The 57,671-nt window shown below is 60.2% G+C and carries 52 protein-coding genes and 1 tRNA gene (2 of these 53 only partly in view); 21 read left to right on the plus strand and 32 right to left on the minus strand.

Annotated elements, in window-relative coordinates:
- Both ACIX8_RS23035 and ACIX8_RS23040 read left to right on the plus strand, forming a co-directional pair.
- Positions 1-203, plus strand: the 3' portion of a protein-coding gene (locus tag ACIX8_RS23035; RefSeq protein ID WP_014267807.1) for an SRPBCC family protein. The gene continues 4 nt to the left of window position 1, outside the view; 203 of the gene's 207 nt are visible here — the last part of the coding sequence; the start codon falls outside the window, past its left edge; it ends in the stop codon at positions 201-203.
- 62 nt (positions 204-265) lie between these two features.
- Entirely contained in the window at positions 266-685 is a 420-nt protein-coding gene (locus ACIX8_RS23040; RefSeq protein ID WP_014267808.1) for a VOC family protein, read from the plus strand.
- 294 nt (positions 686-979) lie between these two features.
- Here the strand turns inward: ACIX8_RS23040 and ACIX8_RS23045 are convergent, their stop codons facing one another.
- Positions 980-3,448 (minus strand): glycoside hydrolase family 15 protein, encoded by a 2,469-nt coding sequence (locus ACIX8_RS23045; RefSeq protein WP_014267809.1) that lies wholly within the window; start codon positions 3,446-3,448, stop codon positions 980-982.
- A gap of 423 nt (positions 3,449-3,871) precedes the next feature.
- Here ACIX8_RS23045 and ACIX8_RS23050 point away from each other — a divergent pair, with 423 nt between their 5' ends.
- The 3 genes from ACIX8_RS23050 (at position 3,872) to ACIX8_RS23060 (ending at position 5,288) form a co-directional block, all read left to right on the plus strand.
- Complete coding sequence (locus ACIX8_RS23050) at positions 3,872-4,483, plus strand: superoxide dismutase (RefSeq protein WP_014267810.1); 612 nt, start codon at positions 3,872-3,874, stop codon at positions 4,481-4,483.
- A 172-nt stretch (positions 4,484-4,655) separates the two neighbouring features.
- Positions 4,656-4,946: a hypothetical protein gene (locus tag ACIX8_RS23055; RefSeq protein WP_014267811.1), complete on the plus strand. Its 291-nt coding sequence runs from the start codon at positions 4,656-4,658 to the stop codon at positions 4,944-4,946.
- 42 nt (positions 4,947-4,988) lie between these two features.
- The gene (locus ACIX8_RS23060; RefSeq protein WP_014267812.1) at positions 4,989-5,288 is read left to right on the plus strand and encodes a HigA family addiction module antitoxin; all 300 of its coding nucleotides are present in this window, start codon (positions 4,989-4,991) and stop codon (positions 5,286-5,288) included.
- A 292-nt stretch (positions 5,289-5,580) separates the two neighbouring features.
- Here ACIX8_RS23060 and typA read toward each other — a convergent pair whose 3' ends face one another.
- Entirely contained in the window at positions 5,581-7,419 is a 1,839-nt protein-coding gene (typA, locus tag ACIX8_RS23065) for a translational GTPase TypA (protein ID WP_014267814.1), read from the minus strand.
- 256 nt (positions 7,420-7,675) lie between these two features.
- On the opposite strand from typA, the gene ACIX8_RS23070 reads away from it, so the two are divergent.
- From ACIX8_RS23070 to ACIX8_RS23085, 4 genes are all read left to right on the plus strand, one after another.
- The gene (locus tag ACIX8_RS23070; RefSeq protein ID WP_014267815.1) at positions 7,676-9,151 is read left to right on the plus strand and encodes a circularly permuted type 2 ATP-grasp protein; all 1,476 of its coding nucleotides are present in this window, start codon (positions 7,676-7,678) and stop codon (positions 9,149-9,151) included.
- Positions 9,152-9,458: 307 nt separating this feature from the next.
- Positions 9,459-10,568, plus strand: coding sequence for a nucleoside hydrolase (locus tag ACIX8_RS23075; protein WP_014267816.1), 1,110 nt, complete (start codon positions 9,459-9,461; stop codon positions 10,566-10,568).
- 82 nt (positions 10,569-10,650) lie between these two features.
- Positions 10,651-11,637, plus strand: coding sequence for an alpha-E domain-containing protein (locus ACIX8_RS23080; protein WP_044177383.1), 987 nt, complete (start codon positions 10,651-10,653; stop codon positions 11,635-11,637).
- 101 nt (positions 11,638-11,738) lie between these two features.
- Positions 11,739-12,737, plus strand: coding sequence for a transglutaminase family protein (locus ACIX8_RS23085; protein ID WP_044179400.1), 999 nt, complete (start codon positions 11,739-11,741; stop codon positions 12,735-12,737).
- A 299-nt stretch (positions 12,738-13,036) separates the two neighbouring features.
- Here the strand turns inward: ACIX8_RS23085 and trhO are convergent, their stop codons facing one another.
- On the minus strand, positions 13,037-13,753 hold the full coding sequence (gene trhO / locus ACIX8_RS23090; RefSeq protein ID WP_014267819.1) for an oxygen-dependent tRNA uridine(34) hydroxylase TrhO: 717 nt from the start codon (positions 13,751-13,753) through the stop codon (positions 13,037-13,039).
- Between the two features lie 82 nt (positions 13,754-13,835).
- Positions 13,836-14,444: a TetR/AcrR family transcriptional regulator gene (locus tag ACIX8_RS23095; protein ID WP_014267820.1), complete on the minus strand. Its 609-nt coding sequence runs from the start codon at positions 14,442-14,444 to the stop codon at positions 13,836-13,838.
- Positions 14,445-14,497: 53 nt separating this feature from the next.
- Here ACIX8_RS23095 and ACIX8_RS23100 point away from each other — a divergent pair, with 53 nt between their 5' ends.
- The 3 genes from ACIX8_RS23100 to ACIX8_RS23115 all read left to right on the plus strand — a co-directional run bounded on the left by ACIX8_RS23100 (position 14,498) and on the right by ACIX8_RS23115 (position 18,225).
- Positions 14,498-15,070 (plus strand): isochorismatase family protein, encoded by a 573-nt coding sequence (locus tag ACIX8_RS23100; protein WP_014267821.1) that lies wholly within the window; start codon positions 14,498-14,500, stop codon positions 15,068-15,070.
- A complete protein-coding gene (locus ACIX8_RS23105; RefSeq protein WP_014267822.1) occupies positions 15,063-16,505 on the plus strand; it encodes a DHA2 family efflux MFS transporter permease subunit in 1,443 nt (480 codons plus the stop codon). Before ACIX8_RS23100 ends, ACIX8_RS23105 begins: the two co-directional genes overlap by 8 nt.
- A gap of 403 nt (positions 16,506-16,908) precedes the next feature.
- Positions 16,909-18,225, plus strand: coding sequence for an ABC transporter permease (locus tag ACIX8_RS23115; RefSeq protein ID WP_014267823.1), 1,317 nt, complete (start codon positions 16,909-16,911; stop codon positions 18,223-18,225).
- A 199-nt stretch (positions 18,226-18,424) separates the two neighbouring features.
- Here the strand turns inward: ACIX8_RS23115 and ACIX8_RS23120 are convergent, their stop codons facing one another.
- From ACIX8_RS23120 to ACIX8_RS23170, 11 genes are all read right to left on the minus strand, one after another.
- The gene (locus ACIX8_RS23120; RefSeq protein WP_014267824.1) at positions 18,425-19,897 is read right to left on the minus strand and encodes a hypothetical protein; all 1,473 of its coding nucleotides are present in this window, start codon (positions 19,895-19,897) and stop codon (positions 18,425-18,427) included.
- Complete coding sequence (locus ACIX8_RS23125) at positions 19,894-21,108, minus strand: hypothetical protein (RefSeq protein ID WP_014267825.1); 1,215 nt, start codon at positions 21,106-21,108, stop codon at positions 19,894-19,896. The genes ACIX8_RS23120 and ACIX8_RS23125 overlap by 4 nt, the downstream gene beginning before the upstream one ends.
- Positions 21,109-21,227: 119 nt before the next feature.
- A complete protein-coding gene (locus tag ACIX8_RS23130) occupies positions 21,228-21,827 on the minus strand; it encodes a DUF7010 family protein (protein WP_014267826.1) in 600 nt (199 codons plus the stop codon).
- 463 nt (positions 21,828-22,290) lie between these two features.
- Positions 22,291-22,821 (minus strand): 50S ribosomal protein L9, encoded by a 531-nt coding sequence (gene rplI / locus ACIX8_RS23135; RefSeq protein ID WP_014267827.1) that lies wholly within the window; start codon positions 22,819-22,821, stop codon positions 22,291-22,293.
- Between the two features lie 86 nt (positions 22,822-22,907).
- Entirely contained in the window at positions 22,908-23,282 is a 375-nt protein-coding gene (gene rpsR, locus ACIX8_RS26440; protein WP_014267828.1) for a 30S ribosomal protein S18, read from the minus strand.
- 204 nt (positions 23,283-23,486) lie between these two features.
- Complete coding sequence (gene rpsF, locus ACIX8_RS23145) at positions 23,487-23,960, minus strand: 30S ribosomal protein S6 (protein ID WP_014267829.1); 474 nt, start codon at positions 23,958-23,960, stop codon at positions 23,487-23,489.
- A 106-nt stretch (positions 23,961-24,066) separates the two neighbouring features.
- Positions 24,067-24,663 (minus strand): aminoacyl-tRNA hydrolase, encoded by a 597-nt coding sequence (gene pth, locus ACIX8_RS23150; RefSeq protein WP_014267830.1) that lies wholly within the window; start codon positions 24,661-24,663, stop codon positions 24,067-24,069.
- A gap of 108 nt (positions 24,664-24,771) precedes the next feature.
- Positions 24,772-25,449, minus strand: coding sequence for a 50S ribosomal protein L25 (locus ACIX8_RS23155; protein WP_014267831.1), 678 nt, complete (start codon positions 25,447-25,449; stop codon positions 24,772-24,774).
- A 182-nt stretch (positions 25,450-25,631) separates the two neighbouring features.
- A complete protein-coding gene (locus ACIX8_RS23160; RefSeq protein ID WP_409254867.1) occupies positions 25,632-26,645 on the minus strand; it encodes a ribose-phosphate diphosphokinase in 1,014 nt (337 codons plus the stop codon).
- Positions 26,646-27,067: 422 nt separating this feature from the next.
- A tRNA-Gln gene (locus ACIX8_RS23165) sits at positions 27,068-27,141 on the minus strand.
- Positions 27,142-27,178: 37 nt separating this feature from the next.
- Positions 27,179-28,225: a 4-(cytidine 5'-diphospho)-2-C-methyl-D-erythritol kinase gene (locus tag ACIX8_RS23170; RefSeq protein ID WP_014267833.1), complete on the minus strand. Its 1,047-nt coding sequence runs from the start codon at positions 28,223-28,225 to the stop codon at positions 27,179-27,181.
- 60 nt (positions 28,226-28,285) lie between these two features.
- On the opposite strand from ACIX8_RS23170, the gene ACIX8_RS23175 reads away from it, so the two are divergent.
- The gene (locus ACIX8_RS23175) at positions 28,286-28,807 is read left to right on the plus strand and encodes a Uma2 family endonuclease (protein WP_014267834.1); all 522 of its coding nucleotides are present in this window, start codon (positions 28,286-28,288) and stop codon (positions 28,805-28,807) included.
- Here the strand turns inward: ACIX8_RS23175 and ACIX8_RS23180 are convergent.
- The 5 genes from ACIX8_RS23180 to ACIX8_RS23200 form a co-directional block, all read right to left on the minus strand.
- Entirely contained in the window at positions 28,804-30,675 is a 1,872-nt protein-coding gene (locus ACIX8_RS23180) for an HAD-IIIC family phosphatase (protein WP_014267835.1), read from the minus strand. The genes ACIX8_RS23175 and ACIX8_RS23180 overlap by 4 nt on opposite strands.
- A 375-nt stretch (positions 30,676-31,050) precedes the next feature.
- On the minus strand, positions 31,051-33,186 hold the full coding sequence (locus ACIX8_RS23185) for a prolyl oligopeptidase family serine peptidase (protein WP_014267836.1): 2,136 nt from the start codon (positions 33,184-33,186) through the stop codon (positions 31,051-31,053).
- A 231-nt stretch (positions 33,187-33,417) separates the two neighbouring features.
- Entirely contained in the window at positions 33,418-34,344 is a 927-nt protein-coding gene (locus tag ACIX8_RS23190; protein WP_014267837.1) for an energy transducer TonB, read from the minus strand.
- Positions 34,344-34,895 carry an RNA polymerase sigma factor gene (locus tag ACIX8_RS23195; protein ID WP_150110718.1) on the minus strand — a complete coding sequence of 184 codons (552 nt, stop codon included), beginning with the start codon at positions 34,893-34,895 and terminating at the stop codon, positions 34,344-34,346. The genes ACIX8_RS23190 and ACIX8_RS23195 overlap by 1 nt, the downstream gene beginning before the upstream one ends.
- Before the next feature lie 616 nt (positions 34,896-35,511).
- Entirely contained in the window at positions 35,512-37,179 is a 1,668-nt protein-coding gene (locus tag ACIX8_RS23200; protein WP_014267839.1) for a DHA2 family efflux MFS transporter permease subunit, read from the minus strand.
- Positions 37,180-37,246: 67 nt separating this feature from the next.
- Between ACIX8_RS23200 and ACIX8_RS24945 the strand changes: the two genes are divergently transcribed.
- Positions 37,247-37,852 carry a TetR/AcrR family transcriptional regulator gene (locus tag ACIX8_RS24945; RefSeq protein WP_014267840.1) on the plus strand — a complete coding sequence of 202 codons (606 nt, stop codon included), beginning with the start codon at positions 37,247-37,249 and terminating at the stop codon, positions 37,850-37,852.
- 192 nt (positions 37,853-38,044) lie between these two features.
- Here the strand turns inward: ACIX8_RS24945 and ACIX8_RS23210 are convergent, their stop codons facing one another.
- Both ACIX8_RS23210 and ACIX8_RS23215 read right to left on the minus strand, forming a co-directional pair.
- Positions 38,045-39,721, minus strand: coding sequence for a S10 family peptidase (locus tag ACIX8_RS23210; RefSeq protein WP_014267841.1), 1,677 nt, complete (start codon positions 39,719-39,721; stop codon positions 38,045-38,047).
- 141 nt (positions 39,722-39,862) lie between these two features.
- Positions 39,863-41,572: a DUF885 domain-containing protein gene (locus ACIX8_RS23215; RefSeq protein WP_014267842.1), complete on the minus strand. Its 1,710-nt coding sequence runs from the start codon at positions 41,570-41,572 to the stop codon at positions 39,863-39,865.
- A gap of 13 nt (positions 41,573-41,585) precedes the next feature.
- Here ACIX8_RS23215 and glgA point away from each other — a divergent pair, with 13 nt between their 5' ends.
- Together glgA and ACIX8_RS23225 are read left to right on the plus strand one after the other, a co-directional pair.
- On the plus strand, positions 41,586-43,028 hold the full coding sequence (gene glgA / locus ACIX8_RS23220) for a glycogen synthase (protein ID WP_223295422.1): 1,443 nt from the start codon (positions 41,586-41,588) through the stop codon (positions 43,026-43,028).
- Positions 43,029-43,145: 117 nt separating this feature from the next.
- A complete protein-coding gene (locus tag ACIX8_RS23225) occupies positions 43,146-44,123 on the plus strand; it encodes a transaldolase (RefSeq protein ID WP_014267844.1) in 978 nt (325 codons plus the stop codon).
- Positions 44,124-44,188: 65 nt separating this feature from the next.
- Here the strand turns inward: ACIX8_RS23225 and ACIX8_RS23230 are convergent, their stop codons facing one another.
- The gene (locus tag ACIX8_RS23230) at positions 44,189-45,709 is read right to left on the minus strand and encodes a glycosyltransferase 87 family protein (protein WP_190273725.1); all 1,521 of its coding nucleotides are present in this window, start codon (positions 45,707-45,709) and stop codon (positions 44,189-44,191) included.
- A 106-nt stretch (positions 45,710-45,815) separates the two neighbouring features.
- Here ACIX8_RS23230 and ACIX8_RS23235 point away from each other — a divergent pair, with 106 nt between their 5' ends.
- The 4 genes from ACIX8_RS23235 to ACIX8_RS23250 all read left to right on the plus strand — a co-directional run bounded on the left by ACIX8_RS23235 (position 45,816) and on the right by ACIX8_RS23250 (position 47,821).
- Entirely contained in the window at positions 45,816-46,799 is a 984-nt protein-coding gene (locus ACIX8_RS23235; RefSeq protein ID WP_014267846.1) for a glycosyltransferase family 2 protein, read from the plus strand.
- 77 nt (positions 46,800-46,876) lie between these two features.
- Positions 46,877-47,167 (plus strand): ribbon-helix-helix domain-containing protein, encoded by a 291-nt coding sequence (locus ACIX8_RS23240; protein ID WP_014267847.1) that lies wholly within the window; start codon positions 46,877-46,879, stop codon positions 47,165-47,167.
- On the plus strand, positions 47,167-47,451 hold the full coding sequence (locus ACIX8_RS23245; RefSeq protein WP_014267848.1) for a type II toxin-antitoxin system RelE/ParE family toxin: 285 nt from the start codon (positions 47,167-47,169) through the stop codon (positions 47,449-47,451). The genes ACIX8_RS23240 and ACIX8_RS23245 overlap by 1 nt, the downstream gene beginning before the upstream one ends.
- A 130-nt stretch (positions 47,452-47,581) precedes the next feature.
- A complete protein-coding gene (locus ACIX8_RS23250) occupies positions 47,582-47,821 on the plus strand; it encodes a DUF6429 family protein (RefSeq protein ID WP_014267849.1) in 240 nt (79 codons plus the stop codon).
- Positions 47,822-47,958: 137 nt separating this feature from the next.
- On the opposite strand, the gene ACIX8_RS23255 is transcribed toward ACIX8_RS23250, so the two are convergent.
- The 7 genes from ACIX8_RS23255 to ACIX8_RS25775 form a co-directional block, all read right to left on the minus strand.
- Positions 47,959-49,695 carry a hypothetical protein gene (locus ACIX8_RS23255; RefSeq protein WP_014267850.1) on the minus strand — a complete coding sequence of 579 codons (1,737 nt, stop codon included), beginning with the start codon at positions 49,693-49,695 and terminating at the stop codon, positions 47,959-47,961.
- Between the two features lie 130 nt (positions 49,696-49,825).
- On the minus strand, positions 49,826-50,518 hold the full coding sequence (locus ACIX8_RS23260; protein WP_014267851.1) for a hypothetical protein: 693 nt from the start codon (positions 50,516-50,518) through the stop codon (positions 49,826-49,828).
- Entirely contained in the window at positions 50,518-50,826 is a 309-nt protein-coding gene (locus tag ACIX8_RS23265) for a PadR family transcriptional regulator (protein WP_014267852.1), read from the minus strand. Before ACIX8_RS23265 ends, ACIX8_RS23260 begins: the two co-directional genes overlap by 1 nt.
- A gap of 210 nt (positions 50,827-51,036) precedes the next feature.
- Positions 51,037-52,644, minus strand: a complete 1,608-nt coding sequence (gene hslU / locus ACIX8_RS23270; RefSeq protein ID WP_014267853.1) for an ATP-dependent protease ATPase subunit HslU — start codon at positions 52,642-52,644, stop codon at positions 51,037-51,039.
- 43 nt (positions 52,645-52,687) lie between these two features.
- On the minus strand, positions 52,688-53,200 hold the full coding sequence (locus ACIX8_RS23275; RefSeq protein ID WP_014267854.1) for a hypothetical protein: 513 nt from the start codon (positions 53,198-53,200) through the stop codon (positions 52,688-52,690).
- Between the two features lie 29 nt (positions 53,201-53,229).
- Positions 53,230-53,844 (minus strand): ATP-dependent protease subunit HslV, encoded by a 615-nt coding sequence (hslV, locus tag ACIX8_RS23280; protein ID WP_083836751.1) that lies wholly within the window; start codon positions 53,842-53,844, stop codon positions 53,230-53,232.
- A 151-nt stretch (positions 53,845-53,995) separates the two neighbouring features.
- Positions 53,996-54,181, minus strand: coding sequence for a hypothetical protein (locus ACIX8_RS25775; protein ID WP_150110719.1), 186 nt, complete (start codon positions 54,179-54,181; stop codon positions 53,996-53,998).
- Positions 54,182-54,250: 69 nt separating this feature from the next.
- Here ACIX8_RS25775 and ACIX8_RS23285 point away from each other — a divergent pair, with 69 nt between their 5' ends.
- Positions 54,251-54,709: a DUF3592 domain-containing protein gene (locus ACIX8_RS23285; protein WP_150110720.1), complete on the plus strand. Its 459-nt coding sequence runs from the start codon at positions 54,251-54,253 to the stop codon at positions 54,707-54,709.
- 214 nt (positions 54,710-54,923) lie between these two features.
- On the opposite strand, the gene ACIX8_RS23290 is transcribed toward ACIX8_RS23285, so the two are convergent.
- Positions 54,924-56,588, minus strand: coding sequence for a M28 family peptidase (locus ACIX8_RS23290; RefSeq protein ID WP_014267857.1), 1,665 nt, complete (start codon positions 56,586-56,588; stop codon positions 54,924-54,926).
- A 506-nt stretch (positions 56,589-57,094) separates the two neighbouring features.
- Positions 57,095-57,671: the 3' portion of an A/G-specific adenine glycosylase gene (locus tag ACIX8_RS23295; RefSeq protein ID WP_014267858.1), read on the minus strand. It continues 482 nt past the right edge of the window; 577 of the gene's 1,059 nt are visible here — the last part of the coding sequence; its start codon lies off the right edge, out of view — the gene reads right to left on this strand; the stop codon is at positions 57,095-57,097.

The raw sequence follows: 57,671 nt of genomic DNA on the forward strand, positions 1-57,671 counted from the left end.
CGCCGCTGGACGGGGACGGCAACGCACTCTGCGAGAACTGGAACTCGGTGTTCTTTGCCGAGGTCGAGGGCGGCACCGAGGTCATTCTGGATGTGCATGTGATGAACTTCAGACCAGAGTTCGCACCGAATCTGAAGGGCATGCCCGCTGGATGGAGCTCAAGCCTCGACCGGTTGGGCGAGCTGCTGAAGTCCGCATCGTGAAGGACAAAGCATGTCCTTTGAGCGTATGAATATCACAACGTAAAGACCCTAAGGAGAGGACCATGAATACGAATCTGCACCTTGTATTTCCGGGCACTTGTAACGAGGCGTTTGCGTTTTACGAGAAGACGTTCGGCACGAAGAGATTGCTGACGATGAAGTTTGGCGACGCACCCGCAGGCACCCCCGTCCCTGAGGATGCGAAGGACCTGATCATGCACACGGCGCTGCCTGTGGGCAGCGTGACGCTGATGGGCTGCGATGGACCTCCGGGACGTCCGGGGACTCCACTGGGCGGCTTCCAGATATCGGTGGACTCGACGGACCAGACCGAAGTGAAGCGGCTCTTTACCGAGCTCAGCAAGGATGGTTCTGTGCAGATGCCGTTGACGCCGACATTCTGGTCGCCGCTCTTTGGGATGCTGACGGATCGGTTCGGCGTGGGCGGGATGGTGAGTGTGCCGGGGCCACAGCCGAGTTAACGATGGGTGATGAAACCGCCGTAATTTGAGCCCCGCAGGGGCGGCCTCATCATAGCCCAGGGTGATGACGCAAAGCGCGCCACAAACATTTGCAGCGCGCTCTGCGTCAAGGGTTAACCCTGGGCTACGAAACCACCATAAAGGCAGAGCCCTGAAAGGGCGATCTATCGAGGTTGCCTTGATAGGTCGCCCTTTCAGGGCTCTGCATCTTCTTTGCACTGTAACCCAGGGTTTCACCCTGGGCTATGATAGGCCGCCCCTTCGGGGCTGAGCTTTGTGCTACTGCTTAGTTTCTTACGACTTCGGCTTCATCGCCGCTGGTCCCTGCGGCAGAAGCTCCTCGTTGATATAGACCTCGCAGTTGCGGCCCAGCCAGTGATCGCTCTCCGGCCAGTACAGCGTGAAGATAATGCTCCCTGTCTGGTCGTGCGCCGTCTGGATGTCGACGAACGACCCCGGACGGCCAACCACACGGGACTCGATCGAATTCTTCGTCTCCCAGTTATCCGTGGTGTAGACGACACGGAAGCGTTGCGCATCGAGAATGCGCAGCGTGCCACCCTGACACATCGCGGAGATTGGCCTGCCGGTCTGGAAGATCTCCATGCGACTCTGGAACGTGCGCTTTTCCTTGGGAACCGCGTAACGCTCCTCGACGACCGAGATGCGGTCGAAGACCTTGCCGTCGGCGACCGAGCGCAGCAGCTTGACGTACTCGGCATGCGCCCAGACCAGCGGCTGCGCCGAGCCCGCCGAGCGGCCCAGGTACATTCCCTCCGAGGGCAGATCGGCGTAGTCCCACACCTGCTCCGGCAGCATGCCGCCGATGGAGCTGAACTTCTCCAGCGCCGTCACGAACGAGGTGACATCCTTCCCTGCCGCGAGCTCGTAGTGCGCGCGCTCGCCGGTCAGGATCGGCCAGGCACGGCCCTGTCCCGAGCCGAGGTACGGGCCGCCGTCTTTCCGCTGACCGTAGCCGTCGTGGTTGTAGCGGCGCCAGCAAGCACCGTAGGGGGTGTCGATCTTCAGTACCGAGTCAACGACCTTCAGCGAGTCGATGATGAGTGGATCGTCCGCCCGGCGAACTCCGTAGCGAACCAGTTCGAGGAAGCCTGCGTCGATCACCTCGCGCGCCTCGAAGTCGAACCTCTCGCCCGGCTCGCGGTTATTGAGGTGGACGGTGCCCGGAGGAATCTGCGGGTTGTGGAACGGCTCGCCCTCTGCCGGCGGACGGATACGCATGTAGTGATACGGGACGTCGGGCAGCAGCATGCCGCGGTTCGTCGTCGTCCACTCATCGAGATGCGCCTCGATCCAGTCGGCATAGTCCTCGAGGAAGGTACCGAGTTCGCGCGAGCCGTGCGCGATGGCGATGTCCGCCGCGCAAACCAGCGCCGAGATGACCGCTGCCAGCGTCGAAGGCGAGTAGCCTGCATTCTCTTCCCAGCGCTCCTGCTGTGTGACCGGCGCATAGCGCACGAGGAACGCCGAGGCGTTCACCACGAAGGGGAAGATATCGAAGTTGCCGAGGCCGTCGGCCTTCCAGAGCCGCCACGCGAGGATGATCGGGAAAGCCACCTCGTCAAGCTGAATGCCCTGCCAGTAAGGAGTTCCATCGATCCAGAAGTTCTGTGCGAAGCCGCCGTCGGTATGCTGGGTGCAGGCGAGGTAGACCAGCGCGCGAAGCGCGGTATCGACGCGGCCGCAGGCCAGCATCGCCGTCGCCGACTGCACCATGTCACGCGTCCAGACCAGGTGATAACCGCCCAGGTCGGCATCGGATTTGGACGCTCCCCACGGGATCGAAGCCGACGCAATGAACGCGCCGGAGTAGGTCTTGTCCTCGTGCGTGAGAATGACGTTGTGTGAGACGCGCAGCAGCTTGCCGCCGTCGGTTGAGGCCTTCGCCAGACGCTCCGGGGACTCCACGCGCTGCCACTGCTGAATGAAGCGCTTGAGATGCGCGTCATACGGGGTGGCGAGCGTCTGCATCATGCCGGCGAGCGCGGAGTGATGACCATCTCCGAGCGCGATGGCGATCGTGAACTCGCGGTGTGTTGCTACCTCGATCTCGCCCATCATCGCGATGTTGCCATCGAGCGCCTGGCCGAACTGCCAGGCCATGTGCATGTGGGTGGAGAGATCCTGATAACCATCGCTGGCACCCACGAAGCCGGAACTGGTGCGCGTGAATCCGCAGCTGGCCCCGAAGGCCAGCGAGACATTGTTCTTCCACGCCAGGATGCAGCGCTTGCCGGCGATGTCCACCGATCGCGCCGAGTTCCCTGCACCGCCACCATCCAGGTGCGGAGCCAGCAGCGCATAGCACTTGAGCCGGGAGAGGATCGCTTCGTCGCCCTCGATCTTTACGTTCATCAGCACGACGGGATGATGGGGGTCGGTAATGAACTCCTTGGTCACCTTGTACCGTCCGCCGATATCGCTCGCTACGACGCGGACAGCCAGCGCGTCGTCGTCCACGTAGTGGAAGTCGTACTCGAAGTCGCGCTTCTCTTCATGGAAGAAGGTCTCTTCATCGGTGAAGAGCAGTTCCATGTCGCGCGTCTGCGGACGGTCGATCGTAGGGTAGTAGATCTCGTTCAGCGTGCCGTGCGAGGCCGTAAACCAGATCCTGCTGGAAGCCGCATAGGCCGTTGAAACCGCGTCTTTCTGGCTGGAAGTCCAGCGCGGTTCAAGTCCAGGCCTGCCGAAGGCTGGACCATCGTCATCCAGCCAGTGATACGTTCCGTCGAAGACGCTCATGGTGAATATGAGAGCACAAAAGTGGGAATAAAGTTACGGGTTTTCAGCCGGGCAAGATTCGCGGGTGTAATTTGCGGGCCGTCTTCTTGATCCATTCACAAAATTGTCATCTCGACCGGAGGCGCGCTTTTGCGCCGCAGTGGAGAGACCTGCAGTTTGTTCGCGCGGGCGAAAATAATTGCAGCTACCTGCAAGCTGCAGGTCTCTCCACTGCGCATCACGATAAAACCATGATGCTCCGGTCGAGATGACAATTTTGGGGTGGCACAAGCGAAGAAGCTGGTGCCTGCGACCGGAATTTCACGTCCACTGCCGTCGCGGGTGTAAGCTCAACGATGTTGCGCCGCGTATTGCGGCGCGTGCATCCAACCACCAGAGCGAGGCTCTGCGCCTCCGCAAACCGAACATAAGGAGCAACTCACCGTGGCCTTCGAACTTCCTCCCCTTCCCTACGACTATGCCGCTCTCGAGCCGACCATCGACGAAGCGACGATGAAGCTGCACCACGACAAGCACCATCAGACGTACGTCACCAACCTGAATGGCGCGGTCGAAAAGCACCCTGACCTGGGCAAAAAGACACCTGAAGAACTCATCAAGGACCTGGACAGCATTCCCGAAGACGTGCGCGGTGTCGTCCGCAACAACGGCGGCGGACACGTCAACCACACCATGTTCTGGCAGATCATGGGACCGAACGGCGGCGGCGAGCCGACGGGCGAAATCGCAGCCCAGATCAAGGCAGACTTCGGTTCGTTCGAGGACTTCAAGAAGAAGTTCAACGAGACGACCGCCAAGCAGTTCGGCTCCGGCTGGGGCTGGCTGGTATTCAAGGGCGGCAAGCTGGAGATCGTGACCACCGCGAACCAGGACAATCCGCTGTCGCAGGGTCTGTACCCGATCCTCGGCAACGACGTCTGGGAGCACGCCTATTACCTGAAGTATCAAAACAAGCGTCCTGATTACCTCGCGGCCTGGTGGAACGTCATCAACTGGGCAGAGGTCAACAAGCGCTTCGAGCACGCGAAGAAGTAGTTTTTGTCTGGATGGACACGAGGCCGCCTTTGGCGGCCTCGTGTGTTTTGTTGTTCTGGCCCCCAACCTTGTGGGCTTTTCAGGTCCGAATCCCAGCCACAATAAATCCCGCCTAAGCCAACTATCCAGTGCATCGGCTTGTTACGATCACCGAGAAACTGGAGATACTACTATGCTGCTGGATATCGCATTGAAAACCGACTACGGCTCAAAGACTAGACACCAGAGCTATTTTGAACTGGGCTCTGCGGACGGTCGTGAACCACGACTCACCTTCAAAATCGTCGATACCGATCCACGCTTCCAGTTGGTACTTCTCATGCTACGGCGCATGAAAGGTGACCCTGGCTTTGTCGATCTTGAAGACAGCTCTATCTTCAGCTGGGTGCAGCTCGCCGGACACAAATGGATTGGGGCTTTCGACTTGGATCATGAGGATATCGCTGCGTTGAGCGGACGTTGATTTGGTCGACTATGAGGATTATCACTAGAAAGGTTCCGCTTTATGATGAAAAACCCCTGCCACCCGGGCGAATTACTGGAAGACAGCTTCGGGAAAGACGGTCTCAATATCTCTATTGCCGAAGCGGCACGCCACCTTGGGGTTGCACGCGTCACCTTGTCACGCGTCGTAAATACTCGTGCCTCTGTGAGCCCTGATCTAGCGGTCAGGCTGGAACGAGCTGGCCTGAGCACAGCCCGTCTCTGGCTGGCGGTTCAATCTGCTTATGATCTGAGCCAGGCGCTGAAGCGTAAACAGCCGAAGATCATTCCATTCCAGATACAGGGCAAGAAGGCGGCATAGGACAACACAGTCCTTGTGATTTGTAGGGAGAGCGGCTTTACCCCCCTTGGTTACGGGATGAAATGGTGACTCGACCTATTAGGTCGGGCCTTCAGCCCTCTACTTTTGGCGGGTTCGGAACCCAGGGCTACGCCCTGGGCTGGTATGGCGTCGCCCCTTCGGGGCTCAGTTCTATGCAGGTTTTCTACGTCGTGCCTTTTCCACCAGACAATCTCCACCAAGCAACGGCAACGACCAAAAACAACAAAGCCCTCCAGACGGAGGGTTTTGTTGTTTGCTGAAGGAAGAGCAGTTACTCGGGTTGAGCGCCGCTGCGGTTGCCCTTGGGACGGCGGTTCGCCTGCAGCACCTTCTTGCGCATGCGCAGCGACTTGGGCGTGACCTCGACCAGCTCGTCGTCCGCGATGAACTCGATCGACTGCTCGAGCGTGAGCACCTTGAAGGGCACCAGGCGGACAGCGTCGTCGGAGCCCGAAGCGCGCATGTTGGTGAGCTTCTTCTCGCGGACGCAGTTGACGTCGAGATCGTTGTCGCGGGAGTGCTCACCGATGAGCATGCCCTCGTAGACCTCAACACCGTCGCCCAGGAAGAGAACGCCGCGCTCCTGGATGCCGTCCAGCGCATACAGAGTCGTAACGCCCTGGCGGTCCGAGATCAGAGCGCCCGAAGGACGCTGCGGAATCTCGCCTGTGTAGGGGATATAGTCGCCGGCGATGGAGTTCATGACGATGGTGCCGCGAGTCTCGGTGAGCATTTCGTTGCGCAGGCCGATAAGACCGCGCGACGGAACCTTGAACTCCATACGGACACGGCCTGAACCGTGGTTCGCCATCTTGACCATCTCGCCTTTTCTCGGCCCGAGGCGCTCAATCACGGTTCCAACGAAGCTCTCAGGGATATCGATGGTCAGAATCTCGGAGGGCTCCATGAGCTGGTCGTTGATGCGCTTGGTGACGATCTGCGGACGCGAGACCATCAGCTCAAAGCCTTCGCGGCGCATCATTTCGATGAGCACGGAGAGCTGGAGCTCGCCACGGCCGAGCACCTTGAAGTTATCCGGGGTGCCGGTATCTTCCACGCGGATGGAGACGTTGGTGAGCAGCTCCTTTTCGAGGCGCTCCTTGATGTTGCGCGAGGTGACCAGCTTGCCTTCGCGGCCGGCGAACGGGCCGTTGTTGACCGAGAAGACGATGGCGATGGTCGGCTCATCGATCTTGATGGTCGGCAGCGGCTTGGGGTTCTCGAGCGCGCAGAAGCTCTCGCCGATGGTGATGGCGGGGATACCGGCGACGGCGATGATGTCGCCGACTTCGGTCACTTCGGTGTCTGTGCGCTTGAGGCCGTTGAAGGTGAAGAGCTTGGTGATCTTCACGGTCTGGAGCGTGCCGTCGATGCGGGAGAGGTTGACTTCCTCGCCGGCCTTGAGCGTGCCGTTGAAGACGCGGCAGATCGCGAGGCGTCCGAGGTAATCGGAGTAGTCGAGGTTGGTGACCAGCACCTGGAGGTCGCCATCCGGCGTGCCGGTGGCGGGAGGAATGGTCTTGAAGATGAGCTCGAAGAGCGGCTGCAGGTCGGTGCCCGGGACGGCGAGGTCCATGGTCGCGGTGCCGGCCTTGCCGTTGGTGTAGATGACCGGGAACTCGAGGACGCTGTCGTCGGCATCGAGGTCGATGAAGAGGTCATAGACCTCGTTCAGCACTTCCTGGGGACGAGCATCGGGACGGTCGATCTTGTTGATAACAAGGATCGGGGTCAGCTTGGCTTCAAGCGCCTTCGAGAGCACGTAGCGCGTCTGGGGCAGGGGGCCTTCGCTGGCGTCCACGAGCAGGACGACGCCGTCGACCATCTTGAGCGCGCGCTCCACCTCGCCGCCGAAGTCGGCGTGGCCGGGGGTATCGACGATGTTGATCTTGGAGTCGTGATACTGGATCGCCGTGTTCTTGGCGAGAATGGTGATACCACGCTCTTTTTCAAGATCGTTCGAGTCCATGACGCGCTCGGCAACAGCCTCGTTGGCGCGGAAGGTGCCGCTCTGGCGCAGCATGGCGTCGACCAACGTGGTCTTGCCGTGATCGACGTGGGCAATAATGGCGATGTTACGGATGGCTTGGGCGGTCGTTGGGGTGCTCACTTGGAGAGGGCTTTCCTGTTCTGATCAGACTGAATATCGGTTTTAGGGAGCTGGACGCACACGTGGAAGAAGGTGCAGGCCTTCACGGCTCCGAAATTGGGTGAAAAGCGCGTCGCTTCCAGTTTACCGCATGGCGACAGTTGTAGTGAAAAGATTGGGTTAAGACGTATTTTACCGGAATGCCCCCTTTTGCCGGGGCGGAAGCGGCATCAACGAGGCATAAAGGGCCCGCCTCGTGCCCTATACTGAGGGGCACATGGACAAGGTTGCGCCCGATACTCCACTTCGCCCCCTCGAACTCGCAGCTTTGAAGAACTACAAGCTTGACCATGCGTACGACGAGATGTTCTCCGGCTCGGAGACCCTGCATGAGCACTACGAGCCGCTGCTGAGCCACCTGGCCGCGCTGCCGCCGGAAGAGATGCAGCGCCGCAAGCAGGCCGCTGACCTCAGCTTTCTCAACCAGGGCATCACCTTCACCGTCTATGGACGCGACGAAGGCACCGAGCGCATCTTTCCCTACGACCTGCTGCCGCGCATCATCACCAGCGCCGAGTGGGCGACCGTGGAACGCGGCCTGACCCAGCGGATCACCGCGCTCAACCTCTTCCTCAAGGACATCTATAACGAGGGCCGCATCCTGAAGGACGGCATCGTTCCGCGCGAGCTCGTCTACTCCTGCCCGCAGTTCCGCCGCCAGATGTGCGGCCTGCAGGTTCCGCGCAACGTCTATATCGCCGTCTGCGGAACCGATTTGATCCGCCTCGAAAACGGCGACTTCGCGGTGCTCGAAGATAATCTGCGCGTGCCCTCGGGAGTGAGCTACATGCTCACCAACCGGCGCGTGATGAAGCGCATCTTCCCGCAGCTCTTCCGCAGCTACAACGTGCGGCCGATCGAGCACTACACGCAGGTGCTGCTGAGCACGCTGCGCTCGCTTTCTCCCGAGGGAAGACCGGAGCCGAACATCGTCCTGCTCTCGCCGGGCGTCTTCAACTCCGCCTACTTCGAGCACGCTTACCTCGCGCGCCAGATGGGCATCGAGCTCGTCGAAGGTCGCGATCTCGTGGTTCACGACAATGTCTGCTACATGCGCACCACCAGCGGGCTGAGACGCGTAGATGTCATCTATCGGCGCGTGGACGATGACTTCATCGACCCGCTGGCCTTCCGCTCCGACTCCATGCTCGGTGTCGCCGGGCTCTTCAATGCGTATCGGGCGGGCAATGTGACGCTGTCCAATGCCTTCGGCACCGGAGTCGCCGATGACAAGGCAATCTATGCGTATGTGCCGGACATCATCCGCTACTACCTGAGCGAAGAGCCGGTGCTGAACAATATCGAGACCTTCCTTTGTGCGCGGGATAAAGACCGCCAGCATGTGCTGGCAAACCTCGACAAGCTCGTGGTCAAGGCGGTGGGAGAGTCAGGCGGCTACGGCATGCTGATCGGCCCGCACTCTACGGCCAAGGAGCGCAAGGATTTTGCCGACCGCATCAACGCCAATCCACGCAACTATATCGCGCAGCCAACGATCAGCTTTTCGCGCGCGCCGTGTCTGATCGGCGATGAGCTTGAGCCGCGCCACGTCGATCTGCGGCCTTACGTGCTCTACGGCGACAAGGTCACCATCGTCCCCGGCGGGCTTACGCGCGTTGCGCTCACGCGGGGCTCGCTGGTGGTGAATAGTTCACAGGGCGGTGGCAGTAAGGATACTTGGGTGCTGAGCTAGTAGCGCGAGCAGAGGAAGGCGTGCTGTTGTTCTTGCTTTTCTGGTTGTCATTCCGAGCGCAGCGAGTGAACCTGCTGTCTCCCGCTTTTCGCCAGTGCCACCACACAGGTGGCGTTTCAGCACGGGCCATACACTTTCAGTTCTGGCATATGTTTTCTGGGCAGTACGAATAAAGAACGGGAGGAAGCAGGTTCACTCCCCTTCGGCTTCGCTCAGGGTCGGAATGACAACCAGAAAAGCAAGGACAACAGCAAAAACAAAGGCAAAAGCAACAGCAAATACGAATCTTTACTCCAACGAGCCATCCATGATCAAACACGCATTTGCGAAGACGCTGCTCCCTCTGCTTCTCTCTGCCCTCACCATCGGCACAGCCGCCGCACAATCGCCACGCCTTGTCCTCATCGACCAAGACGGCTCCGGTCCGGGTGGCTCCAACCAGATGTCGATGATGGTCCTCCTGCAATCGCCGCAGGTACGTGTGCTCGGCATTACGATGGTCAGCGGCAATGCGTGGGAGCCTGAAGAGGTTGCGCACACCCTGCGCATGCTCGAACTGATTCACCGCACAGACGTTCCTGTCGTTCCCGGCGCGGTGTTCCCACTGGTACGCACCGAGGCCGAGGTCCAGCAGGAGCGCACGCTCTACGGCACCTTTGAGTGGTACGGCGCGTGGGGCGACCTCACCGCCCACACCAGCCTGCAGGCTTATCACGGGCCCTTTGTCGTTCCCCCATTGGACGAAGGCGAGCCCACCACCAAGCCTCTCGGCGAAGATGCCGCGCACTTCCTGATTCGGCAGGTGCACGCGCATCCACATCAAGTGACGATCTACGCCGCCGGGCCGTTGACCAACATCGCGCTGGCACTCTCTATCGATCCTGACTTCGCCACACTGACGCAGGGAATCGTCATCATGGGCGGCAGTCTCGCCCCACAGACCAGCGACCCGGAATACGCGACGCACCCGCGCCACGAGTTCAACTTCTGGTTCGACCCCGAGGCAGCGCACATCGTGCTGCGCGCGCACTGGCCGCGCATCGACCTCACCACGGTCGACATCTCCGTAAAGACACAGTTCACCAAAGAGATGGTGAAGGAGATTGCGCGCTCCGGCACGCCTTCAGCAAAGTACATAGCGCAGTACAGCCGCGAGTTCTTCTACCTGTGGGACGAACTCGCAGCGGCGGCCTGGATCGATCCGAAGATCATTACGAAGGAGCGCCAGCTCTACGTGGATGTCGATCTGGCACGTGGCCCCAACTATGGCGACACGCTCACCTGGTCGGCGGCGAGCCGTCCGCAGCGCGACCTGCCCCTGGTTCACGTGCAGGAAGATCTCGACAGTTCGCGCTTCGACAAGCTGTTTATCGAACTGATGAGTGCTCCGCCCCTGGCCGCCGCCGGTGTAAAGTGAAATCTCCGTTACATTTTCCGAAGCGGCCGGCTTCCATGTCCGCAGAGGAAAGCACTATCCGGAATCAGGAAAGGGGCAAGCCATACTCTCTCGCGTCGCTGATTCGCTCTACTGGATGTCCCGCTACCTGGAACGCGCGGAACATACCACCCGCCTGCTCGACGTAAACCTGACCCTGATGCTGGACGAGAGCGCCATCAGCTCCGACCATCGCTGGCAGCGTGTAGTGCAGGCGCTCGGCAAGCCGAAGCGTATCCGCTGGAATGGCGACCCTTACGAGCTGGCGCGCACGCTTACCTTCGACGTGGAGCATAAGTCGTCGGTGCTCTCCTGCATCATCCGCGCCCGTGAAAATTCGCGCCACGTTCGCGAGCAGATCTCGACCGAGCAATGGCACCGCCTGAATTCGTTGTATCTCGAAGTCACGCGTCCCGAGTTCCAGAGCGTGATGCATGCGGAAGCCCTGCAGGGTAACAGTGAAACACCCGCCGCATTCCTGCAACAGGTGATGGAAGCCGTTCATCAGTTCCAGGGCGTGACCGACTCGACGATGTCGCACGGCGAGGGCTGGCACTTTATCCAGGTAGGCCGCTATCTCGAACGCGCGTCGGCCACGGCGATGCTCATCGAGGCGTATCACGAAGACCTCTGGGCGAATCCCGACCAGCTCCCCGAAGGCAACGAATATCTCGAGTGGATGGGGCTGCTTCGTTCGGCAACAGCCTTCGAGGCTTACTGCAAGGTCTATACCGCGGACATCACTCCCGAGCGCATCCTGGAGTTTTTGCTGCTCGATGACGAGTTCCCGCACTCGCTGCGCTTCTCCATCGACAGCGTGCAGAACGCGCTGCAGGCGATCCAGCGCAACTCCGGCAAGAGCCGTGCCGAAGAGCTGAACCGCATCGCCGGACGCCTTAGCGCAAAGCTGGGCTTCGCCAGCGTCGATGAGATTCTCTCCGGAGATGTCATCGGCTACCTTCGCAGCATTCAAAGGGAATGCCAGGCGATTCACGAGACGATCTACCATCTCTACGTCGATTACCCCATCCAGACAGCCCTGGCGGGGTGATCCTGTAACGCAGCTATACGCTTCATCCAAAGGTGCTTGACCAGAGGTCTACGTTGATTCTCACGCAGCTTGAACCGATTGCAAATCGCACGGAGGGCCCCATGTATTATTCGATCCGGCATCTGACGAAGTTCCTCTACAAGACCGAGGTCAGCGAGAGCATCATGGAGACGCGCATGCACCCGCGCTCCGACCAGAACCAGCGCTGCCTTACGTTTCATCTCTCGGTCAGCCCGCGCTGCCGCGTCTTCAGCTATCGCGACCATCTCGCCAACCAGGTTCACCACTTCGATATCCCGGGCCAGCATGGACAGCTCGTCATCGTCGCCGAATCGCTCGTCGAGATGCAGCCGCATGCTGCAGTGCCCGACTCTCTGCCCGAAGGCTCGTGGGCGGAGCTTGACCGGCTGGTCCATGAGGGCGACTACTGGGAGATGCTGCTGCCCAGCGAGTTCGCAACCCCGACCCCGGCGCTCGCGGAACTCGCTGACTCTCTCGATCTGCGCCGCCGCGACGATCCTTTGAGCGTGCTGCACAAGCTGAATGAGCAGCTCTTCCATTACTTCGACTACAAACCGCTCTCGACCAAGGTCGACTCACCGATCGACCTCGCGCTCAGCACCAAAGGCGGCGTCTGCCAGGACTTCTCGCACATCATGATTGCGCTATTGCGTTCGCGGCTGCAGATTCCCTGCCGCTACGTCAGCGGCTACCTGTATCACGGGGGCGACGCAAACGATCGCTCCGAGGCCTCGGCAACGCATGCGTGGATCGAGGCGTTTCTCCCTGAACTGGGATGGGTGGGCTTCGATCCTACGAATTATCTGGTCGCGGGTGACCGCCACATTCGCACGGCTATCGGCCGCGACTACTCCGACGTACCGCCGACTCACGGCGTCTTCCGCGGCCGCGCCAGGAGCGAGCTCACGGTCGCCGTTCGCGTCACACCGAGCGAAGGCACACCGTCGCTTGACCGCGAGCTTCCTGTTCCGGAAGACTGGTCGATCCTGGTCGAGAAGGCCCAGGCTCTCCCCGATCAACCCCCACCGCCGAAGCGCCAGCACCAGCAGTCGCAGCAGCAGCAGTCGAATACGGTTTAGATTTGCCTGTGTTTTTCTCACCACAGAATCGTCATCCTGAGCGAAGCGTCCCGGCTTTTGGGGACGCGGAGTCGAAGGACCCCGAGGGCTACCATCTTGCCCAAGCCTCTCGAACCTTTTTTACCTCGAGCGCTCGAGCCTGGACTTTCGTGATGGAAAAGGTCCTAACTTCATAGGCTAGATAAAGTCCTTCGGGGTCCTTCGACTGCGCACCTCGCAAAAAGCGCGAGGCGCTACGCTCAGGATGACGATCTTTGGTGGATGTGAACAAGAAGAGCATTCGGCTGCTTATTGACGGCCTATTCAGCTTCAAAGTCTTTATGCCCCACCGAGGTCCGGCGGTCGAACACGAAGCAGGTGCCATGCCATTGGCTGTCCTGCTCGGGCACTTCCTCGAGATACTTCAGGATGCCGCCCTTGAGGTGGTAGACCTCGCTGAAGCCCTCCTGCAGCATGAAGGCCGAGGCCTTCTCGCAGCGGATGCCGCCGGTACAGAACATCGCCACCTTGCGATGTTTCGCCGGATCGAGGTTCTCGCGCACATAGGTGACGAAGTCCGAGAACGTCTCAATGCCGGGATCGATGGCTCCGTTGAAGGTACCTAGATCGGCCTCATAGTGGTTTCGGGTGTCCAGCAGCAGCACTTCGGGATCGGCAATCAGCGCGTTCCACTCCTGCGGCTGCACATAGTTTCCGGCCTGCGTTGGATCGACCTTGGCTTTGCGGAAGGCGATGATCTCGCTCTTGACCAGAAACTTCAACCGGCCAAAGGGCCGCTCCTCCGAGTTCGCGAACTTCACGTCCGCCCGGTCCAGCCCGGTCTTCTCCACCAGCATGTCCAACAGCCGCTCGATGGTCTCAGCCGAGCCTGCCATGGTGCCATTCACGCCTTCACTGGCGATCAGCATGCTGCCGCACAGGTCTTCCTCGCTGAAGGCCGCACGCAGTTCGTCGCGCAGGGCAGCCGGGTCAGGCAGGGAGACAAAGCGGTAAAAGGCGGCAATCGTGAAGTTCATTCCTCTTCAATCATAGATCGGCAGGGGTGCGCAGGGCCTATCTATCGATCCATCGCGCTTCGCACGATGCCTAGGGAGCCGCCTAAGCCAAAATACTTTCCAAATACAACGCCATGATCTTCTTGTACTCAGCGATCACCAGAGGCTTCTCTCGCGGCGCGGCTTCAGCATAGAGGGTTGTCATGCCCCGAACCAGCTGCACCGCAACGTTTGCGGCCAACAGAGCCCTCTCTTCAGTAAGCGATGGCGTCTTCGCCCGAAACGCATTCGCTATGGCCATCCGCAAGCCCCTGCGTGCCGCCGCGTCGCGTGAAAATTTGATCGGCGCGGCCATCAGCTTCAGATAAGCCGGCCGCTCCTGAACGAACTCCGTGACGTACCCGATAAAGAGTTCGCCAAACTCCTGATGAGTCAGCGTCGCCGCCTGCTCCATCAAAGGCTTCCAGTGCGCTTCGAGCTCTTGCGCGTACTGGTGCGTCAGAGCGAAGCCGATGGTCTGCTTGTCCGGGAAGTAGTGATACAGCGTGCCGATTCCCGAGCCGCTGCGCTCCGCGATGGCCGTCATCGTGGCGGCTTCAAAGCCCACCTCGCCGAAGAGCTCCGCAGCCGCATCCAGAAAGTTCGCCAGCCGACGCGTAGAGCGTTCCTGCTGCGGGGCCACACGGACGGCATTTGACGAAGTCGAGGACACCCTCGTATTCTACATTTACAAAGTCGAGGATACCCTCGACTTCAGGAGGAGCCTTGAGCTCGTTGCATCTGGAACCGAAGAAAACCGCCCTCGTCCTGATCGATCTCCAGAATGGGATCGTCGCCATGCCTACCGCGCCTTACTCTGGTGCAGAGGTCATGCAGAAGTCCCGCCAACTGGCAGAAGCCTTCCGGGCAAAAGGGGCTCCGGTCGTCTATGTTCGCGTGGATATTGGAGACTTTATGCATCTGCCGGCCGACAAATCTCACCGCGATCCGAACGCTCCGCCACCGCCCGCCATCCTGTCGGAGATTGCACCTGAGGCCGGTTTTCACGACGGCGACCTGCTGATCACCAAGCGGCATTGGGGCGCCTTTGCCGGTACGAAGCTGGAGGAAGAACTCAGGCAACGCGGCATCGAGACGGTCGTTCTCGGAGGAATCGCCACTAACTTCGGCGTTGAGTCGACCGCGCGCCAAGGGACCGGCCTGGGCTTTGCCTTCGTCCTCGTGGAAGACGCCTGCAGTGGCCTCGAGGCTCACGCCCATACCTTTGCCTTCGAGACGATCTTCCCACACCTGTCGAGAATCAGGAAGACCGACGAGGTCATCGCTTCCCTTGCCTGAGACCTTGAGCTCCGCCGACCGGCTGGATCCCTCCGTCTGGAAGATCGTATCCGTCGCGGTGCTTGGCTCCTTTCTCTCCCAGCTCGATGCGACCGTCGTCAACGTGTCGCTCTCCAGCCTGACGGTGGAGTTGCATAGCACTCTCACGGTGATTCAGTGGGTTACGAGCGGCTATCTGCTGGCACTCGCGCTCATGCTTCCGTTGAACGGCTGGCTGGTGGATCGCATTGGGGCCAAAACCCTCTACCTCTGGTGCTTTTCGGCCTTCACGCTCTCTTCGGCCCTGTGCGGCCTGGCCTGGTCGGCAAACTCCCTGATTGCCTTTCGCATTCTGCAGGGCATGAGCGGAGGATTGCTCGCTCCCATGGCGCAGATGATGCTGGCACGCGCTGCCGGAAGGCATATGGCACGCGTCATGGGCTATGCCGCTCTGCCCGTCATGCTGGGCCCAATCCTTGGGCCTGTCATAGCCGGGGCGATTCTGCAGCATGCCTCCTGGCGCTGGCTCTTTCTGGTCAACCTGCCGGTCGGGGCTCTGGCGATTCTGCTGGCCGTCCTCTTCCTGCCCAACGACCGCGAAGAGACGACGCCACGCGACCTCGATCTGCTGGGCCTGGCGCTGCTCTCTCCCGGACTGGTGCTCTTTCTCTACGGATCGGACCACATGGGAGAGCGCACAGGCCTTCTTGCCCTGGCCACCGCCGCTGTTCTGATTACGATCTTTCTCCGGACGGCAGCGCCCAAGGGAGCGAACGCGCTGATCGATCTGCGTTTGTTCAAGAGCAGAATCTTCTCGGCCTCCGCCACTACACAGTTCCTTTCCAACGGAATTATGTACGCCGCGCAGATGCTGGTCCCGATCTATCTCATCCGCGCCTGCGGCCGATCGCCCAGCGCGACGGGCTGGCTGCTGGCTCCCCTGGGGCTGGGGATGGTCTGCGCCTATCCCTGCATGGGATTCCTGACACAGCGGTTTGGGATTCGAAAGGTCTCCTCCGGGGGTGCACTTCTGGCCCTGGCCGGCACTTTGCCTTTCATCTATCTGGGGGGACACGGATTGATTCTTGCCGTACTCGCTCCCGCTCTCTTCTTCCGTGGCATGGGACTGGGGGCTATCGGAATTCCATCGCTCACGGCGGCCTACGCGTCGGTCAAGAAGCAGGACCTGCCGATGGCGACGACCTCGCTCAATATCGTCCAGCGCCTCGGCGGCCCGACACTGACGACCGTGTGCGCAACCTTCCTCGCCTGGCGACTTCGGTCGGTAGGGACTCCGGGCATGATGTCCGGCGCCTTTACCTCGACCTTTGTTCTGCTTTGCGTGTTGCACGTTCTCCTGCTGGTGGCCGCCTTGAGGCTTCCCGTTTCCGTGGACAGAGTTGCGGAGCAGCGGGTCGAGGAAGAATCGCTCAATTTGATTGAAGTGGCGGAGTAGGAGATTGGAAGATTGCCATCGAACCAGGTGGTTTCCCTGGGTAGTTTTTGTCTTTGACTTTCTGGTTGTCATTCCGAGCGCAGCGAGCGAACCTGCTGTCTCCCGTTTTTCGCCAGTTCCACCATAAAGTTATGCCTCAGCACAGGCCATACACTTTCAGTTCTGGCAACATGCTCTCCAGGCAGTACGAACAAAGAACGGGAGGAAGCAGGTTCGCTCGCTCCGCTCGGAATGACAACCAGAAAAGCAAAGACAAAAGCAAGAAAAGCAAAGGCACCGTCTCCGGATTTTCTTCTTGAGTACGAAGCCTGTGCCGTAGCATCCAATGTTCCAAGCAGATAGAGTGGCCCCGGCAGGCTGAAGGCTGCGATACTGAAACAACGCAGGGATGCACGCGTAGCCCATGTCCACCAGCATCACCAATTCGACAAACGAGACCAACGAAGCGGCACGGCTCCGGAAGCGGGCGTCCTCCAGCTTCGACAAGACCCTGCGTAGCGCGCGTTCCACGATCGCCTTCCGCGAGACAGTCAACCTTGCGATCGATAGCTTCCGCGCCAGCAAGACGCGATTTCTGCTCACCATGCTCGGCATGGTCATCGGCTCGGCTTCGATTGTGCTGGTCTATACCGTGGGCAATACGGGCAAGGATTTCGCTCTCAATACCATCTCCGGCTTGGGGCCGAACAAGGTCGAGATGCAGTACTCCGGCGGCATCACCATGGGCCCAGACAACGTCAGCACGCCCGACTATATGACCCGTGAAGATCTGCAGGCGGTCCGCAGCCAGATCCCTGGGATCATTGCCAGCTCGCCCATGCTGGAGTACCACGACAATATCGCGGTGGGGAACGGCATTACCAAAGAGGCCATGCTGCTTGGCGTCAGCCCGGAGTACAAAGAGGTCAGAAATCTCAAGGTAAAAGCCGGGCGCTTCTTCGATGACCAGGATGCAACAAGCCACGCCAAGGTGGCCGTGATCGTAGGCCCCATGGCCCGTGAGCTCTATGGCAGCTATGCCGATGCGGTGGGACATACGATCTCCATTCGCGGCATTCCCTTCACCATCATTGGCGTCTTCATGGAGAGCACCAACACCTTCGGTACCTCGGAGATCAGCGAACACACCCTGCTGGTTCCCTACGAGGTCGCCCGCTACTTCACGGGCAGCGACGAGCTGAAGGAGATCTTCTTCAGCATGAAGAATCGGGAACAGGTCGAACCAGCGGCCGCACGCATCACCCAGATCATCCACGCCCGCCACTATCCCACCAGCGAGTACAAGGCCCAGACGCTCACTGACATCCTCGTCACGATGCGCCAAATCGCCAACATGCTGACGATCGTACTGTTTCTGGGCTCGGCCATTACGCTGATCGTCTCCGGGGTAGGCATCATGAACTCGATGCTGGCCAACGTGCAGTCGCGCATTCGCGAGATCGGCATCCGCAAGGCCATGGGAGCGACCAGCCGCGAGATACGGTTGCAGTTCCTCACGGAAGCGGTGTTTCTATCGCTGGGCGGAGGCATCATTGGTACGGCGCTGGGGCTGGCCCTGCCGCTCAGTGTCGGTATCTTTACCGACTTCACGATCCCGGTCTCGGCCTTGAGCGCGGTGATTGCCCTGGCGACATCGGTGGTGGTCGGAGTCATCTTCGGAACATTGCCGGCGAATCGAGCGGCGAAGCTCGATCCAGTGGCTACGCTCAAGTACGAGTAAGTCGTTGCTTGTTTTTCGTCGTCATCCTTGAGAGAGCGCAGCGAACGAAGGCCCCCGCATTCTGCCGCGGTGGCACGAACGCAAAACCCACCACCAGCATTTTTGCGTTCCGCTTACGTCCGTGGGGGCACTAAATGCGGGGATCCTTCGGCTACGCCTCAGGATGACGACGAAAAACAAACAACAGCAACAGCAGTCTTCAACGCACCTCTGCGTCGAAGACACCGGTTTCGACCGCTGCTCCATGCTTCATCTGGATAAAGATGCGATACCGGCCAGACGCTGGGAAGCCATAGGGAAACTCCACCGTCGGCGAGATCGCCTCGGAGGACATCTCCATTCCCGGCATGGAGTCCATGTCATCCATACCCTGCTCCTGCGGGTTCGCCAGCATCATCGCGGGCATCGCGGCTGAGCCTTCGGGATGCGTGTGCGCAAAGGTCGTTCCGTCCGACTTCACAAAGGCCGCATGCCCGGCCATCCCGAGATAGGGCTTCATGTCCGCAGCGGGCTTGCCCGCCGGATCAAGCAGGGTAAAGCGGAAGGCATACGCCTTGCTCGCGGTAATCTCGGCGGGCTTGTCCCACACCATCGTGTAGCCGTCGGGAAGTTTGAACGACGGGCCGAGGTCTCCCGCAGAGAGGGCAGATGGAGCGGCGCTGGCGTCCTCCGCCGACAACGGCGCGGTGGACATGCCTGCAGGTACCGTCAGGGTTGACGTTTCCGTTTCGGGAAAGCCGTTGCGGTGCACAATGTCAGCGAAGAGCTTGTAGGTTCCGGGCGGCATGGATGGCAGCGTATCGCGCAGCCCCTGCTTGCCCTCCGGCTCCGGATGCAGATGAAACGCGGCATCCATCTCCGGCATGCGGATCGCGTAGAGATGCATCACGTGCCCGTGGTCAAGGAGCAGATCGGCGTTCTTCTGGGCTCTCCACTTATCTGGAGCATCATCGTCAGGATTGCCGATGAGCAGATCGAGCGTGTTGCCGGTCAGCGTGGGGCGCAGTTCAGAGGCGTGGTAAAGATTTCCCTCATAACCTGCGGCTGCTACGTTCCACCACCTGCCACCGAGATAGACCACGCTGCAGACGACGACGAACGCGATGCCGCTCGCGATCAGCGCCAGACGGCGGCGCGCGCCATCGGGTCTCTGACCGGGAACCAGCCGCGACTCGCGCACTGCGGCGGCGACGATGCCCACCATGCCGAGGACCAGGACGACGCCAAGAACTCCCAGCATGACTCCCATGGAACGCTGCATGTGCAGGATCACGGTCGGCGCTGCCGCGACGGGGATGCTGGTAGTCGCGGGACCGGAAGCGCCGTCGATGCCGAGACGAACCTGCCAGGAGCCCGAGGCCATGATCCAGAGCGAGCCGGTAAAGAACGCCGGGTCGTCGGCGGAGCGCTTCAAAGGGTCTGGAGTGGGCGGGTGCTTTGAGGCCTCTCCCGTCAGCATCAGAGGCGTGATGCTGAGCGAGTTTACTGCCGAACCGTTGCTGCGCACTTCAATCGTCGCAACGCCGGGAATCACCGTCGGCGTGCGAATGGTGACGAAGAGCTTGTAGGGACCAGCAGTGACTTGTTCGAAGACGTCCTTATTACCAACATGCGCGTAGGCAGGAACAACAAGCGTAGCCAAGAGGAGCAGGAGGCAGCCAAGACGCTTCATCGCTGAACCCCACGCATCCAGCGGCCAAAACCGAGACCAACCCAAGTGGAGACCATGGCGTAAAAGGCTGCGATGATGAGTCCTTTGGCGAGTTGAAGGCCGTACTGGGGCTGGAAGAACTGCCGCATCCTGTCAAGGCTGGTCGCGCGGGACTTGTAGTCGAAGTAGATCGTTCCGAAGAAGCGGTTCTGGCTGGCATGCGACATCAGAAAGTTGGCGAAGGGCCACTCCACCGCAACCAGCACCGCGACGAAGACGAGGCCGGAGACAACCGCGATCTGCCAGGGCTTCCAGGTGCGTACGCGCTGCCAAAGCAGGTCCAACGCCAGCGCCGGAAGGATGATCAGAATCGGAAACTTTGCCGGAATGAAATGAGTGACCGGGTTAAAGACCGGGCCGAGCTTCGGAGCGGCTGGAAACAGGGGCAGGATCAGGATCTCGCCGATGCAGAAGACCATGTACACCGCGGCCGTAGCCGTGGCTGCCCAGCGGAAACGCGAAGCCTGCGAGAAGGTCGCGAACAGGATGGGGAGTCCGATTCCCATGGCGATATAGGCAGGCGCACGATGCAGGGCTGTCTCCGGAGTGAACTCCTGCAGAAAGAACATCTGCCCGCCGATAGAAAGGCCACCAAGATACAAGAAGAGAATCTGCAAACGCTTAAAGTTGGAGGCGTCAGCAACCGCCGCGCGGTTCATAGCTGCGAGGATCAGGAACAGCATGCCGAATGAGATCGCGCGTATACCGAGAATGAGCAGCACGTGCGGCGGGCTGATGATCTTTACATCGAGGCCATAGGCGTTGTGCCACCAGTTGTCGAAGGGCGCCGAGGTCAGCATGGCGACGCCGCCCCATCCCGCGAGAAACACACCGAGAGGAGCACGGAGGCCAAGCACATCCACGGAAGCCTTGCGAAGTTCCTGGGCTTTCGGACTATGACCAAAGGTGGCATTCAACACCAGCCACAACCCGACGATGCCCGCGAGGAGTCCACAGGCGTAGATCGCCATGTGTGCCGGCGTCCAGAAGCTATCGCGACCGATCGAGCGATGCCAGGAGACGTCCCACGATCCGCCGATGCTGGCCGAAGTGACAGCAACAACGCCGGTCCAGATGTACCAAGGCACCGAGGCGGTACGCGACAGGCTCGGGCCGATACTACGTTCTGAAGGAAGAGGCAGGCCGGCAGAAGCATGGGCGGCGGTTGACATCAGATCTCCTAAAAGCAATGTTGGATTGCTCACTTTTGGCTTATTTTACGCGGGTTTTGGCCTTGTCCCGTTGTTGCCTTTTGTAGTCGCCAATGGAATAGCAGCGCTAAAGGCAATACTTACCTGGCTAACTCAAGCGCACTCTCGGATGCGGCTTTTGCCCGATCAGAGGAAGCAATCAAGATGGCTCCGATGGTTAACAGATAGATCACAGACACAGCCATCGGCAGCAATGTGAAGCGCGTGGAGGGCAGCCAGTTCCAAAGTACAAAGCAGGTAATCGCTCGCACCAGGGCATGGGTTGTATAGAGAGCGGTGTGGCCATACATCCAACCGATCACGGGCCATTGAATCGCCATGCCGATCGCCAAAATGAGCGGTACAAGCTGGGGATAACTCCAATAAGCCGAGATCGCTATGGGCCAGAAGAGGAGCATGGATATCAGCGCAGGGAAGATCATATCCCGGATGGATGTCCGATCGCGCATAAAGTCGATTCCGAACAACTTTGCCAGCAGGAGAGCGAGAGGGAAGAGGGTTCCACTGGTCACGAAAGCAAGAAAAATCCAAAGATGGCTGTGCAGTTTATATCCTGCGATCCCCAGAAAGGCCCACCAGATCGCACCCGCAAGTGGAATCGGATAGGCACCTCTCAAACGGAAGAAAGAGGCTTTACGCTCAGCCAGCAACGCCTGCTCGAGGTTCATGCCTGTGGTCATGGAACGATCCTCTCCGAGGAGATGAACCGGAACAAGTGACAAATGTCATGCTTCGTACGGCTATTGTTCTGCTGCGATGAAAGAGTGTGGCGAGTTGTTCATTCGATGCCTCTAGGTTCTTGTTCAGAATCTCCACAGAATCGTCATCCTGAGCGTAGTGCCTCGCGCTTTTTGCGAGGCGCGAAGTCGAAGGACCCGAGGGACTTGATCTTGCCCATTGATGTTGGGATCTTTTCCAGTACAAAGGCCCAGGCTCGAGAGCTTGAGGTGAAAAAGGTGCGAAGGGCATAGGCAAGATTGCGACCTTCGGGGTCCTTCGACTTCGCGTCCCCAATGCTGGGACGCTTCGCTCAGGATGACGTCTCTGTCGAGAGGCAAAAACACTATGTTGGAGCGGAAAAACAAACGGCGCCACTCAGAGAGTGGCGCCGTTCAATCAGCATGATGCCTATTCGTACAGTGATTAGTCGCGGTTGTCGTCGAGTTCGCCGGTGTAGAGCGAGACGAATCCGGTGTCGTTGTCTTCCACCGCGCCCTCGGCGCCTTCCGGCGCGTCGCTCTTGATGGTGACCTGCACGTGTGCCGTGACTTCGCGGTGAATCTTGACCGGCACGTGGAACTCGCCGACTGTCTTCAGCGGCTCGTCCAGGTGGATCTTGCGGCGGTCGATCGTGTAGCCCTCGGCTTCGAGTCCACGCGCGATGTCCTGCGACGTAACCGAACCGAACAGGTGGCCGCCGTCGCCGGTCTTGCGCTCGAACACCAGCGCCAGCTCGTTGAGCTTTGCGCCGAGCTCTTCGGCTCCGGCCTTTTCGCCAGCCGACTTGCGAATGGCCGACGCCTTCATCTGCTCGATGACGGCCTTGTTTGCCGCGGTGGCTTCGATCGCCAGCTTGCCGGGCAGCAGGTAGTTACGGCCATAACCGGCGGCGACTTTAACGACGTCGCCTCGGTGGCCGAGCTTGTTCACATCTTCCTTCAGGATGACTTCCATGACACTTCTCCAGACTTACTCAAGCTTGCCCGCGAGTTAGAAACTAACCCGGACAAGGTGCGCGCCCGTTGGCGCAGGTTTCAAAACTAGAAGCGTGCGGCGTAAGGCAGCAGGGCGATAGCGCGAGCCTGCTTGATGGCCTTGGTCAGCTTGCGCTGGAACGGAGCGCTGGTGCCCGTGAGGCGGCGCGGAATGATCTTGCCGCGGTCGGACACGAACTGCTGCAGCAGGCGCACATCGCGGTAGCTGATCGTGTCGATCTTCTCCACCGTGAACTTGCAGACCTTCTTGCGGCGGAAGAACTTGCGTCCGCCAGGGCCGCCGCCGGGACCACCGGTGCGGGGAGGACGCGAACCGCCCTCGGGACGCGGACGGAAGCCGCCCGATGCGGGAGCTCCGGCAGTCTGCGCCGGGGCGGGAGTGGATGCTGCGGGTGCTGCTTGATTCGTCTCGTCAGCCATGTTGCTTTTCCTTTATGCCGGTACCTGATGCTTGCCGGCCGGTTCTGCTGCTCGCGCTCCAGACCCGCGTGGGGGCCTCTGGACTTGATCTTCATCGCGAAGATCTTGGAAGCGTCGTGCGGCGTTGCTGTGGTCCTTATGCCGGTCCACCCTCATGACAGAAAACGTCATGAAGATGGCACCCGGCGAAGCTTGAAAGAAGAACTAAACCTCTGCGGCAACCGGCTCGGTCGCGGCAACAGCCTCGGGAGCAGCGGCTTCAGCAGCAGGAGCTTCCGCAACCGCCGGAGTCTCGGCAACCTGGGCAGCCTCGGGGCTGGACGTGGGCAGCGCGCTGCGCTTCACGTGAGAGTCGCGGTGAGCCTTGATCTTGGCCACGCGCTTGTCTTCCTCGTCCATGCGCACGGTGATGAACTTGATGACCGGCTCGGAGACACGGAGGCGGCGCTCGATCTCAGAGATCAGCGAGGCGGGCGCGTCGACGATGAGCAGGACGTAGAAGCCGTCGTTGAACTTCTGGACGGTGTAGGCCAGGCGACGGCGGCCCATCTTCTCGGTGGTCTTCACAACGCCGCCACCTGTGGTGACGTAGCCGGAGAAGGTCTCGACGAGCTTGTCGAGCTCGGCCTCTTCAACGTCGGGCCGAACGATAAACATGATTTCGTAAGTGCGATTCATGATGCTTCTTTCTGCGGGGTTCTGCCCCGCACCGCTTCGGTGATTGCTTTCAATTTCCTAATTCACAATTCCCAATCCCGAAGTACGGTGTGGAAGATTGTTCGTTCTAATTCTCGGGTTCAACCTTCCGGTTGAACTCATTCATCGCCGCACTGACACCTTTCGTCAGCACAGCCTCAACCGCCCGTACCGCCTGGTCGAGTACTTCATCCAACACCGCCAACTCTGTCTTGCGCATCGGCGCAAGCAGGTAGGAGGTGCCTCCTGCCTTTACCTCGCGTCCCGTTTCGAGCGGCGGTTTGCCGACCCCAATCCGAACGCGAAGCCACTCTTCCGTGCCAAGCACGCCGGAGATCGACTTCACTCCGTTGTGCCCTCCCGCCGACCCGCGCTCCCGGATACGAAGCGTGCCCAGTGGGATTGCCAGCTCGTCATAGAGAACGATCAAGTCCTCGACGCCAAGCTCCAACTCATTCAACAAAGCGGCTACCGAAAGCCCGCTCAAATTCATAAAGGTCTCGGGCTTGGCCAGCAGGACATCATGCCCTGCAAGCCTTGTCCGCACCGTCACCGCTCTTCCGCGACGGTTGGCAAACTGCGTATCGCAGATCTCAGCGATACGATCCACTGCCAAAAACCCGGCATTGTGCGGCGTGAAAGCGTACTCCGGACCAGGATTCCCAAGACCGACAATCAGTTTCACGACGGCTCACCTGTGGTGAGCCAGAGTGTAGAGGATAGAGTGTAGAGCGTAGAGCAATCGTGCATAACCTTTGTTCTCTCTACTCTCTATCCTCTAATCTCTACACTTCTACTTCTTCTTGTCGCCAGCAGCGTCGGCAGCAGGTGCATCCTGCTTGCCCTTCTTGGCAACTTCAGGCTCGGTCGGGCCGGCAACCGGCTCGGCAACAGCCTCTTCCTTGGCGAGGGTGACGTGTGCAACCAGTGCATCCTCTTCGCCGAGGAACTTCAGCTTGTCCGAGTGCGGCAGGTCCGAGATGTGGATCGCGCCGTTGATCTCGAGGTTTGCGACGTCGATGTCGATGTGATCCGGAATGTCGCCGGGGAGGCACTCGACCTCAACCTCGTGCAATACCTGACCGAGAACACCGCCGCCCGTCTTGACGCCGACCGGAACGCCGATGAGCTGAACCGGAACCGAGACGCGCATAGCCTTGTCCATAGCGATACGCTTCAGGTCGATGTGCAGCAGCTTGCCCTTGATGGGCTCATGCTGCCAGTCGACGATCATCACCTTGTTCGTGCCTTTGCCTTCGATGGCGAGATCGAAGATCGTGTTATGACCGGACTCCGAGTACAGAATCTTGGTGATGACCCGGGGGTCGACCGTGACGGCCACCGACTCCTGGCCCGCGCCGTATACAACAGCGGGAATCAGGCCGGAGACACGCACGCGACGGGCGTGGCCCTTGTTGAAGGTACCGGTACGGGGCGTTGCCACAACTGCTTCGATCTTGCTGGTTGACATGTGTTTTCCTTTCGGGCACGAACGGCAGGGATTAGGGATCAGGGAACAGGGATTAGCCCCTTGTCGTCCATTCGCCTATCACTGCAGCTTTGCTCCCTTCGCGGCTTCCACCGCTGGTCTGTGAGCCTAGAGTCGGAACAGTTTGCTTTCTAAGCCCTGCTCCCTAATCCCTAATCCCTGCTCTAGTTGAAGAGCGTCGATACCGACGTCTCCATGTGAATGCTCTCGATCGCCCGGCCCAACAGGCCTGCTATCGAGAGCACCTTAATCTTGCTTACCTTCTGCGCGGCTTCGGAGAGCGGAATGGTGTTGGTCACGACCAACTCTTCCAGTCCCGAATTCGCAATGCGCTCCACCGCCGGCCCTGAGAGCACAGCATGCGAAGCGCAGGCATAAACTTTTTCCGCTCCCTGTTCGAGCAGTGCGTCGGCGGTCTTCACCAGCGTTCCAGCCGTATCAACAATGTCGTCGAGGATCAGGCAGGTGCGTCCACGCACTTCGCCGATGACGTTCATCACCTCGGTTACGTTGATGTCGGTACGTCGCTTGTCGACGATGGCCAACGGTACTTCTAATTTCTTTGCAAAAAATCTGGCGCGCTCCACGCCGCCTGCATCGGGGCTCACTACGGTAAGATTCGGCAGCTTCAAATCGCGGAAGTACCCCACCAGCACCGGGCTGGCAAACAGATGGTCGACGGGGATATTGAAGAAGCCCTGGATCTGCGCCGCATGCAGGTCGACGAACAGCGCGCGATTGGCGCCTGCCGTCGTCAAAAGATCCGCGACCAGCTTGGAGGTAATCGCCACGCGAGGCCGATCTTTGCGGTCCTGACGCGCATACCCGTAATACGGAACAACGACCGTGATTCGTCCTGCCGAGGCGCGCCGGAGCGCGTCCATCATGATCAGCAGTTCGACGAGGTTCTGGTCGACCGGGTGGCACGTGGGCTGGACGAGAAATACGTCTACGCCGCGCACATTTTCAAGGAGCTGAAAGTGGGTTTCACCGTCGGAGAATCGCTGCAAGCGTGTCTCTCCGACGGGTACACCCAGAAATTTACCGATCTCCTCCGTCAACGGCCGGTTCGCCGAGCCGGAGAAGATCTTGAAGCGCTTATCGTCACTCAGGCGCGAGGAGCGTTTTTTCTCCGCTGCTGCCTTTGCTCCCGCCGCAGAGGTCGCCGGTGTCAACACAAACTCGGCAACTTGCTTCGGTTGCTCCAGCTCGGCCTGGGCCGTCGCGCTGGAGCCGTTATTACTAGAACTCGGGGAAGGAACCGCAGTCGTGTCTTGTTCGTTCACGTAGAAATCCTCCAGGCTGGTTGACCTATGGGTATCTCAAAAACTGCTTGTCTAACTTCTTGCGACTGGGCTTGTTTCCGCACCAGCCATTTGCATTGCGAGACTTCGGTTCCTTATCGGCTGCCGGCGGATCGTGTTTCCTTCTCCGCCGCGCCGCTAACTCTGCTACTCCCGCGCATCGGCTTTATGCCGAACTACATGTGCGGGCCTTGCTCAATCCTCTGGCGATAAAGTTCTTCATCGCCGAAAAATCAAAAGCTCCCTTGTTGCCTATCCGAGGATTTAGAGGAACTAAATCTGGCGAACGATCTAAGTGGTTGGGCGACTAGGATTCGAACCTAGACAAAGTGCGTCAAAGGCACTTGACCTACCATTAGTCGATCGCCCAGTACCGCCGGTGCGCTTCTACACATTTACCGGCAAAGCTACTCTGCGAACATCGTATCCCAATAAGCCGAACGAGGCAGGGTCTCCGTGAGGATAGCCTGCGTGCCGGATTGCTGGACACGCTGTTGAGCGGCGCGTGCGTCTGCCTGAGACTCGTAGAGTCCAAACAACGCCGAACCCGAACCCGACAACGCCGCATACAGCGCGCTGCCGCCGGAATCGGAACCCATCAAATCACGCTTGGTTGAACGCAAGGAGGGATGCTGTGAAAACGCTACTTCTTCGAAGTCGTTTTCGATCCCGGTGCGGACAAGCGCGAGAAGTGGGTTCTCGGCCAGATTACCCTGCTTGTCCGGAAAACCGGGGCGAGCAATACCGGAGGGGCCAGATTCGACGCCATCTATTGTCCAGATGGCAGCCAGAACGCGGCTCAACTCACTTAGTCTATCGAGGGGCTGTTGAAAAGTCAACGTAGAGGCGGAACTTGCCTCTCGAACCTCGCTCTTCGCATCCAGGTCCCGGAACGCCTGTGCGGTCGAAACCCCTACTGACGGAATCGCCACGACACAGGGGATCGCCGGCGTATCTGGCAGAGGATAAACCTCTTCGCCACGCCCCAGCCCCAGGACCGACCCTCCTAGCAGAAACAGCGGCACGTCCGACCCGACCTCGGCCGCCAGCTTCAGCCGCTCCGATCCGGGCAACGCCCGGCCAAGCTCGCGTTCCAATCCCAGCAGGGCGGCGACGGCATTGGCCGATCCCGCGCCCATGCCTCCCTGCACCGGCAGGCGCTTCTGGATGTCGATCGTCACTTCCGCCGTGATCCCCATCCGGGTCAAGGCACCGGCCACCATCGCAAAGGCCGTGTTCTTTTCCGCGTTCCGTGTCTCAGTCCGCGGAACCCCCGGATGGTTCGAGGTGAGCGTAATTTTCGTCACCGCCGCCGCCCGAGCCTCGACCGTCACAAAATCATGCAGCGCGAGCGTCTGATACATCGTCGCGAGACCATGAAAGCCGTCCGGCCGCGCCGGGCCGACCGCCAGCCCGAGGTTGATCTTGGAAAAGGAGCGCACGCGTGTGGACATACGATTGTCATTCTAGCTGGGCTTCACAAAGAGCTAAGATAGGCCTACGGAGTGTGCGCCATGGCAAGCTCGGTTCTTGTTCCTGTCAGCGAGTACCTGAACAGCATGTATCACCCCGACTGCGACTATCTCGACGGTGAACTGAAGGAGCGCAACGTGGGAGAGCAGCCACACTCAGAGCTACAGGCGATCCTTACGCGTATCTTCGGTATGCACAAGCAAGACTGGGATGTTCGCGTACTCACGGAACAGCGGGTCCAGGTATCCGAGATGCGGTTTCGCATTCCCGATATCTGCGTTCTTCATCGGCATGATCCGAAAGACCGCATCGTCCACTGGGCTCCCCTGCTCTGCATTGAGGTGCTCTCTGAAGAAGATCGATTGACCGAACTCCAGACGAAGGTGGATGAGTTTGCGGCGCTCGGGGTAGCTAACATCTGGGTCCTCGATCCTTGGAAGCGCAAGGCTTACTACGCTTCCACTCGTGGATTCGAACAGCCGTCAGATGGAATGCTGCGCATTGCCGGAACACCGATAGAGCTTTCTCTGCAAGAGATATTTGCAGAGCTGGATGAGTTCTAAACCAGCGTCTCTTGCAACCACTCCACCTGAATCGGCACAAGCTTCGGCTGGAAGCCTTCAAGCGAAAGCAGCCACCGCATCACACCAGTCTCGTCTGCCTCGACCTGCTTGAATCCGAGCGAACCGTATAGCTCGCGCACCATGCTGTTCTTTTCCGTCGGACGATAAGCCCCTACCAGCCGCTTCATTCCATGCGCTGCGCAGGTTTCAGCCAGCACGTTCAGGCAGGCCTCTTCCACCTTGCGGCCCAGGACGCGGCAGCTCATCAACCACGTCTCGATCATCGCCTCGCCAGAAGGACACAGCCTCGCCATCAGTACAGCGATGATTCCGTTGTCGCCAAAGCGATCGGTAAGCCGTACCTGCAGGGTGACGTAATGAGGATCGTCCATCCGCTCCGCGACCTCGGCCTCGGTGAGCCGCTGCGTCATCAGGTTGAACTGGTTGGTCTTGTTGATGAGTTGCGTAATGCGCGCCAGCCCCATGCCGTCGAAGGGCTTCGCGGTCAGGGTCATATTCAACGACTCAAGATAGCTGTTGATATCTGTCACCGTCTCACGGAGCTGTTCGCGCTCGACGTTGGCCTGATAGAGCTTGCAACGGGCGCGATCCTCATCCGTGGTCCGCAGTCCCTCGAAGTAGCCCGCCGCGGCGAGCGCCGCCGCATACCCCGCGGGGTCTTCAGGCAACTCCGGGACGGCGACCATCGGCAGTTCGCGACGGACAAAGCCGCGCTCTACCGGATTGTCGTCGACGAAGACCAGCGCATCCAGCCCGATATTCAACTGCTTCGCGATGCTCCGCAGGTTCGTCACCTTATCCTCCCAGTTCGCCATGAAACAGACGATGTCCTCGGAGCGCAGAACCATCTCAGGATGGCTCTCGAAGGGTTCTACAGCGTTCGCATGATCGTTCTTGGAGCACACCGCAAGGATCACGCCGCGGAGGCTAAGCCCCTTTGCATACTGCTGGAACTCGACGAAGGCCTCACCCTGCCCGCTGCCCTGTCCCAGCACGATGCCGTTCAGGCCATCGTCGCCGATCACCCCACCCCACAGGGTGTTGTCGAGATCGAGCACCAAGCACTTGGCGGAGCGTCCGCGAGCCGCCGCTACCAGCCGCGCTACCTGCTCGCCATACATCTCCGCCGCAGTCGGGTGGACTTCGTGCTTGGAGTGGTGCCACATGCCGGGGTCGTACCAGGCGGCAAGGCCGTCCGCCGCCACAAGCCGGTCGAGCGCCAGCAGCTCGACGCCAGCCTCAGCAGCCGCCGGGCGCAGCGATTCATTGATACACGAGAGAATCGCCGCCGGAGATTGCGGCAGCCGCTCCTCGTTATTGCCCATCAGGTTGGGAAAGACCGGCATGGCGGTCTGCTGCAGCACCTGGCAGGCAAAGCTCTCTTTAGCCTGTCGCCAGCAGCACTGCATCGTTTCAAGCGCCGTCCTGGCGCACTGCAAACCTGCAAGATGCCGCGCGTCGAAGGCGAAGAGAACAACCTCAGGACGGAACTGGTGCAGGCCTGAAGCCGTGTCCACCAGCTCCTGCGGGTACATGCCGTAGGGGGTTTCGTAGATCTCGATATTCAGCCTGCGCCGCAGACCGGCAACGCGAATTCCCGGAACCAGTTGCGCCGTCGTCGCCGAGCCGAGGATCGCCAGACGGACGCGCTCGAACCCAGGCAGTTCGCCGTCGCCGCAGGCCAGGAGCCGCTGCACCGTGCGGTCCAGCCGTACGACCTGCGAGAACTCCATCCGGCTGCCGGCCAACTCACCGATCCGCGCGGCTTGATCGGTTGGAGGCAGAATCTTTGCGGCGCGCAGTTGCGCGTCCCAATCCTCGCGCAGCGGTAGCCAGTTCAATTGCATTCGATGGACAGTCTCCATTGATTCCCCAGCCCGAAGGCCGAGGGGCGCATTGTTTCGATTGTATCGGTCTCAACGCGGGAGATGCATCCTGGGGGGATGTCTTTGCTTTGACTGTCTCTTGTCTTAACTGTTGCCTTTGTTCTTGTTTTTCTGGTTGTCATTCCGAGCGTAGCGAGTGAACCTGCTGTCTCCCGTTCTTTGCTCATGCCGCCACAAAATGCTATGCGGTAGTCCAAACACTGCCCGTTCAGCCTGCATGCTTCTGAAGGTAGTACAAGCGAAAACCGGGAGACAGCAGGTTCACTCGCTACGCTCGGAATGACAACTAGAAAAGCAAAAGCAAGAACAAAAAATCCCCTGCCTTTCGCTAAGTCCCTACTCCCCCATCAACTTCCGCGTCAGGTAGGTATACGTCAGGGCCCAGGTCTTGGCCTGCTCCTTGAGGTCCGCACCCGCCGCATGGCCGCCTTCGATGATCTCGTCGTAGAAGAACGGCTCGTGATACTCCTCCATCTTCGCGGCGAACTTGCGGGCATGCTGTGGACCTACACGATCGTCCTTGGTGGTGGTGAAGATCAGCGGCTCGGGATACTTCACATCCGGCTTGAGCTGGTTGTACGGCGAGATCGATGCCAGGAACGTGCGCTGCTCCGGAATCGAAACCGAACCGTACTCGCCCACCCAGCTTGCGCCGGCGGCGATCTGCTCGAAGCGCAGCATATCGAGCAAAGGCACCTGGATGACGACTGCGTTCCAGAGGTCCGGATGCTGCGTCATCTCGACGCCCATCAGCAGACCGCCATTCGATCCGCCCATGATGCCCAGGTGCTTCGGTGAGGTGATCTTGCGGGCGATCAGGTCTTCGCCAACTGCCGCAAAGTCGTCATAGATGCGCTGACGATGTGTCTTGAGGCCAGCCTCGTGCCACGCCGGGCCGAACTCGCCGCCGCCGCGGATGTTCGCCAGCACAAAGACGCCGCCGTTCTCCAGCCACAGCTTGCCGATGTTCGCCGAGTACGAGGGCGTCTCGGCAACCTCAAACCCGCCATAAGCATTCAGCAATGTTGCGTTGGAGCCGTCGTACTTGAGGTCCTTGCGGTGCACGACAAAGTACGGCACCTTCGTTCCGTCCTTCGAGGTCGCCTCCAGTTGCTCGACCACATCCTTCGACGCATCAAAACGCGCCGGCTCAGTCTTCTGCAGCTTCAGCGAAGTCGTGGCCGCATCGCCCAGCCATAATGACGAGGGCGTCAGGAAGCCCGTGATGGAGAGGAAGAACGTATCGTCGCTCTCATTGGTGGTTATGACGCCGACCGTCGAGTTCTCCGGCACCGGCAAGCTCTTCTTCGTCCAGCCGTTTGCAGTGGGAGTGTAGATATAAGCCTTGCCCTGTACGTGATTGAGCGTGGTGAGCAGCAGGCGGGTTTTTGTCGTATCGACACCCTGCAGGAACTCCTGCGCCGTCGGCTCAAAGACGACGGTCGGCTTCAGATGCGCGGGGTCCTTCACCACCTCCGCCAGGTTCATCTCAAGCAGTGATCCCTGCCTGAAGCTCTTCGACTGGCCCGCGGGCGTCCAGTCTTCATTGATAGAAAGCAGCACGCGGCCGTCGATCATTCCGGAGAGATTGGCCTTTAGCGGAATCGACAACTGCTTCAGCCCCTGCGGAGTCTGGACGAAGCTCTGCGACTCGAAGAAGCTGACGCCACGCGTAAACACCGTCAGCGAGTGGCCCTTTGTATCGTGGAGGGTATAGGCTCCGGCGCTGATATCCGACTCCTGCCCGCGGAAGACCTCTTTCGCGGTGTCGAGCGGCGTGCCGCGCTTCCACTCTTTCACTACAAACGGGTAGCCCGACTTGGTCATCGTGCCCGGGCCCCAGTCGCGCGCGATCAACAGCGTGTCTTTGTCCAGCCAGCTGGCGCTCTGTTTGCTGTGCGGCAGCGTGAAGCCGCCTTCTACGAACTTGCCGGTCTTCAGATCGAACTCGCGCATCGTGTCTGCGTCTTCGCCACCGGCGGAGAGCCCGACCAGGCAGTAGTGGTCGCCCGGATAGAGGCAGTCCAGGCCATGCGAAACCCACTTGACGCTGTCCTGCTTGCCCAGCGCGTCATAGTCGATCACGGTCTGCCACTTCGGCTGCAGGGTGAGATAGTCGGAGAGGCTGGTCTTGCGGAAGATTCCGTTGACGTGTTCCGCATCGCGCCAGAAGTTGTAGACATCGCCCCCGCGAAGATCGGGGTACGGCAGACGATCCGGCGCCTGCGACAGCTTCAGGGCCTCCTCGTGATACGCCGCGAAGTGCGGGTCGTTCTCGAGCACCTTGGCTGTGCGCTCGTTCTCGTCCTTCACCCAGTTCATAGAACGGTCGCTCGACACGTCTTCCAGCCACACGTACTTATCTGTATCCGTACTATCGGACGGTCCCTGTTGCGCGAGCATGCGCGCTCCACTGCCTAAAACCAGCATGGCCGTCAGCACAACGGCCGATCTTCTCACTCGTTCCCGCATGTCCACTCCTGTTTCGCCATTTATAGCGCGTACCGATACTCTAACGCCCAACAGACGAAACAGGATACAAATGATTTTGCTCTCGCAGTTGCACCTGGCTGATCCGAGGCAATTCGCTCATCCCCAAAGCCTTGACGCAAAGAACGCTAAGAAAAGAGCCAAGTTTCGCCACGGTTGCCGTAGCGAAACTTGGCTTTCTTTGCGTCGAGGCTTTTGCTTTTATGCAACGCGTTAGAAGATCTGGAAGTTGACCTCGACATTCATCTCCACCCTGACCGGCTTGCCGTTCTGCATTGCTGGCTTGAACCTGTACTCGCGAACAGCTTCGACAGCCTTCTCATCCAGCCCCATACCTACGCCCCGGGCCACGCGAACATGCGACGGATCGCCCTGTTCGTCGACGATGAGATAGACCACCACATTGCCGGAGAACTTCGCCTTGCGGGCCTCTTCGGAGAACTGTGGATCTACCTCGTGGATCAGCAGCGGTGCATGCACCGAGCCGCCGACCCGCATGACTCCTCCACCGGTATTCCCTCCCGAGCCCAGCCCGACCCCGTCCCCGACACCCGACCCTATGCCGGTCCCGGTTCCATTGCCCATGGAAAAACCTTTGAGCGAAGAGGTCGGCACACCGATATTGGGCATCGTGTTGGTGGCCATCTTCAGGTCGGGTTGAACGACGACGCTCGGCTCAACCGCCAGCTTCGGCGCGGCAGTCGGTGGGGCCTTCGGAGGCAGAAACTGCTGCTGTGCGAGCTTCGGTAGATGCCCCTGAGTAACCGGCGCAAGATCATGCTGGCCTCCGCCACCGCCGATGCTGACCCGCTTCGGCGCAACCAGCGGTGGGGGTACTGTCAGCGTCGCCATCACTTTTACCTTCGGCTGAGCGGTCTGCATATGCTGCGATACCACCGTGAAGATTGCCAGGATCGCCGCTGCATGCGCCCCGACAGCTACCCACAGGGAAGCCGCACTGCGCTGTGTGACAACGCGTTCGTCGAAAGCGAACGGACGCGCGGTCTCTTGCTGCGCCAGCCTCGCCAGCAGTCTTTGTTCCAGCCCTCCGGGGGCGGTCGCCGTAACGCGATCGCGCAGAACATGCTGCAGCAGCGTGTCAAACTCTCCGAACTCCTGGATTGCAATCACTTCGCTCATCACCGTCTCCTTGTTCCTGCTACTGCCTGACTTCTCTCTTCAAACCGCTCCCGGAACTGCTCTCGCAGAGCGGCCCTGGCCCGCATCAGTCGCGTCCGTACCGTGCCTTCGGGTAGCCCCAGCATCAGGCCAACCTCCTTCGAACTCAGCTCTTCCATCGCGGTGAGCAGCAGCGGCTCACGCAGTTCCAGCGGCAGATCTTCGATGAGCTCATGCAACAACGCATGCTCATCGCTCTCCGCTGCCGCCGACTCCGGCGATGGCCGCACATCCTGCAATCGCAGCTCGGCGTCTTCGTCCTCAACTCCGACAGAGCGCATTCGTACTCGATCCAGCGCCGACCGCCAGACCACCCTCGCCAGGAATGCCCGCTCGTCCTCCATCCCCCGCCAGGACTCGCCGCGATACAGCTTGAGCAGCGCGTCCTGCACGGCGTCTTCCGCATCCTGCGGATGGCGCAGAAGGCTATAAGCGACGCGGTAAAGGAAGCGTGCGTGCTCGGCGACGATCCGCGCAAAGGCGGCCTCGCGTGATTCTTGGGGGACTGTCATGGTCTTCGGCTGCATCCTGTCCCTTCACTATCCAAGACCGGGCAAACCGCAAAACCGTTCACTGTTTTCGAAGTATTTTTGGGCGGAGGTTTGTTGAGCAAATATGAAAAGCCCCGAAGGGTGGTTTAATCAAAGCCCAAGGCGATGACCTAAAGCGCGCCACAAACATTTGCATTGCGCTCTGCTCCGAGGATGAAACCCTGGGTTACAGGGGAAGGAAAAGGTGTAGCCCTGAAAGGGCGCGTCCTATATTTTTCCCCTCCTACAGGAACGTCATCCTGAGCGTAGCGCCTCGCGTTTTTTGCGAGGTGCGGAGTCGAAGGACCCCGAGGGGCTTTTATCTCGCCGAGAAGGTTAGGAGCTTTTCCAGTGCGAACGTCCAGGCTCGGGCGCTCGAGGTAGAAAAGCTCCAAAGGGCATAGGTTAGATGGCAACCCTCGGGGTCCTTCGACTCCGCGTCCCCAAAGGCCGGGACGCTCCGCTCAGGATGACGATTCTGGGGGAAACGAAAAAAGGCTATGCGCGCAGCGAGTTTGGTTTCGGTCTGAAATCGGTTTCCAATTCGCCAGACACTACTTACCCCCGGATAGATCGCCCTCTCGGCTGGTCTCTGTGCCTAATGAGCCTCAAGCTCAATCTTGCCCACGATCTTCGGTGGGCGCTTCAGGAAGAACACCAACGGCAGCATGGCGGCCAGCAGATATCCAAACATGCGGTACTGATCCATATAAGCCAGCAACGAAGCCTGCCGATGCACCTGCGCATACAGCAGCGCCAGCCCCGCATAGGCCTGGTCCGAGGCTGAACCTCTCTGTACCGCCCCCATCGCATGCGAGGCCTGCATCGCCAGCGTATTGCTCGTCGTCAGATTCGCCGCGAGATAGGTCTGGTGCGTCTGCTGGGCGCGCTGCAGGAAGGTGCTCGAAAGCGCAATCCCGATGCTACCGCCCTCGTTGCGTACCAGCGCGTAGATGCCCGCCGCGTTGCTGCTCTGGTCTGCCGGCAGGAAGCGGAACATGATCGTGCTGAGCGGCACCGTGGTCATGCCCAGGCCCATAATTTGCAGGACACGCGGCCAGATCAGGTTGGATTCGGCCATCTGCAGATTGCCCAGAGAAAGCCACCAGGTCCCCAGCGCGATCGTGACGATGCCTACGAAGATCATTCGCCGCGCATCCGTGCCCTTGCTCAATAGCCAACCGATCATCGGCACTTCGACCATCGTCACCAGGCCCGCCGGAGAGACCGCCAATCCGGCCGTGGTCGCGTCATACCCCATCAACTCCTGCATGTACTGGGGCATAAGGAATGTCGTGGCGTATAGCGCCGTGTAGAGTCCCAGCACGATCATGCAGCAGAACAGGAAGTTGCGTTCTTTCAGAAGCCGCAGGTTCACCACGGGATTCTTTACGTGCAGCTCCCACACGATGGCTCCGATGATGGAGAAGACAGCAATCGCCGCGCACCACGAGATAAACGTCGAGCCCAGCCAGTCCAGCTCCTGCCCGCGGTCGAGCACGATCTCCAGCGACGCCAGTCCCAGGCTCACCAAGGCCAGGCCGCCCATATCGATCTGCAGCTTCTTGCCCTTCTGCAGCAGGCGTTTCGCTGTCAGGTGCTCCGGGTCGACCAGCACCATGCGCGTAAAGAACGCGCACAGGATTCCGACCGGAATGTTGATATAGAAGATCCAGCGCCACGAGTAGTTATCCGTGATCCAGCCGCCCAGCGTCGGCCCGAGCACAGGCGCGCACAGAATCGCTACCGTGTAGACCGCCATCGCCATGCCGCGCTTCTCTCCCGGAAAGGCATCGGCCAGGATCGCCTGCACGGAGGGCTGCAAGCCGCCACCGGCAAGCCCCTGCAGCACGCGAAACACGACCAGCATTCCCAGCGTGGGGGCCAGGCCGCAGAGTGCCGAAAACACCGTGAACAGCACGACAGAAACGAGATAAAAGTTCTTGCGCCCCATCACGCTGGAGATCCAGCCGCTGATGGGGAGGATGATCGCATTGGCCACGAGATAGCTCGTCAGGACCCAGGTGCTCTCATCCTGCGAGGCGGAGAGGCTGCCTGCAATGTGCGGCAGTGCAACGTTCGCAATGGAGGTGTCCAGCACCTCCATGAATGTGCCCATCGTTACGACCAGCGCGATGATCCACGGATTGAAGATACGAGGTTCCGGCGCCTTTTCAGGTGCGACATGCGGCCAGAGGTCACGGTCCAGCAGTGCCTCCGGTTCAAGCTCCAGCAACTCTTCGACGGATGTTGACCCACCAGTCACAAAAATGACTCCTCAGTCATTAGAGCATCTATGGGGCCGATGGACTCAATTATGCTAGGTTGATTTCGTGCCCTCCGTCTCCAAACCCTCGTCCAGCCGCCGCGTGCTCACCGACCTGCGCCGTCGGGAGATTCTTGCTGCCGCCATCAAGGTCTTTGGAAAGAAGGGTTTCGCGGATACCCGCGCCGAAGACGTCGCCGCTGCCGCAAAGATTGCCAAGGGCACGCTTTATCTTTACTTCAAGTCCAAGGAAGACATCTACGCGACCGCCGTACTTCACGCCATCGGGCAGTTGCAGTCGCTGGTGGCAGAGCGCGTGTCGGAGGCCAGCGGCGTGCGGGACAAGTTGGCCGCCGCCATCGCCATCCGGTTGAAGTTCTGGCTCGACCAGGAAAATCTTTATCGCCTGCTGCTCACCGTAGGCCGCGAACAAAAGCACCGCCGCCAGACCAATGACGTTCTGCGTGTCGGCCACGACAGCCTTCTCGCGATCTTCGAGGAAGGCGTTGCCTCGGGCGAGCTGCCTCCCGGGAACTTCGATACGCTCTCCTGGGCCATCCTCGACATGGTTCGCGGCTGCAACGAACGCCGCCTCGACGGCCTCACCGACCGCACGCCGCAACAGGACGCTGATTTCATTATCGAAACCGCGCTGCAGAGCCTAGGTATTTAAAGGCGCAGAATGGGCCAGTACAATCCACGGAGATCCTTTCGATCGCATCCTCGTTGCACAAGCCACAGTGGAGGCATTACTTTGCTGACGGTTGATTCGACACTTGCCAAATATCCAGGGCCTATAAAGAAAATATGACAACAAAGGCCAGGCAAAATGCCCGGCCTTTGTTGTTATCACTCGAAGACGAACCTACTGGCCGCCGCCTTCATTCTCCTTGATGAACGCCGCCGTCCGGTCATGCAGTCCATGCAGCGCGTCTTCATTCACATAGACCATATGGCCGGTGGGGAAGAACTTGTACGAGATGTTCTTCTGCAGCGAGGTGGGGAGGGGCAAGTGCTTCATCTCGTAGGTTGCGGCAAAGTACAGCGTGCCCAGATCAAAGTAGCCGCCCATCAGCAGCACATGCATCTTCGGGTTCACCTTCATCGTGTAGGCCAGGTCAGCCGAGACGTTCACGCCCGAACCCTGACCTCCGCCGGGGCCATTATGCTTCATGTCCCAGGTCCAGCCGGGCTCGCGCGCGCTCGACTTGTAGGTCATGTTCTCGCCGAACTTCAGCGTCTGGTGCGCATACGTATTCATCGCCGACATGAAAGCAGCCTCGATGGACTCAGTGAACGGATCATAGTCAGCGCTCGCGCTGAGCGGGTCGAGGTGCGGTCCCTCATAGCGTGAGTCCAGACGGCCTGTCGTCGTGTCGCTGCCATCCTGCAGGTACTTGGAGAACTCGCCACCCGTCAGCCGCAGATTAGCCTTCAGCCACAGAGCCTGGGGAACGCCGGTGTAGCTCTCCAGCTTCGCCGCCACGGCAGCCTTCTTCGTGGGGTCAAGGTCCGCGCCCTGCAGCAGGGCCGAGGCGTAGTCTCCGATGGAGTACTGCTCCACCTCATGCAGCCAGGGCTCAAGCTCCGCGGGCTGGTTCGGAATCTTGTGGTGATACCAAGCGGTCGCCGCGAAGCTCGGCAGCGCGAGGAAGAAGCCGTTGTCTGTTCCGGGGTTGCCGTCAGAGCCATCGGCCGAGTTGTCGAAGCTCAGGATTTGGCTCAGCAGCACGACTCCGTTCAAGTCCACACCATGCTGTTGCAGCGTCGCGCTCAGCACGGCGTCGCGCGTGGTGCCGTAGCTTTCGCCGAAGAGGAACTTGGGCGACGACCAGCGATCATACTTGGTCAGGAAGCGGCGGATGAAGCGGTCAAACGCGCCCGCATCCTGGTCGATGCCGTAGAACGACTTGAACGCGTCCTTGCCCATTACGCGGCTGTAGCCTGTGCCCGGCGCGTCAATGAAGACCAGGTCGGCGGTGTCCAACAGGCTGTATTGGTTCGGCACCGTCTTGTACGGTCCGCCGAACTGGTGCTGCGTGTCCGGCGTCAGCACCCGTACCGGCGACATGCTGCCCATGCGCAGATACATCGTCGCCGAACCCGGCCCGCCGTTGTAGAAGAACACTACCGGCCGCGTTCCCGTGTCCGAGCCCTTGGCGAAGTACGCCGTATAAAAAATGCGCGCGGTCGCGGGCTGATCTTCAGGCTTGGCGGGCAGATCGATACCGGAGTCCGGCAGCAGCTTGCCGTCCAGGCCCAGGGTCGCGTCCTGCGCGTCGCTCGAACCGACAGTCAGCATGCCGGCGACGGCCTTGTAGGCGATCGTCTTGCCACCCGCAACTACGGAGCCCTCGGTGATGGAGTCTGCCGGAAGCGCTACAGGCTTCTTCTCTGTTTCAGAGGCAACGGTAGTAGTCGTTGTAACGGCGGTTTTGTCATTGCCATGATGATCCTGGGCCAGCGACGGCACTCCAGCGGCAAAGGCGAACAGACAAAGGGCACAGACCGGGAGACCGGCCATAGAAAGAGTTGGACGCATTCATTTCTCCTGTTGCTTCTTCGCACAGCATGACTCGAAGTTTTCACTATATTGCAAATGGAATCTCATTTGCTCAACTCGCGGAACTATATCTTGCAGCCGAAGGCCAACAGTGTAGCCCATCGATCCCACGGCTCGCCTCTACCGCTCCATCTCGGGATAAGGCCCTACCCCGCCGCCCGCGATCCACTGGTCAAGATGCTCTTCCAACACCGGCAGCGGCACGGAACCCGTCTCCAGCACGGCGTCGTGGAACGCCCGGATATTGAACTTCGCACCCAACGAGGCCTCTGCCTTGTGACGCTCCTTCAGGATCGACAGCTCGCCGAGATAGTACGAGAGCGCCTGCCCCGGCCAGGAGATGTAACGATCCACCTCGGTATCGACCTCGTGCTCTGAAAGCGCCGTGTTGTCGCGGAGATACTGCCGTGCCTGTTCCCGGGTCCAGCCCTGCGAGTGAATGCCCGTATCGACCACCAGCCGCGCCGCCCGCCAGGCCTGATAGCTCAGCATGCCGAAGGTCTCGTAGGGCGTGTGATAGATCCCCATCTCCGTCCCCAGCCGCTCGCAGTACACCGCCCAGCCTTCTCCGTAAGCCGAGATATACGCACCGCGAAACTTCGGCAGATCCTTATGCTCCGCCGCAATAGGAATCTGGAACGCGTGGCCCGGCGCCGACTCATGCAGGGTAAGCGCGGGTAGCGAGTACAGGCTGCGCGAGGGCAGATCATAGGTGTTCACGAAGTAGACTCCCGGACCACCGCGGCCCGAGGTGTAGAACGGAGCGATCTCCGGCGGGACCGGACGAATCGCGAAGCGTTGTCGCGGCAGGTAGCCGAAGTAGCGCGCGGATACACCGTCGAACTCCTTGGAGATATACGCCGCCCGCATCAGCAGCTCTTCCGGGGTCTTTGCATAGAACTGGGGATCCGTGCGCAGGTATTGGAGAAATGCCGGGAAGTCGCCCTTGAAGCCCGTCTGCTGGATCGCCGCGAGCATCTCCGCGTGGATGCCGGCCATCTCGTGCAGGCCGATCTCGTGGATCTGCTCCGGAGTCAGGTCGACTGTCGTGTATTCGAGAATCTTGGCCTGGTAGTAAGCCTTGCCGTTCGGCAGGCTCTCGGCTGCAAGCGCCTCCTGCGCTCCGGGAACATACTCTTCGCGAAAGAACTTAAGCAGAACCGCATAGGCGGGGATAATCTTCTGCTCGATGGCGGTACGTGCCTCAGCCCGAAGCTCACCCTGGCGGCTTTCAGGGATGGAAGACGGCATCGTGGCGAAGGGCTTCCAGTAAGGCGTGTCCTCTGCCCGCTTCGCCTCCGCAATCGTAGCGATCGAAACATCACGCCCCTCCAATGTCACCTTCGGGGGAGTAAATCGGTGTGCCAGGCCGGCGCGCATGTTCGCGACCTCCTCACTGAAGAAGCGCGGGGTGTCGTTCAACTGCGAAAGGTAGTGGCTATAGTCCTCAGCCGTCTTGAAGGAGTTAATCGGCGGGTCCGACAGTTCCGACCAGAACGCACTGTCGGAGTTCACCGGCATCTCGTAGTAGCGAAACTTCTGGCCATTAATCAGCACCGCAATCTGTGCGCGAAAGACCCGATAGTTCACCTTCTCCGCAGGCGAAAGAACCTCGACCTTCAGCGCGTCAAGCTGCGCCATGACCTTCGTCCAGTGCACCAGCTTAGCCTGCTGCGTTGCCTCGTCCACGCTCGGGAGAACAGGCAGGATCGTCTCGTCGTTCTCATCGTCGGAGCCGCCACGCTGCGCCTTGCGCCACGCCGACTCCGCCGTATAGATCGCCTTCAGCCGGGCGTCTTCCCGGGTTTCGGCAGATCTGGCTGCACCCACAGGAGTCTTCTTCGTGATCGAAGTAGGCGTCACTCCCCCTGATGCAGTGCAGGTCGCAGTGCAGATCATGGCAAGCATCCCTGCCGTTGTGGCTATCATCCCAATCTTGAGCTTCACCGTTTCCGCCTCTCATTTATGCTCGTCGTTGCGCCTGAGCTACGCTAAGAGGCGCAAGCGCGACCCTGCGCAGTTCGATTTCCTGGAGTTCCAAATGCGTGTAGGCCTGATGACCCGTGAATATCCACCCTACGTCTACGGAGGCGCTGGAGTCCATGTCGAGTATCTCTCCCGAGAACTTGCAAAGAAGATCGAGGTCGAGGTCCACGCCTGGGGCGACGCTCCCGATCACGATGGGCTGCGCGAGCTCGAAACGCCGCACGAGGCGCATCTCGATGTTCACTTCGAGAATCCGTGGCCGCTGATCTCGCACGGCACGCAGGCCAAGTTCAAGGGCGCGCTGGAGGCGCTCTCGCTGAACCTGCTGCAGCAGCTTCATCTCGAGAAGCTGGACATCATCCACACCCATACCTGGTACGTCTCGATGGCAGGCTTCCTTGCCAAGAAGCTCTACAACATCCCCTTCGTGCTCACGACGCACTCCCTTGAGCCGCTGCGCGCCTGGAAGGCCGAGCAGCTTGGCTCCGGCTACGCGTTGAGTTCGTGGATGGAGCAGACGGCCATCCTCGACGCCGATGCCGTCATCGCCGTCTCCAACGGCACCAAGGCCGACATCCTGAAGGCCTATCCCGGCGTCGATCCTGCACGCATCCACGTCATCTATAACGGGATCGACCTGAACCAGTACCAGTGGACGCCCGACACTACCGCGCTGGACGCGTACGGAGTCGACAAGACCAGGCCCTACGTCCTGTTCGTCGGCCGCATCACGCGGCAGAAGGGTGTGACCCACCTCGTCGAGGCCATTCAGCATCTGCCCGCAGGAACGCAGGTGGTGCTCTGTGCCGGCGCTCCCGACACCCCCGAGATCGCCGCCGAGATGCGCGAGAAAGTGGACGCCGCCCGCGCCGCCGGGGGCAACATTGTCTGGATCGAAAAGATGGTGACCAAGCAGGAGGCCATCCAGCTCTACTCGCACTGCGCGGTCTTCTGCTGCCCCTCGGTCTACGAGCCCTTCGGCATCATCAACCTGGAAGCGATGGCGTGCCGTGCACCGGTCGTCGCGTCGGCGGTCGGCGGAATCCTGGAGGTCGTCGTTGAGGGTGAAACCGGTCATCTCGTGTCCTTTACGGCCGATCCGGTCACAACCTTCCCCACCGACCCGGCGCAGTTCGCTCGTGATCTCGCCATACGCATCGCGGCCCTTCTCGCAAACTCCGTGCAGGCAAAACAGATGGGTGAAGCCGGACGCAAACGCGTGGAAGATCATTTTTCGTGGACTGCCATCGCAGCACAAACGATTGATCTTTACGAAAAGCTCATCGCGGCACGAATCTAGCCGTCAAGATTCTTCGCCTGTCAGACCGCTTCAGCCAGACTTAGCCAAAGGGCTTTATAATGGAGTTCCTACGCGCTTGAACCGCGCCCCACACAACCCTCCCCGAGGAGTTTTGAAATGGCAAATTTGTTGGATCAACTCAAGTCGATGACGACCGTCGTCTCCGATACCGGCGATATCAACGCCATCAAGAAGTACAAACCGACCGACGCGACGACGAATCCTTCGCTCATCGCAACGGCCGCCACCATGCCCGAGTATCAGCCCATCGTTGACGGTGTGCTGAAGACCGCACGCGAGAAGGCGCCCGCCGGAGCTTCCAACGCCGATGTTGCCGCCTCCGCCTTCAAGTCGCTTGCTGTCGCCTTCGGCCTCAAGATCCTTGAGATCGTCCCGGGCCGCGTCTCCACCGAGGTCGATGCTCGCTTGAGCTACGACACCGAGGGCTCGCTCGCCGCCGCCCGCGACATCATCAAGCAGTACGCCGCAGCCGGCATCGGCCCCGATCGCGTCCTCATCAAGCTCGCCTCCACCTGGGAGGGCATCCGCGCCGCCGAGATCCTCGAAAAAGAGGGCATCCACTGCAACATGACGCTGCTCTTCGGCATACACCAGGCTGTCGCCGCCGCCGAAGCGCACGTCACCCTGATCTCGCCCTTCGTAGGCCGCATCCTCGACTGGTACAAACAGGACACCGGCAAGGACTACAAGGGTGCCGACGATCCTGGCGTTCAGTCGGTCACCGAGATCTATCACTACTACAAGAAGTTCGGCTATAAGACCGTTGTCATGGGAGCGAGCTTCCGCAACATCGGCGAGATCACCGAGCTGGCCGGCTGCGACCTGCTCACCATCGCTCCCAAGCTGCTCGAAGAGCTGCAGACGAGCGAAGGCACGCTGCCGCGCAAGCTCGATCCGGCTGCCTCCAAGAACGATCCGATCGAGAAGATTTCGGTCGATAAGGCTACCTTCGACAAGATGCACGCAGAGAACAAGATGGCGCATGACAAGCTGAAGGAAGGCATTGACGGCTTCGCCAAGGCCCTCGTAGGCCTCGAGCACTTGCTGACCGAGCGTCTGACGGAGATCTCCTAAACTCCTTATGCTCTGAAACAAAATGGCGACCCTTTCGGGTCGCCATTTTCTTGTGCTCGTCTCCCCTAAGACTTGCACGGGGAGCGGTCTACAAAACCAACATACAGACGAAGCAACCCGCTCTGGGGCTGGGCAGTGGACGCAACCGCGCACGGCAGCAGGATGAGCGTTGGCTGGTCCACCTGCGCACCGCGAGCCGCAACACGCAAGGCATAGACATTGCTGAACGGCGCCGCCGTAAAGAGCCCCTTAGGCGCATAGCTGTCCGGATCACGATCCAGAACGACCGCCGTAAAGTGTTGTCCGGCGATCTGACGATCGAACTCCTGTACGGCAGGCTGATAACTCCGGCCCAGAACCGCATCCAGCGCGTCCATCTCCGCGTGCATCGGCTTCCCTGCCATCAGGCCATCGTAGCTGTGGTTTACGACCCACACGTCCCCTGGGGTCGCTCGCAGGTCTGCGAGAAACTGCTGACGGCCCTCCAGCGCTCCCTGCATAGGCAGCACCTGTCCGGGACGATAGAGGTGAGCCATCAACTGCACCGTCAGCGCCATCCATAGCAGCGCAGGTACAGTGATACGCGTGCGGCCCACTGCAAAGGTGGGACTGCCCGCTGCCTCCCAGCGCTCCAGGAGTCGGTGGATCGCCACCCCTGTCAGAATCGCAACCCACGCATACAGCGGAATCGTCGCGTTGATATTGGCTCCGCCATGCGCTCGAACGAACCACACCGCGCCGCCGATCAGGACGGTCACGATCGCAAAGAATGATCCCTCCCGCTCTCGCCAGCGCATGGGAGCCAGCAGAGTAGCAGCCAGGATGAATATCACGGCTACTGGTAACGGCTCCAACAGATCGTGCGGCATAAACATCGCGGCCTCGCGCGGAGCCCAGCCGAGAGACCCCGTCGTTCCAAAGGCGTAGAAGCTGTACCAGTGCTGCGTCAGATGGTTGAGCCAAGCCACGCTGGCCCAGGCCATGGCAGCAAAGGCAGCCATGCCCATCAGCATGCGCTTCGGTCGCTGCCACTCCACCAGGAAGATCGCCAGCCCCAGGGGGAGAAAGGTCTGCTTGCCATGGAAGGCCAGCAGCCACATCACCGCAGCCAGCAGAGGATGCGCACGCCGCGTCGCCAACACCGCCAGGAGAAACAGGAAGACCGACAGCGAATCGACCCTGCCTACATCGAACCAGCCCAGCACCAGCACGTACAGGCTGGCAAAGAGGCCGACAGCCACCACCGCGGCGGCCCACCGCCTGGTCTCTTTCCAAACCATCAGAAAGATCACGCCAAAGGTGCCGAACGTCGAAAGGATCGACACCATCCGCAGCGGCGCATAGCTGAGGCCCATGACCTTGGACAATGCGGCAGAGAGATAAAAGAACAGGGGGGCATACAGGTAGGAGGCCCACTCCAGGCTCGGCGCCGCGTAGAGCGGATAGCCGTGGCGCAGCCTCCACACCGAGGTCATCATGCCGCTCTCGACGCGGTCTATCTCAAACGGATAGTGCAGTCGATGCAGAGCGATAAAGAGGAATGACAGTACAAAGAAAAGCGAAAACCCGAGGGCGGCCAGCCGCAAGAGGCGCTCTAACCTGCTTTCTTCCATATGCGGCATACGCCCATTCTAGAGTGATGAGGAAAAAGTGTCTTTCCCGGCCTTCCATCGGTGATAGCCTTTGGAGGCAATGGGGGAACTTCGTGCTACCAATCAGGCCGCGCATGCCAGCGTCCAGGACACCTCACCGCGTATCGCGGTCCTGATCCCCTGCCATAATGAAGAAGCCGCCATTGGCAAAGTGATCGCTGCCTTTGCCCGCGAGCTTCCCTCGGCGGCGATCTACGTCTACGACAACAACTCCACCGACCGCACGATCGAAGTCGCCCGGGCTGCCGGGGCGTTTGTCTCTGTCGAGCGGCTGCAGGGCAAGGGCAATGTCGTACGCCGCATGTTCTCCGATATCGAGGCCGACGCCTACGTGCTCGTCGACGGCGACGACACCTACGAAGCCGCCAGCTCCGTATCCATGCTCGACATGCTCTTCACCGAAGGCATCGACATGGTCACCGGCACACGCGTCACCAACATCTCCGCCGCGTATCGGCGCGGGCATCGCTTCGGCAACGTCATGCTTACGGGCATCGTCCGCTCCATCTTCGGCGACCGCATTACGGACATGCTCTCCGGCTACCGCGTCTTCAGCCGCCGCTTCGTCAAGAGCTTCCCGGCCCTGAGCTCCGGCTTCGAGACCGAAACCGAGCTGACCATCCACGCGCTGGAGCTCAAGATGCCACTTGGCGAACTCGAAACTCCCTACCGCGATCGGGGCGAAGGCAGCACCTCAAAGCTGAATACCTACAAGGATGGTGTGCGTATCCTCGCGACCATCGTCTCGCTGGTCAAGGATCAACGTCCCCTGCAGTTCTTCACAATTGCCGGAGTCATCCTGTTCGTGCTGGGCGTGGGCTTGAGCGTGCCGATCCTGATCGAGTTCCACCAGACTCATCTCGTCCCACGCTTTCCGACGGCCATCCTCTCAACGGGAATCGTGCTGCTGTCGTTCCTCTCGATGGTCTGCGGCCTGGTGCTGGACTCCGTCGCCCGGGGCCGCAAAGAGGCCAAGCGCATGACCTATCTTTCGATACCTGCCTCGATCATCCGGCGCGGTTAGGCAGCACCTCAGAACCCTAGACCGCGAGCCTAAAGACTGATAGTTTCGGGGTAGGAATTATTCGTACCGGAGGGCTTATGGCTACGACAATCGAAAAAATCTCCATCGCGCTGCCCCCTGAAATGGTCGCTTCACTGCGCCAGGCGGTGGATGCCGGCGAATACTCTTCTTCGAGCGAAGTCGTGCGTGAGGCTCTACGCGACTGGAGCCACAAGCGCCAGCTGCAGCAGAACGGCGTCGAGGAACTGCGCAGCATTTGGAAGACTGCCCGTGAGAAGAATGGCCCCTACGTGCCGGTCGACGAGGTTATGGATCGCCTCGAACGCAAGTACCAGGCGATCGCCGACGCGGCAGGTGCGACCGACTAATGCATGTTGAATACTCGCTAGACATAGAAGAAGATCTGGACGAGATCGCGGCCTATATCGCGGCCGACAACCCGCGACGCGCTGTGAGTTTCATTCGGGAGATACGTGCCGAGATTGATCGCATTGGCCAGAGACCGCTGATGTACCAATTGCGCCCGGACGTCGGCGAGGATGCACGTCTGGCTGTGGTCGGTCGCTACGTCATTCTGTTTTGGATCGATGGCGACGTGGTGCGTATTGAGCGCGTGGTGCAGGGCAACAGGTTTCTTCCTGTGCTTTTCTAAGACCGTAGTTCGGATTTGCGTTGGGACAAAGGTAAGTGGGACATATTGAAGAGACACTATCAGACCTGACCAAAGGACCTAAAAGATATCGGAGGATGGTGTTATGATCCTGTCCATCTGAGAGCTTGGGATGGAATACGACCATAACAAAGTAGACGAGATCGTGCTGGCGTTGCTAACCCTGACCATGTTCCCCGACGAGCCAGTAATGCGAGCGTGGAAGGGATATGACTGGGACGTGATGGATCGGTTACACGCCAAAGGTTATATCTCCGATCCGAAGAGCAAGTCCAAATCAGTAGTGTTGAGCGACGAGGGACTGCGGCTGGCAAAGGAGTTGTTCGAGCGGCACTTCGGGGTCAAGCCATAGCCAATGGTAGCCGAAAGAAACCCTCTAACGCAGAGAATGGAGAGCGCCTGACGCACAGTCCTTGCGTTAGTGCCCCACCAATGCGGGGGTCCCTCGCGTACCGCTCAGGATGACGACGAAAAACGAGCAACGGCAAGTCACTTCGATCCGTTCGCCAGCGGATACGCAAAGAAATCGCTATCCCCCAACTGCACCCAGCCCTCGGGCTTCCGCACCGAGTTCGCGAACTTCGTCACGATAAACCGCAGACCCATCTTCTGCAGCGGCTCAGTCACCGCATGTTTGTCTGGAATCGAATCCCATACCTGCTGCGGATCGGCGCTGTTGGGCGTCTCCACCTCAGCCAGGATCTGCGCGCCCGCCAATCGCGCCCATTGGTGGTCGAGATAGCAGGCAGTATCGCCAAAGCAGGCGATCTTGTCGCCGGGCTTGAGCCCCATCGCATCCAGGGCCTCGGCCATGGGATTGGTCTCCGGGTTGTAGCCTGCCTCTCCGCGATGGGCGATCGGCTCCTGGCGGCGCCGTTCCGCCAGATAGCTTACGGCCTGCATCATGGCGACGCCTGCCATCAGCACCACGAGAGCACCCGCGATCCATCGCACCCGTTCGCCTTCGTTCCCTTCCCGGCGCTGTAGCCACGCAAAGAGGGGCAGCAGCACCAGCAGAAATGGCGCCATCAGGTAACGCTCCTGCAGGTCGATAGGAAAGTAAATCCCCAGCATCAGCAGTCCCCACACAACTGCTGGACCACCCACCAGCGAGGCGCGCCGCCGCGGCCAGATTGCACCGAAGGCCAGCATCACGCCCAGCAGAACGAAGGCTTCGGGCCGGCCCAGCAGATACCGCACGAATAATTCCGTGCAGCGAATCAACCGCTCTACATGCCCTTTGAGCCAGAAGTGCGGCGTCAGGCCAACGGTCCAGTACGCCGGATCGAACCACAGAGGAAACGTCCCCACCGGATGAGCCGCGAAGCTGAAGACCGGAGGCTGCGTCGCGATGACGGCTTCCGGATGCGTAAAGGTCCCCACGGCGTGGCCAAGATCGTGTAGGTACCACTCGTGCCAGCGCGGGGTCTGGTCGATGAAGTAGCAGTAGTTCAGCCGCGCGGAGTCGCCAGTCGAAAGGTGTCCCAACTGCCGCGAGATCGCCAGCACGTAGGGCCCAGCAATCACCGCAAACACAATCCCAGTGACGATAGCGCCGGTAACAATCTTGGTCCGCTCACTTCCCTTGCGCGTGAGTCCAAAGACCAACACCGCCAACACCAGAAACATAGAAGGCAGGAAGGCAAAAGATTTAACCAGGTAGGCGCAGCCCAGCGTGGCTCCCAGCACCGGCCACGCCCAGAAACCCGAGCCGGACTGCAACCGAAGTCCCAGCCCCATCGCCAACAGCAGCAACACCATCAACAAGGTGTCGGAGCGTACGGTGGCCAGCGGCAATTCACGGCCGGCGCTCAGGGTCAGAAACGTCAGGCCCAGCAGATGCAAAGCCCAGTCCGGAACCGCTGCACCGGGCTCCCCCGGCCCACGTTGTGCACGGAGCCGCACCAGGCCGGTCGTCAGAAAGAGACACGCTAATATCCCCAGCCCGAAGATCGCTACATTCGTATAGCGAACCATCGCCATCTCGGTCCAGCGCGTGGGGTGGACGACCATCCGCACCGCAGCAAGCACCGCCGGATAACCGGGATTCCAGTAGCCATTGATCGCGAGCCCCGCATGGCCATCGGTCAGGGCCTGCGAGATATCCAGGAAGGCCGTGCCATCGCCGTCCATCATGTAGACGTCGTAACGGGCGTACCCGAAGGCGATCACCAACATGAGAAACGCATACAAAACGAGCAGCCGGCGACTGCGTGAACTGGTCATGAAACTCCCCTGTGCGTGATGGCACAAGTATAGGGTAGCGGCTGTCGTTTAATTTTCGACGCTCTGCGCCTCGTTCAGCTCAGCAGGCGTAATGTCACCAAGCCGTGAACAGGTTTGCGAAGGAGAGCCATTAATCATTTACCTCCGCCCTTTTCTGCGCGATCAGCCGATTAATGAGGGAGATTCGATGTTCAATCTTCGAGGGTGAATCAAGGCACTCCAGGCGTATCGCAAACAAGCCGCCTGCGATCACTACGCCACTAAAGACGTGATGCAATCCCGCAAACGCCCCTTCGATATTCAGTACAAGGCCCGAGCAGATTGCGATCGTCGCCAGCACCGGGAACCATCGTCTGACAGAGCGAAAGCGCTTCAGCCTGCGCTCCAGCTTTGCCCTGCTGAAGAGCAAGGTTGCCTCGACCTCATACCGAGGCGGCGACCTCCGCTCCTGAAACCACGCCAGAACCGAAGACGCTCCCCAGTAAAGCCAGCCGGACGCAATCAGCGCCGAACCGATCCGTTCCGGTTCATACGTTGACCTGATAGCCACACAACAGTTGCTGAAGAGCTGGCTGAAGCACATCAGCCAGAAGATCCATTCCCCAGCGCCTGGAATCTTGAAAGGCACCTTCGCCCCAGCCGATCCCTGCCGCCGATCCAACAGCACTCTCGTGCTCCCAATCGCCCAACTCAGCGCGGCCCAGTCTCCCTCGATGAAATCGACCTCGCGGGCCAGGCCCTCGGCCCACTCCTTGCACCCGGGCGAGGCGTAGCGCACAACCGCAGACGATACCTTCAGTGCCCATTTGCGAATGAGAGTCATTAGGCTGTCACCCCGCCGAAGGCTGGTTGCCCCACAGACTGTACCGAGGCAGCACTCACCTGCTCACGTGCGTACCGCAGGCCGTCGTTCGTCAGCTTATACATGTGGCGCGGCGGACGGCCTGTCTCCGTGGCCTCCCAGCTCGTCTCCAACATGTGGTGCTCTGCCAGCCGCATCAGGATCGGATACAGCGTCCCTGACTTCAGCCCTGTGTTGCGGCTGATGTCGTAGCCATAGCGCCACTCCTGCTCGCATTGAAGGAACTCAGCCAGCACGAGTGTGGTTTGCGATGACTTACGTAGCTTCATGGGGTTAAATCTATATATGTAGAGTTAAGGCGTCAAGTAGATCAGAACCAGATGCGAGGCACTCGCACGGACGGAGGGGCACGATTCAATCGTGCCCCTTCGTCCGTGCCTTACTTCTGAAGTTGGGGTGGTTCGAGAAGCAGATTCCCTGCGGGAATGACAACCAAAAAGGCAAGGGCAAAAGCAAAAAACGAAGGCAAAGGCAGAGTTCTACAGGATGTAGCGGCTCAGGTCCTGGTTCTTCACGATGTCGGCAACCTGCTGTTGCACGTACTCGCGCTCGACGCGCAGCACGCGCTGTGTGCCCTTGTCGGTTGTGCGTTCCAGCAACGTGGGCACAGGCTTTGCCCCGGCAACCGGCTCGGTGGCCTTCACCAGGTCCGGGGCCTGGAAGCTGATCTCGTCCAGCACCTTCTCCATGATGGTGTGCAGCCGCCGCGCGCCGATGTTCTCGGTCGTCTCATTCACCTGGAAGGCGAAGTTGGCCATCTCTTCCAGCGCCTCGGGAGCGAACTCCAGCGTGAGGCCTTCGGTTTCGAGCAGCGCTGTTGCCTGCTTCACCAGCGACGCCCGCGGCTCGGTAAGGATGCGCAGGAAGTCGGCCACGGTCAGCGGCTGGAGCTCCACGCGAATAGGAAAGCGCCCCTGCAGCTCCGGGATGAGGTCGCTGGGCTTCGAGACGTGGAACGCTCCGGCAGCGATGAAGAGAATGTGGTCCGTCGCGACCATGCCGTACTTCGTGTTGACGGTCGTCCCTTCCACGATGGGAAGGATGTCGCGCTGCACGCCCTCCCGGCTGATGTCCGGACCGTGGCCGCCCTCGCGTCCGGCGATCTTGTCGATCTCGTCGAGGAAGACCATGCCGGAGTCTTCGACGCGCTCGATCGCCAGGCGGGTGACCTGGTCCATGTCGAGCAGGCGGCCTTCTTCCTCCTGCACGAGATAATCGAAGGCCTCGACGACCTTCATCGGGCGCTTGCGTGTGCGCTGGCCGAACATGCCGGAGAGCATCTCCTTCATGCCGCTCGACTCCATGTCCTCCGGCGGCTGGTTGCTAATGAACTCGATCTGCGGCATGTTGCGGTCGCGAGTCTCAATCTCGACCATGCGATCGTCGAGCCGGCCCTCGCGAAACTGCTGGCGCAGCTTATCTTTTTCGCGAGCCCGTTCCGCGTCAGTCTTAGGCACTACGGCCAGGGCCGGAGAGGCACCGGGAGCCCCTTCGGCAACAGGCGGCTTCTGCCCGCTGAGGTGCAGTGCCATCTCGATCACCTCGGGAGGAAGCTGCTCTTCGCTTGTCGCCACCACCAGCCGGGGTACGGGCGGGCCTGTCTCCGCAGCCGGAGTACTCGGCGATCCCTGCTGCACGAGCAGATCGACCAGCCGGTCTTCAGCAGCCAGTTCGGCGCGGTCTTCAATCTCGTCGAGCTTCTCCTCGCGCACCATGTCGATGCCGATCTCGACGAGGTCGCGCACCATCGATTCGACATCGCGCCCCACGTAGCCGACCTCGGTGAACTTCGAGGCTTCGATCTTGAGAAACGGCGAGTTGGTAAGCTTCGCCAGCCGCCGCGCGATCTCGGTCTTACCCACGCCGGTCGAGCCAATCATGAGGATGTTCTTCGGCATGATCTCTTCGGCGAGTTCAGGCGGAAGCTTCTGCCGGCGCGAACGGTTACGCAACGCAATGGCGACCGCGCGCTTCGCGGCGGCCTGGCCGACGACATACTTGTCGAGCTCCGCCACGATCTCGCGCGGCGTCATCTCATCGAGCGCGAGTGCCTGGTCTTCAGCCGTTCCGGGTAGATAGATTGCCATAATTCGGGGTTCTTCTTTCTTTCAAAACTTGCCTGCGTGCAGGCTACGGATGTGCGTCGTTCGGCTGCACCAGCAGCTTCACGTCGTTGATGACCTGGTCGATTGCGGCCGAGAAGGCGGCGTCACGGCTCTTCTTGCGAATCGCGCCATTGATCTCCTCCGCAAATCCCCACAGGGAGACCCGTCCACGCGCGTCGGTAACGCCCACTCGAATCTGCGGGTCGTCGAGACCCGGGGGGTCGACGAAGCGGATCGCGAAGATAACGTCCGCCTCCTTCGGGTCAGCGACGAGCTCATACCTTCCCCAGGCCTGCATGCCCTGGAAGAACTCGTTGTAGGCGCGTTCCGGGCCGCCGCTGTAGGTCGAAGGAAATGAGCTGACGTCGCCCAGTTCAAAGGAGATGAACGCCTTCTTGCCTTGCAGTATCGGCGCAGGCACCGGCGCAGAGGACAAGTTCACCGGTGCGGCTTTGCGTTGGGCCGTCAGAGAGGGCGAGAAAGCGGCCAGGCCGAGGACAGCTCCGGCGAAGAGAACGTATTTAGCTAGGCGCAGCATGGAGTCTCCTTGAATTTCGATGCCGGCGGCTACTCCGCCGCCTTCAGCTCTTCGATGGTCACGCTCTGGTTGGAGTAGATACAGATCTCCGCCGCGATCTTCATGCTGCGTTCGACGATCTCGCGCGCGGTCATCTGCGTGTTCTCCATCAGCGCGGTCGCGGCGGCCAGCGCAAAGCTTCCGCCCGAGCCAATGGTCGCAATCAGGCCGTCTCCTACCGCGTCGGGTTCGATGACGTCGCCGTCGCCGCTCAGCAGGAACATCTGCTTGGTGTCAGCGACGATCAAGAGCGCCTGCAGCTGACGCAGCAGCTTGTCTGTCCGCCAGTCCTTGGCCAGCTCTACCGCCGAGCGTCCGAGATTGCCGCCATACTGCTCCAGCTTGGCCTCGAAGCGCGTAAACAGCGAGAAGGCATCCGCCGTCGAACCCGCAAACCCGGCGAGGATCTTCTCGTTGTAAAGGCGGCGGATCTTCTTCGCCGAATGCTTCATGACCGTCGACCCAAGGGTCACCTGGCCGTCGGCGGCCATTACCATTGAGTCGCCGCGCCGCACGCAGATGACCGTCGTCGAGCGCACGCGGCGACCTTCGCCAAGGTCGAGCGGATGGACGTTTCTGTCTGTTTTCGCAATATTTTTTCGCATAGGTCGCACAGGGCAGTATATCGCCGTGGGGGTATTGGGTTGATTTTGGGGTTGTGGGGGCTTGGTTTTGCTGTTGCCTTTGCTTTTCTGGTTGTCATTCCGAGGCGAAGCCGAGAGAACCTGCTTCCTCCCGTTCTTAACTCGTGCCAATTCAACCTATGCCTTCTTGATTTCGCCTATATTTTCTGGGCAGTACGAACGAAAAACGGGAGACAGCATGTTCGCTCGCTGCGCTCGGAATGACAACCAGAAAGGCAAGAGCAAAAACAACGGCAAGTGCTGCAACAACAGCAGCGACAGCAAAAACAATGCCGGGCGCGAACCATACTTGGCTCACCTTTCATCCAGAAAACAAATCTCTGCGCTATTCTTTCCCCAAGCCGTGAAGCCCTATTTCCATGACCTCGTGCACGTTTTCGATGGCCAGATTCGACAGGCCCCGCGCCTGATCGGCGGCATTGTTGCAGGTATCGTCCTTGTCTCCGGCATCGCCTGGTGGATCGTTCGACGCCTTCGTCCTTCAGCCGATGAGCTGGAGCGTCGCCGTTGCGAGCGTATCGCCATTGGCGGACGCATTACCGATGGCTATCTCGTCGACGCCCGTTCGCTCGACGGCGAAGAGAGCCTTTCTCCCACACCCGAGGTCCTGTTCTACAGCTATCGCCTCGCAGGAGTGACGTATAACTGCGCGCAGGATGTCTCACGTCTGCCCGAACGCGTGCGCGGCTTCCGGCTCGACCAGGCGGTGCAGGTGCGCTACGACCCGCGCAATCCCGGCAACAGCATCCTGGTCTCCGAGAGCTGGAGCGGGTTGTGGCTGCGGCAGAGTTCCAGTGAGCCGAAAGAACAGGAACATCCGGGGTAGAGATCCGCCCGTCTGCGGAGCTGGAATCACCCCAACCTTGTCATCTCGACCGGAGGCGGCGCTTTTGCCGCCGTAGTGGAGAGACCTGCAGATTGCCTGCGCGGGCACCATCGCCAGCACGACAAACTGCAGGTCTCTCCACTACGCATGACATAACGCCGTCATGCTTCGGTCGAGATGACAAGGTATGGGTATTGCAGATGAAAACAACTCCCTATTTCTCACTCGCCTTGCGCGCGGCCTCGAACTCATCGCCGGCCTTCCACTCCACCGTGTGCGGCGCGTGGATCACCTGCCAGCCAAGATCGATCCCGAACCGCACCAGCTTCGCGTCTCCCTTGAAGTCCCACTGCGGATCGAAGTTGTCGCTGAAGTTGTGATAGTGGTTCTCGTTGAAGCTCTTCTCCTGAGCGGCGCCCCACGCGTGATCATGGCCCTCATACAGCGTGCCCGCGTCGATGGAGAACGCCGGAATGCCTACACGCGACAGGCTGAAGTGATCGCTGCGATAGTAGCTGCCCGCCTCAGGTCGAGGGTCGGGAACGATCGCCAGGTCGAAGCGCTTCGCCGTCGCCTGCACCTCGGGATAGAACGTTGTGCGCTGCGCTCCATTGACGTTGATCTCCTGCTGCACGCCGATCGGCAGCAGCATGTCGTAGTTGATGTCGAGCGCGATCTGAGAGACCGGCACCGGCGGGTGCTGGCCAAGATACTCCGAGCCCAGCAGCCCCTGCTCTTCCGCTGTGACTGCCGCGACGATCACCGAGTGAGGCAGGTCACTCGGCGGAACCTGCTTCCAGGCTCGCGCCATCTCCAGGATCATCGCCACGCCGGTCCCGTTGTCGGCAGCACCGTTGTAGATGTTGTCGCCCGGCATCCCCGGAACGAAGCCGAGGTGATCGTAGTGCGCCGTGTAGAGCACCGCCTGGTCGGGTTTGCCGCTGGCCTTGTTCTGTCCCGGCAGCATCGCGACGACGTTCGGGCTCTGGAACGGGCGCACCGTGCTGGTCACCGTGGCCTTCAGCCGCACGGGCAGCTCGACCGCATGGAAGCCGCGCTGCCCCGCAGCCGCAAACTCCTTGTCGAGATCGAGTCCGCTCATCGCGAACAGCTTGCGGGCCACGTCGAGGTGAATCCAGCTCGCGGCCTGCAGGCGTGGGTTTGCGTCATCGCGCAGCGCGGTGCGCTCGCCGGAGTTCGAGTTCTTCACCACGTCCCAGCCATAGCTCGCTAGATCGGTGCGATGAATGATCAGTGCTCCCACCGCACCCTTGCGGGCAGCCTGCTCGAACTTGTACGTCCAGCGGCCGTAGTAGGTCAGCGCCTTGCCCGCGAAGAACTTCGGGTCGTCCGAGGGTGGGTCCCCGACGATGCAGAGGATGATCTTGCCCTTGACGTCGACACCAGCATAGTCGTCCCAGTTGAACTCAGGAGCCGTCGCGCCATAGCCGACGAAGACGATCGGCGCGTCGATCGTGGTCACCGGGGTCAGCGTCTGGTTCGTAACGACGAAGTCGTCGCCAAACTTCAGCAGGACAGGCTTGCCCTTCTCCGATTCCAGGGTGAAGGAGGTCTCCGCCGGCTTGACCTTCATGCCGACGAAGTTCACCTGCTGGAAGAACGTGCCGTTATCGCCGGCAGGGGTCAGGCCTTCGAGCGCGAACTGCGTGGCGATGTACTGGGCTGCAAGCTCGCCGCCGCGCAGGCCTGGGTAGCGGCCTTCGAGCTGGTCGTCGGAGAGGAACTTGTCCTGCTCGCGAATGCGGTCTGAGCTTACCGACTTCTCCGCAGTGCTCAGCGGGCTCTGGCTCAATGCTTTGCCTGTGCTCATGCCCGCTGCCATCAGCAGCAGCGCCGTCATCGTCCAATACTTCGTCATCGTCACGTCTTCCTTTGGGGCTTGTTTCTGGTTGATTGCCAGTATAGGTGGCGATACGACGTCCTTGTTGTTTGTTTTTCGTCGTCATCCTGAAGCGTAGCTGAAGAATGAGCGACAGCAATTTCAGATCAGGTTGAAAGTGAGAAGTGGCCCGAGACCAAGCCCCGCAGGGGCGGCTCTATCAAAGCCCAGGGTGAAACCTTGGGTTAGGGCGCATAACGAATAGATAGAGCCCTGAAAGGGCGATCTATCGTGGTCGCGTGGTCGCATCGATAGGACGCCCTTTCAGGGCTTATTCTCTTCTCGCCACGCTTACCCAGGGTTTCACCCTGGGCTATGATGGTGTCGCCCCTTCGGGGCTTAGACTCGTGGCTCTTCAAAAATAAGAGCCCTTCTCCTTCATTTATGCTGGCCCCAATGCGGGGGTCCTTCGCCTACGGCTCAGGATGACGACGAAAAACAAACAACGGCAGCGACGGCAAAAACGTTGACAACCCCGGCCCTTGCTACCTCGACATCACACCCACCCGCTGCAACACCTTGCGCGCGAGCCCTGTCAGCGGTAGATCGCGCAGCTTCGCCGCAGGCGTCCAGATCAAATCGCTGGCAGCGGCAGGAACCGCATCGCGCAACTTGCCCTCGGCAAACACCTGCACGTCATAGTTTGTATTCGTAATCGAGTGCTTCACCCGCAATAACGGCTCATAGGCGGCGACGGCATCCATCGACAGCGGCGGAAGCTCCAGCATGCCCGGCATCAGCGAGGCCTCGGCCGAACGGCGCTCCAGCAGAACCCTCTCCCCGCGCCGCGCGAGCAGATAGGCGACACTGCGGCTCCGCTGCTTCTGTCTCACCGGGGTTACGTGTTCGCCTCGCGTTCTGCAAAGCCCTACCACCGGGCACTGCAGGCACAGCGGCGACTTCGGCGTGCAGATCGTGGCACCCAGCTCCATCATGGCTTGGTTGTGGTCTCCCGGAGGATTGCCCACCCCGCGCTTCGCTGCCGCGGGCACGAGGGACTGGGCCGCCTTCGTGATCCGAGCGCGGCCTGCGCCTGTCCGCTCTTCCGGCAGTCCCATGAGG

Source organism: Granulicella mallensis MP5ACTX8, assembly GCF_000178955.2.
Lineage (GTDB): Bacteria > Acidobacteriota > Terriglobia > Terriglobales > Acidobacteriaceae > Granulicella > Granulicella mallensis.

Excerpts from the sequence above, each read along its gene's own strand:
- ACIX8_RS23040 (WP_014267808.1), top strand. The coding sequence starts at position 266 with ATGAATACGAATCTGCACCTTGTATTTCCGGGCACTTGTAACGAGGCG.
- ACIX8_RS23045 (WP_014267809.1), bottom strand. The coding sequence starts at position 3,448 with ATGAGCGTCTTCGACGGAACGTATCACTGGCTGGATGACGATGGTCCA.
- ACIX8_RS23055 (WP_014267811.1), top strand. The coding sequence starts at position 4,656 with ATGCTGCTGGATATCGCATTGAAAACCGACTACGGCTCAAAGACTAGA.
- ACIX8_RS23060 (WP_014267812.1), top strand. The coding sequence starts at position 4,989 with ATGATGAAAAACCCCTGCCACCCGGGCGAATTACTGGAAGACAGCTTC.
- ACIX8_RS23070 (WP_014267815.1), top strand. The coding sequence starts at position 7,676 with ATGGACAAGGTTGCGCCCGATACTCCACTTCGCCCCCTCGAACTCGCA.
- ACIX8_RS23075 (WP_014267816.1), top strand. The coding sequence starts at position 9,459 with ATGATCAAACACGCATTTGCGAAGACGCTGCTCCCTCTGCTTCTCTCT.
- ACIX8_RS23085 (WP_044179400.1), top strand. The coding sequence starts at position 11,739 with ATGTATTATTCGATCCGGCATCTGACGAAGTTCCTCTACAAGACCGAG.
- trhO (WP_014267819.1), bottom strand. The coding sequence starts at position 13,753 with ATGAACTTCACGATTGCCGCCTTTTACCGCTTTGTCTCCCTGCCTGAC.
- ACIX8_RS23115 (WP_014267823.1), top strand. The coding sequence starts at position 16,909 with ATGTCCACCAGCATCACCAATTCGACAAACGAGACCAACGAAGCGGCA.
- ACIX8_RS23120 (WP_014267824.1), bottom strand. The coding sequence starts at position 19,897 with ATGAAGCGTCTTGGCTGCCTCCTGCTCCTCTTGGCTACGCTTGTTGTT.
- ACIX8_RS23125 (WP_014267825.1), bottom strand. The coding sequence starts at position 21,108 with ATGTCAACCGCCGCCCATGCTTCTGCCGGCCTGCCTCTTCCTTCAGAA.
- ACIX8_RS23130 (WP_014267826.1), bottom strand. The coding sequence starts at position 21,827 with ATGACCACAGGCATGAACCTCGAGCAGGCGTTGCTGGCTGAGCGTAAA.
- rplI (WP_014267827.1), bottom strand. The coding sequence starts at position 22,821 with ATGGAAGTCATCCTGAAGGAAGATGTGAACAAGCTCGGCCACCGAGGC.
- rpsR (WP_014267828.1), bottom strand. The coding sequence starts at position 23,282 with ATGGCTGACGAGACGAATCAAGCAGCACCCGCAGCATCCACTCCCGCC.
- rpsF (WP_014267829.1), bottom strand. The coding sequence starts at position 23,960 with ATGAATCGCACTTACGAAATCATGTTTATCGTTCGGCCCGACGTTGAA.
- ACIX8_RS23155 (WP_014267831.1), bottom strand. The coding sequence starts at position 25,449 with ATGTCAACCAGCAAGATCGAAGCAGTTGTGGCAACGCCCCGTACCGGT.
- ACIX8_RS23170 (WP_014267833.1), bottom strand. The coding sequence starts at position 28,225 with ATGTCCACACGCGTGCGCTCCTTTTCCAAGATCAACCTCGGGCTGGCG.
- ACIX8_RS23175 (WP_014267834.1), top strand. The coding sequence starts at position 28,286 with ATGGCAAGCTCGGTTCTTGTTCCTGTCAGCGAGTACCTGAACAGCATG.
- ACIX8_RS23180 (WP_014267835.1), bottom strand. The coding sequence starts at position 30,675 with ATGCAATTGAACTGGCTACCGCTGCGCGAGGATTGGGACGCGCAACTG.
- ACIX8_RS23185 (WP_014267836.1), bottom strand. The coding sequence starts at position 33,186 with ATGCGGGAACGAGTGAGAAGATCGGCCGTTGTGCTGACGGCCATGCTG.
- ACIX8_RS23190 (WP_014267837.1), bottom strand. The coding sequence starts at position 34,344 with ATGAGCGAAGTGATTGCAATCCAGGAGTTCGGAGAGTTTGACACGCTG.
- ACIX8_RS23195 (WP_150110718.1), bottom strand. The coding sequence starts at position 34,895 with ATGACAGTCCCCCAAGAATCACGCGAGGCCGCCTTTGCGCGGATCGTC.
- ACIX8_RS23210 (WP_014267841.1), bottom strand. The coding sequence starts at position 39,721 with ATGCGTCCAACTCTTTCTATGGCCGGTCTCCCGGTCTGTGCCCTTTGT.
- ACIX8_RS23225 (WP_014267844.1), top strand. The coding sequence starts at position 43,146 with ATGGCAAATTTGTTGGATCAACTCAAGTCGATGACGACCGTCGTCTCC.
- ACIX8_RS23235 (WP_014267846.1), top strand. The coding sequence starts at position 45,816 with ATGGGGGAACTTCGTGCTACCAATCAGGCCGCGCATGCCAGCGTCCAG.
- ACIX8_RS23240 (WP_014267847.1), top strand. The coding sequence starts at position 46,877 with ATGGCTACGACAATCGAAAAAATCTCCATCGCGCTGCCCCCTGAAATG.
- ACIX8_RS23245 (WP_014267848.1), top strand. The coding sequence starts at position 47,167 with ATGCATGTTGAATACTCGCTAGACATAGAAGAAGATCTGGACGAGATC.
- ACIX8_RS23250 (WP_014267849.1), top strand. The coding sequence starts at position 47,582 with ATGGAATACGACCATAACAAAGTAGACGAGATCGTGCTGGCGTTGCTA.
- ACIX8_RS23255 (WP_014267850.1), bottom strand. The coding sequence starts at position 49,695 with ATGACCAGTTCACGCAGTCGCCGGCTGCTCGTTTTGTATGCGTTTCTC.
- ACIX8_RS23260 (WP_014267851.1), bottom strand. The coding sequence starts at position 50,518 with ATGACTCTCATTCGCAAATGGGCACTGAAGGTATCGTCTGCGGTTGTG.
- ACIX8_RS23265 (WP_014267852.1), bottom strand. The coding sequence starts at position 50,826 with ATGAAGCTACGTAAGTCATCGCAAACCACACTCGTGCTGGCTGAGTTC.
- hslU (WP_014267853.1), bottom strand. The coding sequence starts at position 52,644 with ATGGCAATCTATCTACCCGGAACGGCTGAAGACCAGGCACTCGCGCTC.
- ACIX8_RS23275 (WP_014267854.1), bottom strand. The coding sequence starts at position 53,200 with ATGCTGCGCCTAGCTAAATACGTTCTCTTCGCCGGAGCTGTCCTCGGC.
- hslV (WP_083836751.1), bottom strand. The coding sequence starts at position 53,844 with ATGCGAAAAAATATTGCGAAAACAGACAGAAACGTCCATCCGCTCGAC.
- ACIX8_RS23290 (WP_014267857.1), bottom strand. The coding sequence starts at position 56,588 with ATGACGAAGTATTGGACGATGACGGCGCTGCTGCTGATGGCAGCGGGC.